General features: G+C 70.8%; 49 protein-coding genes (1 of these 49 only partly in view). 38 read left to right on the forward strand and 11 right to left on the reverse strand.

Going from position 1 to position 57375, the window contains the following annotated elements; translation table 11 throughout:
- From LPW41_RS06425 to LPW41_RS06445, 5 genes are all read left to right on the forward strand, one after another.
- Positions 1-113, forward strand: the 3' portion of a protein-coding gene (locus LPW41_RS06425; RefSeq protein WP_230704371.1) for a type II toxin-antitoxin system VapC family toxin. Its footprint begins 277 nt before the window's first position; 113 of the gene's 390 nt are visible here — the last part of the coding sequence; the start codon falls outside the window, past its left edge; it ends in the stop codon at positions 111-113.
- Between the two features lie 767 nt (positions 114-880).
- The gene (locus tag LPW41_RS06430) at positions 881-1408 is read left to right on the forward strand and encodes an RNA polymerase sigma factor (protein ID WP_186325382.1); all 528 of its coding nucleotides are present in this window, start codon (positions 881-883) and stop codon (positions 1406-1408) included.
- Positions 1405-2610 carry a hypothetical protein gene (locus LPW41_RS06435; RefSeq protein ID WP_186325381.1) on the forward strand — a complete coding sequence of 402 codons (1206 nt, stop codon included), beginning with the start codon at positions 1405-1407 and terminating at the stop codon, positions 2608-2610. Before LPW41_RS06430 ends, LPW41_RS06435 begins: the two co-directional genes overlap by 4 nt.
- Before the next feature lie 18 nt (positions 2611-2628).
- Positions 2629-4425: a proline--tRNA ligase gene (locus LPW41_RS06440; RefSeq protein WP_144828467.1), complete on the forward strand. Its 1797-nt coding sequence runs from the start codon at positions 2629-2631 to the stop codon at positions 4423-4425.
- Between the two features lie 166 nt (positions 4426-4591).
- Positions 4592-5413, forward strand: a complete 822-nt coding sequence (locus LPW41_RS06445) for an aldo/keto reductase (RefSeq protein WP_144828464.1) — start codon at positions 4592-4594, stop codon at positions 5411-5413.
- Between the two features lie 9 nt (positions 5414-5422).
- Here LPW41_RS06445 and LPW41_RS06450 read toward each other — a convergent pair whose 3' ends face one another.
- A complete protein-coding gene (locus LPW41_RS06450; protein ID WP_187358349.1) occupies positions 5423-6232 on the reverse strand; it encodes a DUF1206 domain-containing protein in 810 nt (269 codons plus the stop codon).
- A 102-nt stretch (positions 6233-6334) separates the two neighbouring features.
- Between LPW41_RS06450 and LPW41_RS06455 the strand changes: the two genes are divergently transcribed.
- The 8 genes from LPW41_RS06455 to rbfA all read left to right on the forward strand — a co-directional run bounded on the left by LPW41_RS06455 (position 6335) and on the right by rbfA (position 17581).
- Positions 6335-7138, forward strand: coding sequence for a MerR family transcriptional regulator (locus LPW41_RS06455; RefSeq protein WP_230704372.1), 804 nt, complete (start codon positions 6335-6337; stop codon positions 7136-7138).
- 111 nt (positions 7139-7249) lie between these two features.
- Positions 7250-9088 carry a lipase family protein gene (locus LPW41_RS06460; RefSeq protein WP_230704373.1) on the forward strand — a complete coding sequence of 613 codons (1839 nt, stop codon included), beginning with the start codon at positions 7250-7252 and terminating at the stop codon, positions 9086-9088.
- Positions 9089-9182: 94 nt separating this feature from the next.
- Entirely contained in the window at positions 9183-11678 is a 2496-nt protein-coding gene (locus LPW41_RS06465) for a glycogen/starch/alpha-glucan phosphorylase (protein ID WP_154095948.1), read from the forward strand.
- Positions 11679-11966: 288 nt separating this feature from the next.
- On the forward strand, positions 11967-12569 hold the full coding sequence (locus tag LPW41_RS06470) for an HD domain-containing protein (protein WP_230704374.1): 603 nt from the start codon (positions 11967-11969) through the stop codon (positions 12567-12569).
- 120 nt (positions 12570-12689) lie between these two features.
- Entirely contained in the window at positions 12690-13679 is a 990-nt protein-coding gene (gene nusA, locus LPW41_RS06475; RefSeq protein ID WP_144828446.1) for a transcription termination factor NusA, read from the forward strand.
- Positions 13680-13713: 34 nt separating this feature from the next.
- Complete coding sequence (locus LPW41_RS06480) at positions 13714-13965, forward strand: YlxR family protein (RefSeq protein WP_074694212.1); 252 nt, start codon at positions 13714-13716, stop codon at positions 13963-13965.
- Between the two features lie 93 nt (positions 13966-14058).
- Positions 14059-16863 carry a translation initiation factor IF-2 gene (gene infB, locus LPW41_RS06485; RefSeq protein WP_230704375.1) on the forward strand — a complete coding sequence of 935 codons (2805 nt, stop codon included), beginning with the start codon at positions 14059-14061 and terminating at the stop codon, positions 16861-16863.
- Between the two features lie 220 nt (positions 16864-17083).
- On the forward strand, positions 17084-17581 hold the full coding sequence (gene rbfA / locus LPW41_RS06490) for a 30S ribosome-binding factor RbfA (protein WP_230704376.1): 498 nt from the start codon (positions 17084-17086) through the stop codon (positions 17579-17581).
- 477 nt (positions 17582-18058) lie between these two features.
- Here the strand turns inward: rbfA and LPW41_RS06495 are convergent, their stop codons facing one another.
- Entirely contained in the window at positions 18059-18937 is an 879-nt protein-coding gene (locus tag LPW41_RS06495) for an A/G-specific adenine glycosylase (RefSeq protein WP_230704377.1), read from the reverse strand.
- Between the two features lie 153 nt (positions 18938-19090).
- On the opposite strand from LPW41_RS06495, the gene LPW41_RS06500 reads away from it, so the two are divergent.
- From LPW41_RS06500 to LPW41_RS06520, 5 genes are read left to right on the forward strand one after another with little or no spacing between them, the layout of a single operon-like run.
- The gene (locus tag LPW41_RS06500; RefSeq protein ID WP_154095945.1) at positions 19091-19594 is read left to right on the forward strand and encodes a hypothetical protein; all 504 of its coding nucleotides are present in this window, start codon (positions 19091-19093) and stop codon (positions 19592-19594) included.
- Positions 19594-20487, forward strand: a complete 894-nt coding sequence (gene truB / locus LPW41_RS06505) for a tRNA pseudouridine(55) synthase TruB (protein ID WP_230704378.1) — start codon at positions 19594-19596, stop codon at positions 20485-20487. Before LPW41_RS06500 ends, truB begins: the two co-directional genes overlap by 1 nt.
- Positions 20484-20852: a hypothetical protein gene (locus LPW41_RS06510; RefSeq protein ID WP_144828434.1), complete on the forward strand. Its 369-nt coding sequence runs from the start codon at positions 20484-20486 to the stop codon at positions 20850-20852. The genes truB and LPW41_RS06510 overlap by 4 nt, the downstream gene beginning before the upstream one ends.
- A gap of 47 nt (positions 20853-20899) precedes the next feature.
- A complete protein-coding gene (locus LPW41_RS06515) occupies positions 20900-21319 on the forward strand; it encodes a hypothetical protein (protein ID WP_144828431.1) in 420 nt (139 codons plus the stop codon).
- Positions 21316-22260, forward strand: coding sequence for a bifunctional riboflavin kinase/FAD synthetase (locus tag LPW41_RS06520; RefSeq protein ID WP_230704379.1), 945 nt, complete (start codon positions 21316-21318; stop codon positions 22258-22260). Before LPW41_RS06515 ends, LPW41_RS06520 begins: the two co-directional genes overlap by 4 nt.
- 262 nt (positions 22261-22522) lie before the next feature.
- Here the strand turns inward: LPW41_RS06520 and LPW41_RS06525 are convergent, their stop codons facing one another.
- On the reverse strand, positions 22523-23890 hold the full coding sequence (locus LPW41_RS06525) for an MFS transporter (RefSeq protein ID WP_230704380.1): 1368 nt from the start codon (positions 23888-23890) through the stop codon (positions 22523-22525).
- A 139-nt stretch (positions 23891-24029) separates the two neighbouring features.
- Here LPW41_RS06525 and LPW41_RS06530 point away from each other — a divergent pair, with 139 nt between their 5' ends.
- From LPW41_RS06530 to LPW41_RS06550, 5 genes are all read left to right on the forward strand, one after another.
- Positions 24030-26480, forward strand: coding sequence for a cation-translocating P-type ATPase (locus LPW41_RS06530; protein WP_230704381.1), 2451 nt, complete (start codon positions 24030-24032; stop codon positions 26478-26480).
- A 55-nt stretch (positions 26481-26535) separates the two neighbouring features.
- A complete protein-coding gene (locus tag LPW41_RS06535; RefSeq protein WP_230704382.1) occupies positions 26536-27180 on the forward strand; it encodes a hypothetical protein in 645 nt (214 codons plus the stop codon).
- 198 nt (positions 27181-27378) lie between these two features.
- Complete coding sequence (locus LPW41_RS06540) at positions 27379-29538, forward strand: DEAD/DEAH box helicase (protein ID WP_230704383.1); 2160 nt, start codon at positions 27379-27381, stop codon at positions 29536-29538.
- Positions 29539-29923: 385 nt separating this feature from the next.
- A complete protein-coding gene (locus tag LPW41_RS06545; protein WP_144828417.1) occupies positions 29924-30952 on the forward strand; it encodes a 6-phosphofructokinase in 1029 nt (342 codons plus the stop codon).
- 887 nt (positions 30953-31839) lie between these two features.
- Positions 31840-32289 (forward strand): hypothetical protein, encoded by a 450-nt coding sequence (locus tag LPW41_RS06550; protein WP_230704384.1) that lies wholly within the window; start codon positions 31840-31842, stop codon positions 32287-32289.
- Positions 32290-32484: 195 nt separating this feature from the next.
- On the opposite strand, the gene LPW41_RS06555 is transcribed toward LPW41_RS06550, so the two are convergent.
- On the reverse strand, positions 32485-34599 hold the full coding sequence (locus LPW41_RS06555) for a S9 family peptidase (protein ID WP_154095937.1): 2115 nt from the start codon (positions 34597-34599) through the stop codon (positions 32485-32487).
- Between the two features lie 271 nt (positions 34600-34870).
- Here LPW41_RS06555 and LPW41_RS06560 point away from each other — a divergent pair, with 271 nt between their 5' ends.
- The 4 genes from LPW41_RS06560 (at position 34871) to LPW41_RS06575 (ending at position 38960) form a co-directional block, all read left to right on the forward strand.
- Positions 34871-36088, forward strand: a complete 1218-nt coding sequence (locus LPW41_RS06560) for an inorganic phosphate transporter (RefSeq protein WP_144828408.1) — start codon at positions 34871-34873, stop codon at positions 36086-36088.
- Complete coding sequence (locus tag LPW41_RS06565; RefSeq protein WP_144828406.1) at positions 36088-36417, forward strand: peptidase; 330 nt, start codon at positions 36088-36090, stop codon at positions 36415-36417. Before LPW41_RS06560 ends, LPW41_RS06565 begins: the two co-directional genes overlap by 1 nt.
- A 51-nt stretch (positions 36418-36468) precedes the next feature.
- The gene (locus LPW41_RS06570; RefSeq protein WP_230704385.1) at positions 36469-37368 is read left to right on the forward strand and encodes a phosphodiesterase; all 900 of its coding nucleotides are present in this window, start codon (positions 36469-36471) and stop codon (positions 37366-37368) included.
- Positions 37369-37493: 125 nt separating this feature from the next.
- Complete coding sequence (locus LPW41_RS06575; RefSeq protein WP_144828400.1) at positions 37494-38960, forward strand: aspartate ammonia-lyase; 1467 nt, start codon at positions 37494-37496, stop codon at positions 38958-38960.
- Between the two features lie 112 nt (positions 38961-39072).
- Here LPW41_RS06575 and LPW41_RS06580 read toward each other — a convergent pair whose 3' ends face one another.
- Entirely contained in the window at positions 39073-39939 is an 867-nt protein-coding gene (locus tag LPW41_RS06580) for a fumarylacetoacetate hydrolase family protein (protein ID WP_144828397.1), read from the reverse strand.
- Positions 39940-40022: 83 nt separating this feature from the next.
- Here LPW41_RS06580 and LPW41_RS06585 point away from each other — a divergent pair, with 83 nt between their 5' ends.
- The 3 genes from LPW41_RS06585 (at position 40023) to LPW41_RS06595 (ending at position 42437) form a co-directional block, all read left to right on the forward strand.
- Positions 40023-41183, forward strand: a complete 1161-nt coding sequence (locus tag LPW41_RS06585; RefSeq protein WP_230704386.1) for a PrsW family intramembrane metalloprotease — start codon at positions 40023-40025, stop codon at positions 41181-41183.
- 177 nt (positions 41184-41360) lie between these two features.
- On the forward strand, positions 41361-41726 hold the full coding sequence (locus LPW41_RS06590; protein WP_013583439.1) for an FKBP-type peptidyl-prolyl cis-trans isomerase: 366 nt from the start codon (positions 41361-41363) through the stop codon (positions 41724-41726).
- A gap of 150 nt (positions 41727-41876) precedes the next feature.
- A complete protein-coding gene (locus LPW41_RS06595) occupies positions 41877-42437 on the forward strand; it encodes a YceI family protein (RefSeq protein ID WP_144828392.1) in 561 nt (186 codons plus the stop codon).
- Positions 42438-42539: 102 nt separating this feature from the next.
- Here LPW41_RS06595 and LPW41_RS06600 read toward each other — a convergent pair whose 3' ends face one another.
- From LPW41_RS06600 to LPW41_RS06610, 3 genes are all read right to left on the reverse strand, one after another.
- A complete protein-coding gene (locus LPW41_RS06600) occupies positions 42540-43457 on the reverse strand; it encodes a DMT family transporter (RefSeq protein WP_230704387.1) in 918 nt (305 codons plus the stop codon).
- A 98-nt stretch (positions 43458-43555) separates the two neighbouring features.
- Complete coding sequence (locus tag LPW41_RS06605; RefSeq protein ID WP_230704388.1) at positions 43556-44860, reverse strand: MFS transporter; 1305 nt, start codon at positions 44858-44860, stop codon at positions 43556-43558.
- The gene (locus LPW41_RS06610) at positions 44857-45078 is read right to left on the reverse strand and encodes a DUF167 domain-containing protein (protein WP_230704389.1); all 222 of its coding nucleotides are present in this window, start codon (positions 45076-45078) and stop codon (positions 44857-44859) included. Before LPW41_RS06610 ends, LPW41_RS06605 begins: the two co-directional genes overlap by 4 nt.
- A gap of 238 nt (positions 45079-45316) precedes the next feature.
- Between LPW41_RS06610 and rpsO the strand changes: the two genes are divergently transcribed.
- On the forward strand, positions 45317-45586 hold the full coding sequence (gene rpsO, locus LPW41_RS06615) for a 30S ribosomal protein S15 (RefSeq protein ID WP_013583433.1): 270 nt from the start codon (positions 45317-45319) through the stop codon (positions 45584-45586).
- 324 nt (positions 45587-45910) lie between these two features.
- On the opposite strand, the gene LPW41_RS06620 is transcribed toward rpsO, so the two are convergent.
- Positions 45911-46927: an isopenicillin N synthase family oxygenase gene (locus tag LPW41_RS06620; RefSeq protein WP_144828381.1), complete on the reverse strand. Its 1017-nt coding sequence runs from the start codon at positions 46925-46927 to the stop codon at positions 45911-45913.
- Between the two features lie 190 nt (positions 46928-47117).
- Between LPW41_RS06620 and efeU the strand changes: the two genes are divergently transcribed.
- From efeU to efeB, 3 genes are read left to right on the forward strand one after another with little or no spacing between them, the layout of a single operon-like run.
- Positions 47118-48134 carry an iron uptake transporter permease EfeU gene (gene efeU, locus LPW41_RS06625; protein ID WP_230704390.1) on the forward strand — a complete coding sequence of 339 codons (1017 nt, stop codon included), beginning with the start codon at positions 47118-47120 and terminating at the stop codon, positions 48132-48134.
- A 59-nt stretch (positions 48135-48193) separates the two neighbouring features.
- Complete coding sequence (gene efeO, locus LPW41_RS06630; RefSeq protein WP_230704391.1) at positions 48194-49423, forward strand: iron uptake system protein EfeO; 1230 nt, start codon at positions 48194-48196, stop codon at positions 49421-49423.
- Positions 49424-49425: 2 nt separating this feature from the next.
- Positions 49426-50721, forward strand: a complete 1296-nt coding sequence (efeB, locus tag LPW41_RS06635) for an iron uptake transporter deferrochelatase/peroxidase subunit (protein WP_230704532.1) — start codon at positions 49426-49428, stop codon at positions 50719-50721.
- Between the two features lie 508 nt (positions 50722-51229).
- Here efeB and LPW41_RS06640 read toward each other — a convergent pair.
- A complete protein-coding gene (locus tag LPW41_RS06640; RefSeq protein WP_308071698.1) occupies positions 51230-52423 on the reverse strand; it encodes an acyltransferase family protein in 1194 nt (397 codons plus the stop codon).
- A gap of 34 nt (positions 52424-52457) precedes the next feature.
- On the opposite strand from LPW41_RS06640, the gene LPW41_RS06645 reads away from it, so the two are divergent.
- From LPW41_RS06645 to LPW41_RS06655, 3 genes are all read left to right on the forward strand, one after another.
- Complete coding sequence (locus LPW41_RS06645; protein WP_144828370.1) at positions 52458-53690, forward strand: LLM class flavin-dependent oxidoreductase; 1233 nt, start codon at positions 52458-52460, stop codon at positions 53688-53690.
- Position 53691: 1 nt separating this feature from the next.
- The gene (locus tag LPW41_RS06650; RefSeq protein ID WP_230704392.1) at positions 53692-54336 is read left to right on the forward strand and encodes an FMN reductase; all 645 of its coding nucleotides are present in this window, start codon (positions 53692-53694) and stop codon (positions 54334-54336) included.
- A 395-nt stretch (positions 54337-54731) separates the two neighbouring features.
- Positions 54732-55334, forward strand: coding sequence for a bifunctional 2-polyprenyl-6-hydroxyphenol methylase/3-demethylubiquinol 3-O-methyltransferase UbiG (locus tag LPW41_RS06655; protein ID WP_186325374.1), 603 nt, complete (start codon positions 54732-54734; stop codon positions 55332-55334).
- A 433-nt stretch (positions 55335-55767) separates the two neighbouring features.
- Here LPW41_RS06655 and LPW41_RS06660 read toward each other — a convergent pair whose 3' ends face one another.
- Positions 55768-56550: a DNA/RNA non-specific endonuclease gene (locus LPW41_RS06660; protein ID WP_230704393.1), complete on the reverse strand. Its 783-nt coding sequence runs from the start codon at positions 56548-56550 to the stop codon at positions 55768-55770.
- Between the two features lie 46 nt (positions 56551-56596).
- Between LPW41_RS06660 and LPW41_RS06665 the strand changes: the two genes are divergently transcribed.
- Positions 56597-57358 carry a fructosamine kinase family protein gene (locus tag LPW41_RS06665; protein WP_230704394.1) on the forward strand — a complete coding sequence of 254 codons (762 nt, stop codon included), beginning with the start codon at positions 56597-56599 and terminating at the stop codon, positions 57356-57358.
- Positions 57359-57375 lie beyond the last annotated feature (17 nt).

Below are 57375 nucleotides of genomic sequence, written 5' to 3' on the forward strand. Positions count from 1 at the left end.
ATCGTGACCCGTTCGACCGGATGCTCGCCGCGCAGGCGATGGTGGAGTCCCTCACGCTTCTCAGCAGCGACGACGCGTTCTCTCGGCTGGCAGGCCTCGCCGTTCAGTGGTGAGACGTGAGCGGTCGGACTTTTTCCTGTGAGCCCGCGCGCAGGGAGGTGATTCTGCCGCGAGAGCTGGTGAATGCTCGACTACTTCTGTGCTTCGTCGGAGGGCGTGACTCTCTCCGAGTGGTTTCATGAGCCCGCGGCGATCCGGCGAACGCCCGGTGCACGCCGTCGCTCTCCTTCCGATCCCCCGCACCCGAGGTGGCTCCATGTCCCGCTCGACCTCCGGACGCCCGGCCCGCGCCCGAGCCGGTCTTCTCGTCGTCCTCGCCCTGACGCTGACGTCGACGGGGTCGCTGGTGCGCCGGCCGCGCGGAGGTGGCGCGCGCCGTGTTCACCGCTGAAGCCGCGCCGAGCCCGACGCCCACGCCGAGCCCGTCGTCGAGCACCGGTCCCGGTGCGGGTGCCGGCACGGGTGGGGCAGGGGCCACGCCGACCTCCGCCCCGGCCACGGGATCGCCGGCGGGTGCCCTCGCGGTCATGGGAACGGATGCCGCGCCAGCCGGACCGGTGACGGCTGCGTCGCTATTGCTGGGCGGCGGGGCGGCCCTGATGGCCGTTCGACGGGCGCGGACCGCACGACGGACCGCCTCGCGTCGATAGAGGAGCGACGGAGGGGGCCGAAGCGCGATGGCGAATCGGCCCCCTCCGTTCGTGATCGCACGGGACGTGCGAGCACGGCCGTCTCGAGAGCGACGGACCCGTCACCTTTTCGTTATCGAAACCGCCACGTCGGTCGTGAACCGATCGACGGATCGTGGACATTACAGAGTGTGGATGACGACGACGCCGGGCTGTGGACCCGGGTGCGCCAAGGCGACGAGCTCGCGCTCGCCGCTCTGTTCGATCGGTACGACGCGCGGCTGTTCCGGCACGCGTCGCGCCTGCTGACCCATCGGGAGGACGCCAAGGACGCCGTGACCGTGGCGTTCTTCGAGCTGTGGCGCAAACGCGCCTCGGTGCGTCTGGTCGACGGGTCGCCCCTGCCGTGGCTGCTGACGACGGTCGCCCACTGCGCGCGGAACCTCGAGCGCTCGAGCAGGAGGTACCGCGCCCTGCTCGATCGCGCACCGGTCGCGGCGACCGCGACGTCGGGACACGACGACAGCGGAGTGCTCTCGGCGCTCAAGCGGTTGCCCGAGCGCGAACAGGCGGTCGTGGTGCTGTCGGTGCTCGAGGGCTACCCCGAGCGCGAGATCGCTCAGGCACTCGGCATTCCGGCCGGAACGGTGAAGTCGCGGCTGTCCCGCGCGAAGGCGAAGTTGCGCGACGAGCTCGCGCTGGAAGGGGTCCGGGCATGATCGACCAGCTGACACCCGACGAGCGCGCCGCCCTGCGCGCCCGCATCGTGGGCGGAGCCCGCGACATCAAGCCCGCGGGTGCCCACCGCGGCGCCTGGATCGCCGGATCCGTCGCGGCCCTGCTCGTGGTCGCGCTCGCCGGGGGAGTGGCGGCCACGACGACGCTCAGCGCACCGCCGATCGCGAACACCCCGTCGCCCAGCCCCACGGCCACCGTGGCGCCGGTGCCGACCCCGACGGCCTCGCAGACTCCGACCCCGACGGCGCCGCCGGCGCGGATCGTGGCACAACCCGCGTCGCGCTTCTCGTTCGGCTGCGCCGACGTGGCTCCATTCGTCGCGTCGTTCTTCGGTGGGGAGGTGCCCGAGATCGCTTCCACGATTCCGCGTCTCACGGGGAACGCCTGGCTGCCCGGGCCGATGCAGTACTCCTTCGAGCAGGCGGGCGCGCTCTACTGCGAGTTCGGTGAGCTCAACGGGCGCTCGGCGGAGGTTTCGATCGTTCCCGACGCCGAGGGCGTCGTGGAGCATCATCGTGCCGTGCTCGGCGACACCTGTAGCGCCGAGTTCCCGTGCGAACTCATCGAGGGCGCCTTCCTCTCCGTCGTGGGAACCTCGGATGGCGAGGTCGGGCGAACGCCCGAGGACGACGCGCTGAGCGCGGTCGCGGCCTCGCAGATCGGCGATCTCATCCGCGCGTCTCCGCCATCCGCGTCGCGATGGGTCCCGCCGACCGGGTCGAGGGCGCTCCCGGGTGAGTGCGCGACGGTCCTTCCTCCGGAACGGTTGGGACCGATCGTCGGCATCCCCGGCCTCAAATCCGTCGAAGACGGGTGGGGAGGATGGAGCGTGCAGGCATGGATGCTCGACGGCTACTGGGACGCACCTCTCTGCCACTACTACCCCGCGAGTGCCACGAACGATCTCGACACGGAGTCGGTTCGCGTGACCTGGCTGCCGGGCGGCGAGTGGGCCTTCGACGCCGCGGTCACCGGCCAGCCGATTTCGGCGACCGGCGGGCGAACGACCGACGCCGCGCGACTCAGCGAGGGGCCGCTGGGCGGGGGCACCGTCTACTACGCGGACGTTCTCGTCGACGGGAACTGGGTGCGCGTCGCCCTGCCCTGGTCCATGACGGAGGGTGATCGTCCCGCGGCGGTGAAGAGCATCGCCGAGCTGGTCTTCGAGGGCGTCTACGGCTGAGGCCTAGACTCGTCTCTCGTGGTCACCCGTCTGTCGAACTACTTCCTCCGCACGCTCCGCGAAGATCCCTCGGATGCCGAGGTCACGAGCCACCGCCTGCTCGTGCGCGCCGGTTACATCCGTCGCAACGCCCCGGGCGTCTTCGCGTGGCTCCCTCTGGGTCTGAGGGTCAAGGCCAAGATCGAGGCCGTCGTCCGCGAGGAGATGGCGAACGCCGGAGCGTTCGAGGTGCACTTCCCGGCGCTGCTGCCCCGCGAGCCGTATGAGGTCACGGGACGCTGGGAGGAGTACGGCGACGCGCTGTTCCGCCTGCAGGACCGCAAGGGCGCCGACTACCTTCTCGCGCCCACGCACGAGGAGATGTTCACCCTGCTGGTGAAGGACCTGTACTCGTCGTACAAAGACCTGCCGCTGACGATCTATCAGATCCAGGACAAGTACCGCGACGAGGCGCGTCCCCGCGCCGGCCTCCTCCGCGGCCGCGAGTTCACGATGAAGGACGCGTACTCGTTCGACGCGACGGATGCCGGTCTCGACGCCTCGTACCAGGCTCAGCGCGACGCTTACGAGCGCATCTTCACCCGCCTGGGCCTCGAGTACGTGATCGTCGCCGCCGACGCCGGCGCGATGGGCGGATCGAAGTCGGAGGAGTTCCTGCACCCGACCCCGATCGGCGAAGACACCTTCGTGCGCTCGGCCGGCGGCTACGCGGCGAACGTCGAGGCCTTCACGACCGTCGTTCCCGAGTCGCTGCCCATCGAGGGGCAGCCCGAGGCCGTGGTCTTCGACTCGCCGAACACTCCGACGATCGCGACCCTCGTCGACCACGCGAACGCGCACCTCGAGGCCCCCGCGCCCGGCATCGCCGGTCCGGCCACCGCCGAGGCCACCCAGTGGACGGCCGCGCACACGCTCAAGAACGTCGTGCTCGCCCTCACACACCTCGACGGCACGCGCGAGCTCGTCGTCGTGGGCCTTCCCGGCGACCGCGACGTCGACGACAAGCGCGTCGAGGTCGCCTTCGCCCCCGCCGAGGTCGAGGCGGCCACCGAGGCCGACTTCGCGAAGAACCCGCTGCTGGTCAAGGGCTACATCGGCCCCTGGTCGCCGACCGGTCCCGTGCTGGGCGAGGAGTCGGCGACGAACATCCGCTACGTGCTCGACCCCCGCGTGGTCGACGGCACGGCGTGGATCACGGGCGCCAACATCGACCAGAAGCACGTGCACTCCCTCGTCGCAGGCCGCGACTTCGTCGGCGACGGCGTCGTCGAGGTCTCGACCGTGCGCGCGGGCGACCCCGCCCCCGACGGCTCCGGCCCGGTGGAATTGGCGCGCGGCATGGAGATCGGCCACGTCTTCCAGCTCGGCCGCAAGTACGCCGAGGCTCTGGGCCTGAAGGTGCTCGACGAGAACGGCAAGCTCGCCACCGTCACGATGGGCTCGTACGGCATCGGCGTCACCCGCATCCTCGCGATCATCGCCGAGCTCAACAACGACGCCAAGGGCCTGATCTGGCCGGAGTCCGTCGCGCCGTTCGACGTGCACGTGGTCGCGACCGGCCGCGACGCCGTGGCGTTCGAGCTCGCGGCATCCGTCTCCGACCAGCTCGAGGCAGCCGGTCTCGACGTGCTCTACGACGACCGCCCCAAGGTGTCGCCCGGCGTGAAGTTCGGCGACGCCGAGCTCGTCGGCATCCCGCGCATCCTCATCGTGGGTCGCGGCGCGGCCGAGGGTCAGGTCGAGCTCTGGGACCGCCGCACGGGCGAACGCGACACCGTGTCGGTCGACGACGCCGTGGCGGCGCTCACGCGCTGAGCCTTCGCCCCGCCTTTTCATCGCGAGACTGCATCTCGCTGACGACACGGCTGCAGGTTGCAACCGACATGTCAGCGAGATGCAGTTTCGCGGTCTTCGACGCAGCAAGTCGGGGCGGGTGGTCAAGCGACCCGGCACGCGCGGGCGACTCGGTAGCGTGGATGCCATGATCGCCGCACCCCGCCTGTCGCTGAGCGACGGCTCCACCATCCCGCAGCTCGGCGTCGGCACGTACAAGGTGCCCGCAGACGTCACCGCCGGTCTCGTCGAGGGCGCGCTCGCCGCCGGGTACCGCCACATCGACACGGCCGCGCTCTACGGCAACGAGGCCGAGGTCGGCGAAGGGCTGCGCGCCTCGGGCCTCGAGCGCGACGAGGTGTTCGTCACCACGAAGGTGTGGAACGACGACCAGGGGTTCGATGAAACGCTGCGGGCCTTCGACGCCAGCGCCGCGAAGCTCGGTCTCGACCGCGTCGACCTCTACCTCATCCACTGGCCGATCCCCAGTGCCGACCGCTACGTCGACACCTGGAGGGCGCTCCAGCGCCTGCAGCAGGAGGGACGAGCGGCCTCGATCGGCGTCAGCAACTTCTCGGTCGTGCACCTCGATCGCCTGCGCGACGAGACCGGACTGCTGCCGGCCGTGAACCAGGTCGAGCTGCACCCGCGCTTCCCGCAGAACGAGCTGGTCGACTGGCACGTCGCGAACGGCATCGTGACCGAGTCGTGGGCGCCGCTCGCGCGCGGCGGCCTGCTCGACGAGCCGGTGCTCGCCCGCATCGCCGAGAAATACGGCAAGACGCCGGCCCAGGTCGTCATCCGCTGGCACCTCGATCGCGACCTCGTGGTGTTCCCGAAGTCGGTGTCGCTCGACCGCATCCGCGAGAACGGCGACGTTTTCGACTTCACGCTCGACGAGGACGACCACACCGTCATCGCGACCCTCGACACGGGCGAGCGCACGGGCCGCAACCCCGACCTCGACTGAGGCCCGAGCTCAGGCGTCGAGCCGTGCGTACCGCGCGCGGAAGACCGTGAAGACGCCGTAGGCGAGGAATCCCACACCGACGAGACAGGCGAGCACGGGGCCGGCGGGCAGGGCCACGACGGCGGCGGTCGCTCCGTCGAGCCCGCCCGCGGTGTCGGGCTCGACGGTGACGGCGGCGACGACCACGAGCACCCCCACGATCAGCAGGGCCACGCCCTTCGTGACGAATCCGACGACGCCGAGCACCGTGAGGGCGAAGCCGCCGGGGCCTGCCGGCGTGCGCACCTTGGAGTGGAACGACCGGCGCAGGCCCATCCAGACGAAGCCGACGCCGACCGCGGCCACCGCGAGACCGACCACGCCGAGCACGAATCCGCCGATCGGCCAGGTGAGCACGCCCTGGCTGAGGTCTTCGGCCGCCTGCTCGGCGCGTGGACGGGCGCCCAGGGCGACGGACGCCGACACCAGCCCGATCGCGACGAAGACGAGGCCCTGCGGGGCCTCGGCGAAGATCCGGCCGATCCGGCGCCACACCGAGAGGTGACGCGGGGCGAACGCCTGCAGCAGGTGCCAGGCGCCGAGGGCCACGAGTCCGACGGCCAGGGCCCACAGAGCGGCGGCGCCGAGGGGCGCCGCGGCGACCGCGCGGAACGCTCCGGTCTGATCGCTGTCCTCCTTCGCGCCGAGGCCGACCGCGATCACGAGCCCGCCGATGAGCAGGTGCAGGATGCCGTTGGCCGCGTACCCCGCGCGCGCGGCGATGCGGAACGCGGGGTTGGCCTCCGCGTCTCGGGCGGCGGCGCGGGCGGGGGTGGACACCTCTGCACCGTACGCGGTTCCGTGCCCCACCCCGCGCCGGTTGCGCCGCGCGGCTCCTGGGATGCTTGACCCTGACACCGTGTGAGGGGGGATAACGGAATCATGTTGTCCATCGGAGCGTTCGCGCAGATCGGCCAGGTGACCCACCGGATGCTCCGGCACTGGGACACGGCGGGTCTGCTCGTGCCCGCGCACGTGGACGAGTTCAGCGGCTACCGCTCCTACGACCCGTCGCAGCTGGAGAGGCTGCACCGGATCGTGGCTCTGCGCCAGCTCGGTTTCGGCCTCGACGACGTCGCCCTCATCCTCGATCAGGGGGTGGATGCCGACCGCATCGCCGGTCTGCTGCACGCGCGTCGCGCAGAGGTCGAGCGAGAGCACCGGATCGCGGCCGCTCGACTCGTCGACGTGGAGCGGCGGCTCCATCTGATCGAGAGAGAGACGCGCATGCGCGAGATCGAGACCATCCAGAAGCCCCTCCCCGCCGTCCGCCTGGCGGCTCGGCGCACGATCGCCCCGTCGTCGGCGGCCATCGCCGACATCGTCGGTCCGGCCTTCGACGAGGTCGCCGCGGTGATCGGCGACGTCGGCGGTGCACTCGAGACCCCGATCGCGCAGTACACCGCGGTCGAGGACGGGCTCGAGATCGTGGCCGGGTACGTGTACAGCGGGGCGGCGCGGGAGGGGATAGACCTCGTCGATCTGGCCGCTGTCGATCAGGCTGTATGCGGCATCCACCTGGGCCCCATGGACGGCATCGCGGAGAGCTGGCAGTCGATCCACTCGCAGATCCTCGCGCGGGGGTTCGTTCCCGCGGGTCCGTGCCGCGAGCTGTACGTGCGGGCCGAGTCCGACGATCAGTCCGACTGGGTCACCGAGCTGCAGCAGCCGGTCGCGACCGCCTGACCGTGCCACTCTCCGACCGCCGGGGGAGCGGCCGACGGCACCCGCCAGCGAGCCGGTAGCGCACGCGGCGGCCCGCCCGGGTCGCCGCGCGACGGTGCTTATCATTGCCTGATGCCCGCGACCCGCCGACCGCACCTGCGCCGGTGGAACGCCCTCCCCGCGCTCGTGCGCAACGCGCCGCCGCGGGTGCTGCTGCTGGTCGGGGCGATCGTGGTGGCCCTGGGCGTGCTCATCGTGTCGCGTCCGCTCACCTCCCTCGTGCTGCTCGGCGTGTACGTCGGCGCGAGCGCCGTGGCCATGGGCGTCGTCGAGCTCGTGGGGCGGCCCGCGGGCTGGTGGCAGCGCGCGGTCTCGGCCGCGTGGATCGTCGCCGGTCTCGCCGTGCTCGTCTGGCTCGGCCGCAGCCTCGAGCTGCTTCCGCCCGTGCTCGCGGTGCTGCTGGTGATCGGTGGTCTCGCCTCGGTGGGGCGCGCGACCGGCGCGGGTCCCGCGAGCGCACGCATCCTCGCGCTCGCGTGGGGCGTCGCTCAGATCGCGTTCGGGCTGCTGTCGTTCACGTGGCCCGATGTCACGGTGCTGGTGCTGGCGGTCGTCTTCGGTGTGCGCACGGTCGTGTTCGGCCTGGGCGTGTTCTGGCGCGGGGTGGTCGGCATCCGGCGCCCGCGGCAGCGGAAGGAGCCCTTCGACGCGCAGCGCGCGGTGCGCCGACGGGTGATCCGCGCCCGCTGGGCAGCGGCCGGTCGCTACGCCCTGTCGCTCGTGCTCGTGGCGACGGCGGCGGGCGGATGGTGGCTCAACGACTGGCTCGACGACGGCGCCCCGGTGGTCGACGCGTTCTACGACCCGCCCGCGCAGGTGCCGAGCGGGCACGGTCGCCTCATCCGCTCCGACGCCTATCTCGGCCGACTCCCCGAGAACGGCGACGTCTCGCGCATCCTGTACACCACGCGCGACGCGCTCGATCGTCCGGCCGTCGCCAGCGCGCTCGTCATCGTGCCCAAAGACCCGCCCGCCGGCCCCCGCCCCGTCATCGTGTGGAACCACGGCACGACCGGGGTGGCCCAGGGCTGCGCGCCGAGCCTGCGCGACGCTTCGGCGACGAAGTGGTCGATCCCGGCCCTCGAACAGGCGCTCAAAGCGGGGTGGGTGGTCGTGGCATCCGACTTCTCCGGCCAGGGGGCACCGGGGGCCTACCCCTACCTGATCGGCGAGGGCGAGGCCCGCTCATCGCTCGACGCGGTGCTCGCGACCGCCGAACTGCGCACCGACCTGACGCTCTCGCCCGACACCGTCGTGTGGGGTCACTCCCAGGGCGGTCACGCGGCACTGTGGACCACCGCGATCGCGAAGGACTACGCGCCCGGCCTCGACGTGCTCGGCACCGCGGTGGTCGCCCCCGTCGCCGATCCGCCCGCGCTCGCCGAGGAGCTGCTGTCGGGGCCGCCCAACGCGATGCTGTCGGTGATCACCTCCTGGGTGCTGGTGCCCTACTCCGAGACGTACCCCGACGTGCGCCTCGACGACTACATCGCCGAGGGTTCGCGATCGATCGTGCTCGAGATGACGCAGCGCTGCCCGAGCGAGCCCGGCGTGGTCGTGTCGGTGCTCGCCGCCCTCGGGGTGTCGGAGGACAGGCCGCTCTACAGCGCCGACCTCACCGACGGGGCGCTCGGGGAGCGGCTGGCCGAGAACGCGATGACCGCCCCGTTGGGCACGCCCATGCTGGTGGCCTGGGGCGCCGACGACGAGGTGATCCCGCCGAAGCTGCAGCGCGACTACGTCGCGAAGCTCTGCACCGAGGGTCAGGACGTGCGCTGGGCGACCTACGCGGGCTACGACCACCTGCGCCCGATCCTGCCCAAGTCGCGTTTTTTGCCCGTGCTCTACGACTGGACGAAGAAGCTCATCGAACGCAAAGACCAGGTGATCGACGGCTGCGGCCTGCGCTGACACGCGCTCCGCGCAATACGGCGCCGGAGTGAAGATCGTGTGTCGTTCCCGTTCCGCGTTGGCGCAAGGGGGCCGTACTCATTACGGTCGGAGAATGCCCGAGAACACCGCTGAGCTGCGCCCCACTCACCCGCTCGCGATCGCGCCGGTCGTCGCCCCCGCGGCATCCGTCGACGGCTTCGCGAAGCAGTTCCTGCAGAACCTCAACTTCGACCAGGGCGTCACGCTGTCGAACTCCGACGTCAACGACCAGTACCTGGCCCTGGCGTACACGGTGCGCGATTACCTCATGGCGCGCTGGTTCGACGATCGCGCGCAGCAGAAGGCCCAGCAGAACAAGACCGTCTGCTACCTCTCGGCCGAGTACCTGCTGGGACGCCAGCTCGACAACAACCTCCTCGCCGCGCGACTGACCGACATCGCGACCGAGGCGCTCGCGCAGTGCGGCATCGACATCGACGACCTGCGCCAGGTCGAGATCGAGCCCGGACTCGGCAACGGCGGCCTCGGTCGCCTCGCGGCCTGCTTCATCGACTCGCTCGCGACGATGAGCATCCCCACCATCGGTTACGGCATCCGGTACGAGTACGGCATCTTCCGCCAGGCCTTCAACGAGGGGCAGCAGGTCGAGCAGCCCGACGCGTGGCTGCGCATGGGCTCGCCGTGGGACTTCGCCCACCCCGAGGCCGCGCAGACGATCTCGTTCGCCGGCACCACCGAGACCTACGACGACGAGGGCGTGGAGCGCACGCGCTGGGTACCCGAGTGGAACGTGCTCGCCGTGCCGTACAACATGATGGTCCCGGGCTACCACAACGGTCGCGTGAACACCCTCCGCCTGTGGCGTGCCGTGGCCACCAACGCCTTCGACCTGCACACCTTCAACTCCGGCGACTACGTCGAGTCGGTGCGCGCGCAGACCTTCGCCGAGAACATCTCGAAGGTGCTCTACCCCGAGGACTCCACGCCCCAGGGCAAGGAGCTGCGCCTGCAGCAGCAGTACTTCTTCGTCGCGGCATCCATCGCCGACTTCATCGAGAACGTGCTGCCCGACGACTTCGACATCGAGAAGCTCCCCGAGCGCGTGATCTTCCAGCTCAACGACACCCACCCGGTGATCGGGGTGCCCGAGCTGATGCGCGTGCTCGTCGACGAGAAGAAGCTCGAGTGGGATGCCGCGTGGGCGATCACGCAGAAGTGCTTCGCCTACACCTGCCACACGCTGCTGCCCGAGGCGCTCGAGGTCTGGTCGGTCGACCTGCTCGGTCACCTGCTGCCGCGTCACCTCGAGATCATCTACCGCATCAACGACGAGTTCCTGCTCGAGGTGCGCGAGCGCTTCGGCGACGACGAGATGCTCATCCGCAACATGTCGATCATCGGCGAGCACCCTTCGCGCTCGGTGCGCATGGCCTACCTCGCCACGGTCGCCGGGTCGAAGGTCAACGGCGTCGCGGAGCTGCACTCGCAGCTGCTGCGCGACAACGTGCTGAAGGACTTCGCCACCATGTGGCCCGACAAGTTCACCAACGTCACCAACGGCGTGACCCCGCGCCGCTTCCTGCGCCTGGCCAACCCCGACCTGTCGAGCCTCATCACCGAGGCCCTCGGTGCCGGATGGACCGTCGACCTCGAACGCCTGCGCGGCCTCGAGGCCCTGGCCGACGACGCCGACTTCCGCGAGCGCTTCGCCGCGGTGAAGGCCTCGAACAAGCGTCGCCTCAGCAGCGTGCTCGAGGCCCGCGGAGAAGCGCCTCTCGACGACGGTCACATGCTCGACGTCATGATCAAGCGCCTGCACGAGTACAAGCGCCAGACGCTCAAGGTGCTGCACATCGTCAGCACCTACGAGGGCATCGTCTCAGGCCGCCTCGACGTCGACGAGGTGCAGGCGCGCACGTTCCTCTTCGGTGCGAAGGCCGCGCCCGGCTACGGCATGGCCAAGCGCATCATCCACCTCATCAACGCCGTCGGCGAGGTGGTCAGCGCCGACGAGCGGGTCAAAGGCAAGCTCAAGGTCGTCTACCCGGCCAACTACAACGTGACCCTGGCCGAGCGCATCATCCCCGCGGCCGACCTGTCGGAGCAGATCTCGCTCGCCGGCAAAGAGGCCTCGGGCACGGGCAACATGAAGCTCGCCCTCAACGGCGCCCTCACCATCGGCACCGACGACGGCGCGAACGTCGAAATCCGCAAGCTCGTCGGCGACGACAACTTCTTCCTCTTCGGCATGAGCGAGCCCGAGGTCGAGGAACTGTGGGCCGAGGGCTACCGCCCCGCCGACTTCTACCAGAAGGACGAACGGCTGCGCAGCGCGATCGACCTCATCGCCTCGGGCGCCTTCTCGGGCGGCGACCGCACCGTGTTCGAGCCGCTCGTGTCGAACCTGCTGTACGAAGACCGCTTCATGGCGCTCGCCGACTTCTCGACGTACCTCGACGCCCAGGAGCGCGTCGACGCGGCCTACGCCGACCAGGACGGCTGGGTGCGCTCGGCCATCCTCAACGTCGCGCGCAGCGGCTACTTCTCGTCCGATCGGGCCATGCGCGACTACCTGGACCGCATCTGGCACGCCACCCCGGTGAGCTGACGCGGTTTCCGGATGCCGCGACCCGGGCGCTCGCCCGAGGTCGCGGCATCCGTCGTTCCGGCCCCTGAATCTGGGTCGGTGACGGGCGCGGTGCGTGCACAACTCCGGAGATTCGGATGCCGCGCCGACCGCGCACCCCGTCATCGCGCGTGCATCACCGCGCGCGGCGCCGTCATCTCCTGCGTTGTGCACGCGCGCTGGCGGAAAGGCTGCGAAGGCTGGCCGACCGGCGACGGCGTCGAGGGGCGACCTGCGCGAGAGTGGAAGCCTCTCGATCCCGGAGGCCCCGTGCGCATCAGCGACTTCCCCATTCCCGACACCCTCGCCGGCCGCGGGGCCCTCTCGCTCGCGCGGCAGTACCAGTCGCCCGCGATCACCGCGCACGCGCTGCGGTCGTGGTTGTGGGCCGAGGCGTTCGCCGTCATCGACGGCATCCGGGACATCGACCACGAGCTGCTGTACGTCGGCGCGGTGCTGCACGACATCGGCACCGTCGGCTCATTCGACAACCACACGCTGTCGTACGAACACGCGGGCGGGCACGTCGGCGTCGCGCTCACCGCGGGCGCGGGGTGGGAGCAGCCCCGCCGCGAGCGCGTGCTCGAGGTGATCGTGCGGCACAACTGGCCGCGCGTGGATCCGGCGATGGATGCCGAGGGGCACCTGCTCGAGATCGCGACGGGCCTCGACATCTCGGGCGCCCGCCCCGACGCGCTGCCCGAGGACTTCCGCCGCGAGGTGCTCGCCGCCCACCCGCGCGGAGCCCTCGCCGCGGAGTTCGGCGCGTGCGTGCTCGATCAGGCCGTCCGCAAGCCCGACACCGCCGCCCGACGACTCGTCGACGGGGGAGTGGTGGCCAAGCTCGCCGCGAATCCGCTCGAAACCCTCTGATCCCCGACGTCGCGGCATCCGGGATCGCCCGCCGAGATGCGAGCGGCCGGTTATCCCGGGTATCGTAGGAGGGTTGTCGGCGCCGGTCGTGCCGACGAAAGCTGAACAACGGAGGGCCTTGTGGACATCGATCTCGCACTACTCAAGACGATCGAACGCGAGAAGGAGATCCCCTTCGACGAACTCGCGCGCATCATCGAGCAGGCGATCCTGACGGCCTACGCCAAGCACATCTCGCCGACCGGTGAGATCCCCACGGGAGCGCGCGCCACTCTCGACCGCAAGACCGGTCACGTCGGCATCTTCACCCCCGTCACCGACGACGAGGGCGCGATCGTCGGCGAAGAGGAGCAGGCCCCCGACGACTTCGGTCGCATCGCCGCCTTCGCCGCCAAGCAGGTCATCAGCCAGCGTCTGCGCGACATCGCCGACGACGCCGTGCTGGGCGAGTTCCGCGGCAAAGAGGGCGACATCGTCGCCGGCGTCGTGCAGCAGGGTCCCAACCCGCGCATGGTGCACGTCGACCTCGGCACCGTCGAGGCCATCCTCCCGCCCGAGGAGCAGGTGCCCGGCGAGACCTACGCGCACGGCTCGCGTCTGCGCGTGTACGTGACCAGCGTCTCCAAGGGCAACAAGGGTCCGCAGATCACCGTCTCGCGCACCCACCCGGGTCTCGTGCGCAAGCTCTTCGCCCTCGAGGTGCCCGAGATCGCCGCAGGACTCGTCGAGATCGTCTCCCTCGCCCGCGAGGCCGGGCACCGCTCGAAGATCGCCGTCAAGGCGAACGACCCGACGGTGAACGCCAAGGGCGCCTGCATCGGAGAGCTCGGACGCCGCGTGCGCGCCGTCACCGAGGAGCTCGCCGGCGAGAAGATCGACATCATCGACTACGACGCCGAGCTGCCGCGCTTCGTCGCCAACGCCCTGTCGCCCGCGAAGGTGACCTCGTCGTTCGTGCTCGACGCCTCGACCAAGGCCGTGCGCGCCCTCGTTCCCGACTACCAGCTGTCGCTCGCGATCGGCAAGGAGGGCCAGAACGCCCGCCTGGCCGCCAAGCTCACCGGTGCGAAGATCGACATCCAGCCCGACAGCATCCTCGAAGACAACTGAGCGACCGATCGTCCCCACGATCGCGAGGTGTAGGATGGAACCCGTACGAACGTGCGTCGGATGCCGCGCACGTGCCCCCCGATCCTCGCTTCTGCGTGTGGTCGCGGACGGATCCGTCCTCGTCGCAGACGAGCGGGCGGTTCTTCCCGGTCGGGGCGCGTGGGTGCACGAGACGGACGCGTGTGTGAGCAAAGCGCTCGCACGTCGCGCCTTCGTACGAGCATTGCGTGTGTCAGGCCCGCTTGACACGCAGACCTTCGAATCACACCACCAGCGAAAAGGCTGAACGGCTATGGACACGAAGTGAACGGCTCGAAATGAGACCCGTCCGCAACTAACGGTCTGCCCTGTCCGGGGTAGGCCCTCAGACAGGAGAATTGTGGCAAAACCACGCGTGCACGAGATCGCTTCCGAGCTCGGCGTCGACAGCAAGGTCGCGCTTGCGAAGCTGAAGGAGCTCGGCGAATTCGTCAAGAGCCCCTCATCCACCATCGAACCCCCGGTCGCCCGTAAGCTCCGCGCTGCGCTGGCCTCCGAAGGCTCGTCTTCCTCTTCGGATGCCAAGCCCGCCGCTTCCGCGGCGCGCCCCGGTGCCCGTCCCGGCCCGGCTCGTCCGGCCGCGACCCCCGGCAACCGCCCGTCGGGTCCCACGCCCGGACCCGCGAAGCCTGCGGCTCCGGCCGCTCCCGAAGCGGCTCCGGTCGAGGCCGCCCCCGCGGCATCCGCCCCCGCGGCCCCGTCGGCGGCCAAGCCCTCGACTCCGTCGTCGCCGCCGAGCCCCGGTTCGACCCCTCCGACCCCCGGTGCCGCAGCTCCCGGCGCCGGTGCCCCCAAGCCCGGCCCGAGCTCGCCCCCGCGTCCGGGTGGAGCCCGTCCCGGCAACAACCCCTTCGCCTCGGCGCAGGGCATGGGCCAGCGTCCCTCCGGCCCCCGTCCGGGTAACAACCCCTTCGCCTCGGCGCAGGGCATGGGCCAGCGCCCGACCCCCGGCAACATCCCGCGTCCGCAGGCTCCGCGCCCCGGCGCCCCGCGTCCCGGTGCTCCGCGCCCCGGTGGTGCCGGTCGTCCCGGTGGTGGCGGTCGTCCCGGCGCTCCGTTCCAGCAGCGTCCCGGCGGTCCCGGTCGTCCCGGCGGTGCCGGTGGCGGCTTCCAGCGCCCCGGTGGCGGTCCTCCGGCCGGCGGTTTCGCCGGTCGTCCCGGCGGTGGTGGCGGCCGTGGCCGTGGCCCCGGCGGTGGTACCGCAGGTGCCTTCGGTAAGGGTGGCGGCAAGTCCAAGCAGCGTAAGTCGCGTCGGGCGAAGCGGCAGGAATTCGAGATGCGGTCGGCGCCGGTCGTCGGCGGCGTCAACGTCTCGAAGGGCAACGGCGAGATCATCCGCCTGCGTCGCGGTGCCTCCATCGCCGACTTCGCTGACAAGCTCGAGGCCCTGCGCGGCTACACCGTGCAGCCCGGCACGCTCGTGACCATCCTGTTCAACCTGGGCGAGATGGCCACCGCGACCGAGTCGCTCGACGAGGCCACCTTCGAGGTGCTCGGAGCCGAGCTCGGCTACAAGATCCAGATGGTCTCGCCCGAGGACGAAGACAAGGAGCTCCTCGAGGGCTTCGGTCTCGACCTCGACGCCGAGCTCGAGGCCGAGAGCGAGGACGATCTCGAGATCCGTCCTCCCGTGGTCACCGTCATGGGCCACGTCGACCACGGTAAGACGCGACTGCTCGACGCCATCCGCCAGACCAACGTGGTCGCGGGCGAGGCCGGCGGCATCACGCAGCACATCGGTGCGTACCAGATCTGGACCGAGCACGAGGGCATCGAGCGCGCGATCACCTTCATCGACACCCCGGGTCACGAGGCGTTCACCGCCATGCGTGCCCGTGGTGCGCAGGTGACCGACATCGCGATCCTCGTGGTCGCGGCCGACGATGGCATCATGCCCCAGACGGTCGAGGCGCTGAACCACGCCCAGGCGGCCAATGTGCCGATCGTGGTCGCGGTCAACAAGGTCGACAAGCCCGACGCCAACCCGGCCAAGGTGCGCCAGCAGCTCACCGAGTACGGTCTGGTCGCCGAGGAGTACGGCGGAGACGTCATGTTCGTCGACGTCTCGGCCCGAGAGAACCTCAACATCCAGGCCCTCCTGGATGCGGTCCTGCTCACCGCCGACGCCGGTCTCGACCTCACGGCCAACCCGAACAAGGCGGCCCGCGGTGTCGCGATCGAAGCGAAGCTCGACAAGGGTCGCGGTTCGGTCGCCACGGTGCTCATCCAGTCCGGAACCCTCCGCGTCGGCGACGCGATCGTCGCAGGAACGGCTTACGGCCGCGTCCGCGCGATGATGGACGAGAACGGCGAAGCGGTCGACGAGGCCTACCCGTCGCGTCCCGTCTCGGTTCAGGGCCTCAACTCCGTGCCCCGCGCCGGCGACGTCTTCATCGTCACCGAAGAAGACCGCACCGCCCGTCAGATCGCCGAGAAGCGTGAAGCGGCCGAGCGCAACGCCCAGCTGGCCAAGGCCCGCAAGCGCATCTCGCTCGAGGACTTCACCCGCGCTCTCGAAGAGGGCAAGGTCGAGTCGCTCAACCTCATCATCAAGGGTGACGTGTCGGGTGCCGTCGAGGCGCTCGAGGAGTCGCTGCTCAAGATCGAGGTCGACGACAGCGTCCAGCTGCGCATCATCCACCGCGGTGTGGGTGCGATCACCGAGTCGGACATCAACCTGGCCACGATCGACAACGCGATCGTGATCGGCTTCAACGTCCGTCCCGACACGAAGGCCCGTGAGCGTGCCGCCCGCGAGGGTGTCGACGTGCGGTTCTACTCGGTCATCTACAACGCGATCGACGACGTCGAGCAGTCGCTCAAGGGCCTGCTCAAGCCGGAGTTCGAAGAGGTGCAGTCGGGTGTCGCCGAGATCCGCGAGGTGTTCCGCTCCTCGAAGTTCGGCAACATCGCCGGTGTCATCGTGCGATCGGGAACGATCACGCGAAACGCCAAGGCTCGCGTCATCCGCGACGGTGTCGTGCTGGCCGATGGCCTGGCCATCGAGTCGCTGCGCCGCTTCAAGGACGACGTCACCGAGGTTCGTACGGACTTCGAGGCCGGTATCGGTCTCGGCAAGTTCAACGACATCCAGATCGGTGACGAGATCGAGACCACCGAAATGGTCGAGAAGCCGCGAGGCTGATCACACCTGGCGGGAGTCGCGTCTGCGGACGCGGCTCCCGCTTCGGCCTGCGGGGTGTGCATTCCCGAGAGCAGAGCGGGGCCCCTACCCCGATGCTCTCGGGAATGCACACCCCTCCGGCCTACGCTGGTGCGGCTGCCCGTGACGGGCCTCCCGCCCGGCAATGAGCCACGGGGGGACTCGACTCGCGGCGGTATGAAAGAACGAGAAGGAGAAGGCAGTGGCAGGGGAACGACAGGCCCGAGTGGCGGACCGGATTCGCGTGGTGCTCGCCGAGCGCCTCGAGAAAGGGCTGCGCGACCCGCGGCTCGGATTCGTCACCATCACCGACGTGCGGGTCACGGGTGACCTCCAGCACGCATCGGTGTTCTACACCGTCATGGGCGACGAAGCGCACCGCGCCGACACCGCCGCCGCGCTGAAGTCGGCGACGGGCATGCTGCGCAGCGAGGTCGGCAAGAACCTCAACACGCGCCTGACCCCGTCGTTGGAGTTCATCCTCGACGGCATCCCCGAGAACGCCGACCACATCTCGGCCCTCCTGCGCGAAGCGCGCGAGCGCGACCAGTCGGTCGCCGGTCTCGCCGCCACGGCCGCGTACGCCGGCGACGCCGACCCGTACGTCAAGCCGCGCGACGAAGACGAGAGCGCCGACGAAGACGACAGCGCCGACGAAGACAACGACGACCTTGACGAGGACGACGCCCCGCGCGCCTGACCTCGGTACGACACGGCCGGACCCCGCCTCATCGGCGGAGTCCGGCCGTTCGTCGTCTCGGCGGCATCCGGACTTCCGTCCTGCGGATGCCAGGAGTGACACGCCGGTTCGGGGCGCGGGCGGGGCGGTGTGTCGGAGGTCGGGTCCGCAGGACGGCGGGTGGGGTGCGGGGCGGGACCGTCGTGCGGATCGGGGGTGTGACACGCCGGTCCGGGCGGGGGCTGGGGCGGTGTGTCGGAGGTCGGGTCCGCAGGACGGCGGTGGGGTGCGGGGCGGGACCGTCGTGCGGACCGGGGGAGTGACACGCCGGTTCGGGGCGCGGGCGGTGTGTCGGAGGTCGGGTCCGCAGGACGGCGGGTGGGGTGCGGGGCGGGACCGTCGTGCGGACCGGGGGTGTGACACGCCGGTCTGGGCGGGGGCTGAGGCGGTGTGTCGGAGGTCGGGTCCGCAGGACGGCGGCGCCGGACGGGGGCCGGGTCAGGATGACGGGTGGCCGGGCAGGCGCAGGTGGGCGTCGACGGCTTCGACGAGGCCGTCGGCGATGAGCGAGTCGATCGCGCGGTCGCGCTGCGCGGCATCCGGCCACTCGGGGATCACCGCGAACACCGGAACCGCCGCGGGCGCCGCCTCGCGCAGGGTCTTGAGCACCGCCCCGCGGGTCTGGCGATCGCTTCCCTCATACGTGGCCTGCTTGCGTCGTCGGTCTTCGGATGCCGGGTACCCGGCCACCCGCCACGCGCACTGCGCCGCGAGGGGGCACGCCTCGCACTTCGGCGCGCGGGCGGTGCAGACGATCGCGCCGAGTTCCATCGCGGCGGCGTTGACGATCGCGGCCTCGGCTATGTCGGCGGGGAGTTCGGCCTCCATCGCCTCGAGGTCGCGGCGGTGGGGCGGACCCGGCTGCGCGCGGCCGCCGATCGCGCGAGCGAGCACACGTCGGGTGTTCGTGTCGACGACCGGATGCCGATCGCCGTAGGCGAAGACCGCGACGGCCCGCGCGGTGTAGTCGCCGATGCCGGTCAGGGCCAGCAGGGCGTCGACGTCGCGGGGGACCACGCCGTCATGGCGGTCGCGGATCTCGACGGCGGCGCGGTGCAGCCACAGCGCGCGGCGCGGATAGCCGAGGTTCGCCCACTGGGTCACGGCGTCGCCCGGGGGAGAGGCAGCGAGGTCGGCGGGCGTCGGCCAGCGCGTCAGCCACGCCTCGAGGTGCGGAACGACGCGGTTCACCGGCGTCTGCTGAAGCATGAACTCGCTGACGAGCGTGCCCCACGCGCCGAACCCCTCGCGACGCCAGGGGAGGTCGCGGGCCGCGTCGCGATACCACGCGATGAGCGGGGCGGCGAGTCCTGGCATCCGTCCAGCCTACGGTCGCCGGAGGGGGCCGGACTTCGCGCATGAACGCTGTCCGCGCCGATCCCGTTCCTGCGCGACGGGGAGCACTGCGCCCTGGCCGTCGCGGGGCGGCTGGAGGGGTCGAGTGTCGGTGGTCGACCGTAGGCTGGAGGCATGTCGAGTGAGAACCCCGTCGAGACCCTGCAGCGGAACCTGCGCGACCTGATGCGGCAGAACGCCCGCGCGGGCCGCGTCGTCGTGGCGGTCGACGCGCTCGATGCCGACGCCGCCTCGACCTTCGCCGATGCGTTCGCCGCCGCCATCGAGGTCGAGGGCACCGCGGTGTTCCGTGAGAGCCTTGCCGACCACGCCGACGACGTGCGCGACCGCCTCGTCGCGCCGTTCCGGTCGGGCGAGCCGTTCAGTGGGGCGTCGGCCGCGCCGGCCGACGCCGTGCTCGTCGTGTCGGGCCGCTTCCTCCACACCGTCGAGCTGCGCAAGCTCTGGAACTTCTCCGTCTGGCTCGAGAGCAACCCGCCCGTCGGCGCTGCGCGCCCCGAGCTTCCGGATGCCGAGAGGCACTACCTCAGCGAGTCGCGGCCGCGCGTCGCGGCATCCGTCATCGTCGAGAACTCCGACCCCGCGCACCCGGTGCAGGTGTTCGGAGACTTCTGCTGATGGTGCGTCCCGGAATCCTCCTGGTCGACAAGCCCGGAGGGATCACGAGCCATGACGTCGTGTCGCGCGCGCGGCGCGCGCTCGGCACCCGCAAGATCGGGCACGCCGGCACGCTCGACCCGATGGCGACGGGCCTCCTCGTGCTCGGCGTCGAGGGGGCGACGCGCCTTCTGACCTACATCGTCGGCGCCGACAAGACCTACGAGGCGACCATCCTGCTCGGAGTCGCCACCGACAGTGACGACGCCGACGGCGTCGAAACGGCGCGGGCGGATGCCGCTGACGTCGTCGCCGTGACCGATGAGGCCATCGCCGCCGGCATCGCCGCCCTCACCGGTGCGATCGAACAGGTGCCCAGCACCGTCTCGGCCATCAAGGTCGCCGGTCGCCGCGCCTACGACCTCGCTCGCGCCGGCGAAGAGGTCGAGCTGAAGGCGCGGAGCGTCACGGTGTCGCTGTTCGAGGTGCGCGAGATGCGCCGCGGTGAGGGCACGATCGAGCTCGACGTGGTCGTCGACTGCACGAGCGGCACGTACATCCGCGCCCTGGCTCGCGACCTCGGGCGCGCGGTGGGGATCGGGGGACACCTGACGGCGCTGCGCCGCACGCGCATCGGGGCGTTCGACGTCTCCGCCGCCGCCTCCGTCGACGACATCGCCGAAGACGCCCTCGTCGAGCCGGCGACCGCCGCGGCCGTCGTCATGGGCGTCCTCGCGGTGGGCGCCGACGACGCACGCGACCTGCGGCACGGCAAGCGCATCGACGGCGGCGGTCGCCTGACCGGAGCCGTCGCCGCCGCGATCGACCCCGACGGGCTCCTGATCGGCGTCGTCGAGAAACGCGGTACGCAGGTGAAGAGCGTCATGAACATGCCCGTGGAGGCCGCCCGATGATCCTGTGGTTCACCCTCGTGCAGGTGGGCATCGCCGTGCTCGCGGGAGTCGTCGCGATGGTCGCCGGACTCCTCGGCCGGCGCCCCGGCGACGTCACCGTGGGCTCGCTCGCGCTCATCGAACTGCTGCTCATCGTGCAGATCGTCGTGGCGATCATCTCGCCGTTCGCGGGCAACCCGCCCTCGGGCAGCCTGCTGGAGTTCTGGACCTACCTGGTGTCGGCCGCGCTCGTGCCCGTCGCGGGAGCCGCGTGGGCGCTCATCGAGCGCAGTCGGTGGAGCACGGTGATCATGGGCGTGGCGGCGCTGGCCGTCGCGGTGATGGTGTGGCGCATGCACGTCATCTGGACGGTGCAGCTCGCCTGAGCGCGGGCGGATCGGTGCGGGCCCGAGCGAACTAGAATCGACAGGTCATGGCATCCACAGCTCCCACCCGTTCCCGGGGGATGACCGGCATCGGCCGTGTCCTCGTCGTCGTCTACGGCATCATGGCCCTCGCCGCCACCGGTCGCTCGTTCGTGCAGATCGTCCGCGAGTTCGACGACGCCCCCGTCGCGTACACGCTGTCGGCCCTCGCCGCGGTCGTGTACATCTTGGCCACCCTCGCGCTGATCTTCTCGGCGCGCCCCGCCTGGTACCGCGTCGCGTGGATCGCGATCTGCTTCGAGCTCGTCGGCGTCCTCGTCGTGGGCACCCTGAGCCTCGTCGATCCGGCGCTGTTCCAGCACCCCACGGTGTGGTCGGTCTACGGGTACGGCTACCTCTTCATCCCGCTCGTTCTGCCGTTCCTCGGTCTGTGGTGGCTGATCCGGCACCGACGGACCGCGTCGTGATCGTCTTCCGCGACCCCGCCGAGGTCCCCGCCGGTTTCGGACCCTCGGTGGTGGCGATCGGCAAGTTCGACGGAGTGCACACCGGCCACCGCGCGGTCATCGACCGGGCTCGTGTCGACGCGGCCGGGGGAGCGAAGGTCGTCGCCGTCACCTTCGACCGCAATCCGCTCAGCGTGCTGCGTCCGGAGAAGTGCCCGCCCGATGTGATCGGACCGCACCAGAAGCTCGATCTTCTCGAGCGCGCCGGGGTCGACGCCACGCTGCTGCTCACGTTCGATGAAGAGCTGGCATCCATCCCCGCCGAGGAGTTCGTCACGCGCGTGCTCGTCGACGCGCTCGAGGCTCGCACGGTGCTCGTGGGACGCGACTTCCGCTTCGGCGCGGGAGGGATGGGCGACCCCGACCTGCTCGTGCGCATGGGAGAGGAGCACGGGTTCCGTGTCGACGTCGTCGACGACGTCCGCGCGGTGCACGCCGACCGTCGCGTGTCGTCGACCTGGATCCGCGAAGCCCTGTCGGCGGGCGATGTCACCACCGCCGCCCGCCTGCTCGGACGCGCCCCCTCGGTCTGGGGCGAGGTCGTGCACGGGCTCAAACGAGGCCGCGAACTCGGCTACCCCACGGCCAATCTGTCGCCCAATCTCGAGGGCTTCGTGCCGGCTGACGGCGTCTACGCCGGGTGGCTGGTGGATGTCGACGGCGGCCGCCGCACGAGCTATCCCGCCGCGATCAGCGTCGGCACCAACCCGACCTTCGACGACGTGCACTCCCGCCAGGTCGAGGCCTACGTCATCGACGAGACCGGGCTCGACCTGTACGGCCACCACGTCGAGGTGCGCTTCGTCGAACGGGTGCGCGGCATGACCGCGTTCGACGGCATCGACGCGCTGCTCGTGCAGATGGCCGACGACGTCGAGCGCTCGCGCACGATCCTCGCCTGAAGGGCGGAGCGGGCTGGGGCGCGGGCCGGGCTGGGCCAGCGGGCCGGGCTGGGCGCCGGGCCGGGCTGGGGCGCCGGTCGGGCTGGAACGGCTTCGGGGCGCGCAACGTGGCCCCGGGGCGTTGGCCGTGGCCCCGGGGCCATCTGCAACCGACGGTTGCGGCGTGCTCCCGGCACCGCGCGCGAGCCGAGCCGCCCCGAGACCACCGCGCCCGACCGGCCGCGGAACACCCGGCGCCCCGGGTCAGTCCCCGCGCCCCGCGTCAGTCCTGGCGCGACAGATGATTCCGGATGCCGAAGAACGCCGCCGCGCCGCCGAGCACCATCAGCGCGGCGGTGAACACCGCGGCCCGGTGGAAGCCGTCGAGGTCGAGCGATCCGCCCACCACGGCCGAGACCGCGGCGATGGCCAGCAGGCCCGCCACGCGGGAGACGGCGTTGTTGACCGCCGAGGCGATGCCCGACCGTTCGGTCTCGATGGCGCCGAGCACGGCGGCGGTGAGCGGCGAGACGGTGGCCGTCAGGCCGAGGCCGAACACCACGATGCCCGGCAGCACCTGCGTCCAGTAGTCGAAGTCGGCGCGCACGTTCAGCAGGAGCACGGCGCCCACGGCCATCACGAGCGGGCCGAGTGTCATGAACAGGCGCGGGCCGAACCGACCGGCGAGCGCGCCCATGCGGGAGCTGAGCCCGATCATCAACAGAGTGCTGGGCAGCGAGGCGAGCCCCGCGAGGGTGGCCGACAGCCCGGCCCCCTGCTGCAGGTACACGCCGACGACGAAGCCGTTCAGCGACAGTGCGGCGTAGACGAAGACGGTGACGAGGTTGCCCGCCCAGAAGTTGCGCGAGCGGAAGAGGTCGAGGGGCATCATCGGGTCGGGCGTGACGCGCTGGCGCCAGAGGAATCCGGCGAAGGCGAGGGCGCCGATGATCCCCGGAGCCCAGATCACGGGGGAGCCCCAGCCGAGGTTCGGCTGCTCGATGAGGGCGAACACGATACCGCCGAGGCCCACCGCGCACAGGATCGCGCCGATGACGTCGACGCGGGCACCGGGGCGGCGGTGGTCGCGATGGCCGAGCCGGGCGAGCAGCCACATCGTCACCCCGATCGGCAGCACGTTGACGAGGAAGACGAGGCGCCACGAGAGGGTGTCGACGAAGATCCCGCCGATGAGGGGACCGGCGATCATCGCGACGGTGGTCGCGCCGGTCCAGATGCCGATCGCGCGAGCCTGCGCGGGTCCGCGGAAGGTCGAGGTGATCAGCGCGAGCGAGCTGGGGACGAGCAGCGCCCCCGCGACCCCTTGCAGGGCGCGCGCGACGATGAGGAACTCCGCGGTGGGCGCGGCGGCGATCGCGACCGAGGTCACGGCGAATCCGATGAGACCGATGCGCAGCACCACGACGCGGCCCAACACGTCGCTCAGCGAACCCGCGACGAGGATGAACGCGCCCAGCGTCACGAGGTACGCGTCGACGACCCACTGCTGGGTGGTGAGTCCGCCGCCGAGGTCGCGCGCGATCGCGGGAAGGGCCACGTTGACGACGGTGCCGTCGAGAAACGACACGAAAGACGCCAGTACGGCGATGGCGAGCACGACGCGCTGCTCTCGCGTCATCGTCTCGGCCATGGCCTCAGCGTACGGCCGCCGTCGCCCCCGCGCGCGGGGTGGACAGGCACGGGGGTGGAGGACGCGGCATCCGGATCCCCGAGATGGAAATACCCCTAGGGGGTATGCTGTTGTGAAGGGCATGACCGGAGGAGCAGCCATGGGCGAGAACACCGATGCCGCGGCGAACGACACCGCCGAGGCCGTGCTCGACATCGAGGGCATGACCTGTGCGAGCTGCGTCGCCCGCGTCGAGAAGCGACTGGGCCGCGTCGAGGGCGTCGAGGCGGCCGTGAACCTCGCGACCGAGACCGCGCGCGTGCGCTACCCCGCGTCGCTCGACACCTCGAGACTCGTCGACGCGGTGCGCTCCGCCGGGTACGACGCCACCGTCCGGACGCGGAACGCCCCGCGAGCGGTGACGGCGGCTGCGTCGGCATCCGTGATCCCGGATGCCGCTGACCCGGTGCTCGCACCCGTTCCGGCCCCCGGCGGCCCGATCGACGCCGTCACCGGCCGGGCCCTGGCGCCCGACGCCGAACCGCACCCGGCGCCGGATGCCGCGGTCCCGGCGCACGGTGACGCCCACGACGACGCCCACGACGACACCACCGACCACTCTGGTGGGCACGTGCACGACACCGCCGACGCGCCCGGCTCCACGCCGCTGCGCGTGCGGCTGTGGGTCTCGCTCGCCCTCGCCGTGCCCGTCGTCGCGCTCGGCATGGTGCCCGCATGGCAATTCCCGGGCTGGCAGTGGGTCTCGCTCGTGCTCGCGACGCCGATCGTGCTGTGGGGCGGGTGGCCGTTCCACCGCGCGACCCTGCGCAACGCCCGCCACGGCGCGGCCACCATGGACACGCTGATCACCCTGGGCACCTTCGCGGCCTACCTCTGGAGCGTGTGGGCCCTCGTGTTCGGCACCGCCGGGGTCATCGGCATCCGCCACGAGGTCATGCTCTTCGGTCCGGTGCACGACGCGACCTCGGTGATCTACTTCGAGGTCGCGGCCGCGGTGACGGTGTTCCTGCTGCTCGGCCGCGTCATCGAGCAGCGCTCGACCCGCCGGGCCGGGGCCGCCCTGCGCTCGCTGCTCGACCTCGGCGCCCGCGAGGCCGAGCTGGCGGACGGTCGGCGCATCGACGTCGACGCGCTCGCCGTGGGCGATGTGTTCGTCGTACGGCCGGGGGCCACGATCGCCACCGACGGCGAAGTGCTCGAGGGGCGCGCCGCGGTCGACGAGAGCATGCTGACGGGCGAGTCGCTGCCCGTCGACGCGGGGCCCGGCTCGAGCGTCACCGGCGGCACGATCGCCTCGGGCGGCCGTCTCGTCGTGCGCGCGACCGGCGTGGGGGAGCAGACCCGCCTCGCCCGCATCGCGCGCCTGGTCGAAGACGCCCAGCTCGGCAAGAGCCGCGTGCAGCGCCTCGCCGACCGCATCTCGGGGGTGTTCGTGCCCGTCGTGATCGTTCTCGCGGTGCTGACCCTCGTCGCGTGGCTGGTCGCAGGCCAACCCGTCGCTGCGGGGTTCACCGCGGCCGTCGCGGTGCTCATCATCGCCTGCCCCTGCGCGCTCGGTCTCGCCACCCCGATCGCGATCCTCGTCGGTACCGGTCGGGGGGCGCAGCTGGGCATCCTCGTCACGGGACCGGCGGCACTCGAGTCGGCCGAACGCATCGACACGATCGTGCTCGACAAGACCGGCACTCTCACGTCGGGGCGCATGAGCGTGGCATCCGTCACCGTCGTCGAGGGGCAGGATGCCGCCGCCGCCCTGCAGCGCGTCGCCGCCCTCGAGCGCGGGTCGGAGCACCCCGTCGCCCACGCGATCGTCGAGGCCGCGGGTGACGGCGAGGTCGCCACCGGCCTTCAGGCCCTGCCCGGCCGCGGGATCACCGGGCTGGTCGACGGCGTGCGCGTCTTCGCCGGGCGGCCGTCGCTCGCCGCCGACCTGGGCGCCGCGCTCCCCTCTGAGCTGGCGGACGCCGTGGCCGCGGGGGAGGAGCGTGGCACCGTGATCGTCGCCGGCTGGGCCGACGCCGACGGCACCGCGACCGCCCGCGCGGTGATCGAGGTCGCCGACACCGTGCGGCCCGAGAGTCGTGCGGCGGTCGACAGCTTGCGCGCGCTCGGACTCGAACCGGTGCTGCTCACCGGCGACAACCCCCGCATCGCCCGCGTGGTCGCCGACGAGCTCGGCATCTCGCGCGTGCGCGCCGGCGTGCTGCCCGAGGGAAAGGTCGACGAGATCGCGGCCCTGCGCGCAGAGGGGCGAACCGTGGCCATGGTCGGCGACGGGGTCAACGACGCCGCCGCCCTGGCATCCGCCGATCTGGGGATCGCCATGGGCGGGGGGACGGATGCCGCGCTGCACGCCAGCGATCTCGCCCTCATGCGCGATGATCCGCGCGGCATCGTCACCGCCGTGTCGCTGAGTCGCCGGACGATGCGGATCATCCGCGGCAACCTGTTCTGGGCCTTCGCCTACAACGTCGCGGCCCTGCCGCTGGCGGCGCTCGGACTGCTGAACCCCATGCTCGCGGGGGCGGCGATGGCGTTCTCGAGCGTGTTCGTCGTGCTCAACAGCCTGCGCCTGCGACGCGCGGCGTGAGAGCGGGGCGCCGTCGCGGGCGCGGGTTAGGGTCGAGGCGATCCCTGGAGGTTGCATGTCCCCCCTCGCCCGCGTCGGAGCCCTCGGCGCCGCAGCAGCCGTCGTCGCCCTCGCCCTGACCGCGTGCGTGCCCGAGGCCGAGACCGGCACCGCGAGCACGTCGACCCCGAGCGCGGATGCCACGACCCCGGCCCCCGTCGCCTCGTCGACCCCCACGCCCACGCCTACGCCCTCCGCGACGTCGACGACGGCCCTTCCCGCCTCGTGCGACGAGATCTACTCGCCCGCGATGCGCTCCACGCTCGAGGCCCAGGTGCCGCCGCTGAACGACCCCGGCATCACCCTGCTGTCGACGGATCAGGCGCCGCTGCTCGAACTCCTCGCCGCGGTGCCGACCCTGCGCTGCACGTGGGGCGCCCCGGGCGACACCGGAATGGCGACCAACGTCTCGGTCATCGACGCCGCGCAGGCGGCGACCGTGACCGGTGCCCTCACCGACGCGGGCTTCGGGTGCGAGAGCTCCGGCGACGCCACGATCTGCCGCATCGACCAGCGCGGGGTCTCGCTCGACGACAAGCCCTACGAGCGCGGTGAGACGCAGGCCGTGTCGCCGTCGACGGGCCTGTGGATCAGCACTTCGTGGATCAACGTCAACCCCGACGGGTACACCGAAGACATTCTCGCCACGCTGACTCGCTGATCGGCTCGCCGAGCGGGTAGAATGGTCGCGACCCCGTCATCGTGTCCGTGTGAGCCGCTTCCGGCTGAAACCCGCGGTCGGGTCGCAGACCCGCCCCTTTTCGTGTGCGTCGTCCGCGACGATCTGCGGGGTCACTGATCCACCGGCCTCGCGCCGGAACGTTCCGGACCCGGTTCCGGACGAACGCTCAGGAGGAGCATGCCGACCACGGCAACCGCCGCCCGTAGCTCGAGCCAGCGGCGCAGGAAGACCACGTCATCCCGACGAGACGACGAAGCCCCCGTCATCCCGATCCTCGCCCGCAAGGTGCGCGAGGTCGAGGCGAAGGCTCAGCGCGGCAAGCTCGGGCCGACCAACCGCGTCAAGTTCCAGGTGATCGCCTTCCTCGTGCGCGAAGAGCGCGCACGCGTCAAGGCCGACACCGAGATCACCGACGCCGCCCGCGCCGAGCTGCTGAAGCGCCTCGACGGGGTCGCGACGATCCTCGCCAAGACCGCCGCGCGCGACACCTCGCTGATCCAGCTGCTCGAGGTCGACGCGGCCACCTCGCCGGTCGCTCGTCGCATGCGCCGCGACTGGCTGCTGGAATCCGGCGCCGAACTGCCGCCGGACGAGCTGATCATCACCGACAACGCGCCCAAGATCACCCCCGTGGTGCCGGCGGCGCTGGCCGAGAAGCAGGTCATCCCCGCGTCGATCGAGGCGCGTCAGATGGCCAACCCCTTCCTCGCCCCCGACCTCACCCCGCGCACGAGCGGTGACGCGCCGCGCCGCCGCCTCGACGGCTGGGAGCTCATGGGCCCGCTGTACAAGGCGTTCGAGACCGGCGCCGGCGGGTCGGCCGCGAGCATGGAGCTGCCTCCCGTCCCCGAGTTCGACCGGCTCTCGCCGCGCGGGCTCGAGGTCATGCCGCACCAGTCGCGCTTCCTCGAGGCCGTGCGCCTCGGGCACCGCTCGTTCCTGCTCGCCGACGAGCCGGGCCTGGGCAAGACCGCGGAGTCGGTGCTCGCGGCATCCGTCGCCGATGCCTACCCGCTGCTGGTCGTCGTCCCCAACGTGGTCAAGATGAACTGGGCCCGCGAGGTGCAGCGGTGGACGCCGCAGCGCCGGGCGACCGTCATCTCGGGCGGCGGCGCCGACATCGACGCCTTCGCCGACGTCTTCATCGTCAACTACGAGATCCTCGACCGGCACCTGTCGTGGCTGTCGTCGATCGGCCTCAAGGGCGTCGTGGTCGACGAGGCGCACTTCATCAAGAACCTCACCTCGCAGCGCTCGCAGAACGTGCTGGCTCTGGCATCCCGCGTCCGTCAGCAGACCCGCGACCCGCTCATGCTGGCGCTCACGGGCACCCCGCTGATCAACGACGTCGAGGACTTCGACGCGATCTGGCGCTTCCTCGGCTGGACCAACGGCGAGAAGCCCGGTCCCGAGCTCATGGAGAAGCTGGATGCCACGGGCCTGACCCCCGCCGACAAGTCGTTCTACCCCGAGGCGCGTGAGGCCGTCATCTCGATGGGCATCGTGCGGCGCAAGAAGAAGGACGTCGCCGCCGACCTGCCCGACAAGCTGGTCGCCGACCTGCCCGTCGAGCTCGACGACGAATACGGCCGCTCCATCCGCCAGGCCGAGCGCGAGCTCGGTGCCCGCCTCGCAGCGAAGTACCGTCGCATCATCGAGGCGCGCGGAGACCGCGGTCTCGCCCGCGGCGAGATCGACGAGGACATCGTGCGTCTCGTCGCCCACGGCGAGCTCGAGGAGTCCAAGGCCGCCAGCTCCGGCAGCGAGAACGTGTTCACGATGGTGCGCCGCATCGGCCAGGCCAAGGCGCACCTCGCGGCCGACTACGCCGTGCAGCTGCAGCGCTCGGTGGGCAAGGTCGTGTTCTTCGCCAAGCACATCGACGTCATGGACGCCGCCGAGGCGCACTTCAAGGCCTCGGGCCTGAAGGCCGTCTCGGTGCGCGGAGAGCAGACCTCGACCGCGCGCCAGGCCGCGATCGACGCGTTCAACAGCGACCCCGACGTGGGCATCGCCGTCTGTTCGCTCACCGCCGCCGGCGTCGGCCTCAACATGCAGGCCGCGTCGAACGTCGTGCTCGCCGAGCTGTCGTGGACGGCCGCCGAGCAGACGCAGGCGATCGACCGCGTGCACCGCATCGGCCAGGACGAGCCCGTGACCGCGTGGCGCATCATCGCCGCGCACACGATCGACACCAAGATCGCCGAGCTCATCGACTCCAAGGAGGGCCTCGCCCAGCGCGCCCTCGACGGGCTGGCGGTCGAGCCCGGGTCCAGCGACTCGGTGCAGCTGTCGGCGCTCATGCACCTGCTGCGTCAGGCGCTCGGCAAGGCCTGATCCCGTTCGTCACGAACGCCCCGGTCGCTTCGGCGCCGGGGCGTTCGTGCGTTCCGGCCGGGGTGCCGTCGTGCCTCGCGGCCTCGTGGCTCGCGCCGTCGTTGGCTCGGGCCGTCGTGCCTCGGGCCGTCGTGCCTCGGGCCGTCGTGCCTGGTGCCGTCGTGCGGACGTCGGGGACGACCCGCCGGGGCCGGACGCCCGAGGAACGGCGTGTCGCGGGTGGCGTCCGCACGACGGCGGTGGTGCGGCGTGCGCGGGGCGCCGGGGCCACGGCATCCGCCCGCTCTTCTTCGCCGTGTGGCAGCCGTCCCGCCCGCGGCGATAAGGTCGAAGACGGCAACGGCGCCGACCTCCACCCGAACCACAGCACTTGAGGACTCTGCCCATGAAGATCGGCATCCTGACCAGCGGCGGCGACTGCCCCGGGCTCAACGCGGTGATCCGTGGCGTCGTGCTCAAGGGCACGACCAACTACGACATCGAGTTCGTCGGCATCCGCGACGGCTGGCGCGGCGTGGTCGACGGCGACTTCTTCCCCCTCACCCGCCACGAGGTGAAGGGTCTGTCCAAGGTCGGCGGCACCATCCTCGGCACGAGCCGCACCAACCCCTACGAGGGAGCGCGCGGCGGGGCCGAGAACATCTCGAAGACCCTGTACGGTCACCGGATCGACGGCATCCTCGCCATCGGTGGCGAAGGAACCCTGGCCGCGGCCGATCGCCTGTCGAAGGACGGCATCAACGTGCTCGGCGTGCCGAAGACGATCGACAACGACCTGCGGGCGACCGACTACTCGTTCGGGTTCGACACCGCCGTGAACATCGCGACGGATGCCATGGACCGCCTGCGCACCACCGGTGACTCCCACCAGCGCTGCATGGTGGCCGAGGTCATGGGTCGCCACGTCGGCTGGATCGCCCTGCACGCCGGTATCGCCGCGGGTGCGCACGTCATCTGCATCCCCGAGGTGCCGATGTCGATCGAGGAGATCACCGAGCAGGTCACGCGCGCGCACGACCGCGGTCGCGCGCCCCTGGTCGTCGTGTCGGAGGGCTTCAAGCTCAAGGGCATGGACGAGGCGTTCAGCGACAAGGGCCTCGACGCCTTCAACCGCCCGCGCCTGGGCGGTATCGGCGAGCAGCTCGCCCCCGAGATCGAGCGTCTCACCGGCATCGAGACCCGCTCGACCGTGCTCGGTCACATCCAGCGCGGCGGTTCGCCCTCGGGCTTCGACCGCGTGCTCGCGACGCGCCTGGGCCTGCACGCCGCCGACGCGCTGCACGAGGGCGCGTGGGGCCAGATGGTCGCCATGCGCGGCACCGACATCGTGCGCGTGCCCTTCGCCGACGCCCTCGGCGAGCTCAACAGCGTGCCCCTGTACCGCTACGAAGAGGCCGCCGCGCTGTTCGGCTGAGCCTGCTGCGTCGACGCCCCGTCCTGCTGTGTGTGGGGCGGGGGCGTCGCGCTGTGTGCGGGGCGGGGCGTCGTGCTGTGCGGGGGTGCTGTGCGGTGTGGGCGTTCTGCGGGGCGGGGCAGGCGTTGCGCGCGCCGGGGCGTCCTGCCATGCAGGCGGGGCGTTCTGCTGGGTGAATCCCGGCCTTGCGCGCGCCGGGGCGACCCGCCATGCGGGCGCGGCCTTCTGTGGGGCGGGCAAGGTACCTTGTCCCACTTTGTGTCGATCCATGTCCCACTTTTGGCTGCCCAGGCGCCCTCCAGGCAGCCAAAATCGGGACATGGTGGCGACCTCGGCGCGACTTGTCGTGGCGGGCGCCCTGTGGATAACTGGGGACGGGGTCGGCGGAGGCGAGAAGCTGAGGGATGCCGCGTCCTCGACCTCTTCCCGGGCAGCTTCCCGAGCATTTCTCCGTCGGCGCCGCCGCTGAGCTGGGAGTGACGCGTGCTCGGCTGCGAGCCGCAGATTTGGAGTCGCCATTCCATGGCATCCGGTCGTCGACGACCGCTCTGCCTTCGTCTTTGATCGAGCAGTGCCTCACATACGCGCCGCGCCTGATGCCCTGGCAGTTCTTCAGTCACGAGACGGCGCTTGCTCTGCGGGGAGTATGCACTCCGGAGTGGCCGTACGTGCCGCGGATCCATGTTTCCGCACACCGGCCGGCGAGGGAGCCGCGGACGAAAGGAGTCATCGGCCACCGTCTGCAAGCGCGCGCACCAGCGTTCTCTGCGGGCCCACTCGACCTGCCGGTCGAGGACCCCGTGCGGGCATGGAGACAATGCGGGCGGCTCTGGCCCCTTGATGATCTGGTCGCTGCGGCCGACGCGCTCCTGAGCGGGCGGCCGCCGATGGCCGACGCAGAGCAGCTGAGGTCTGAGGTCACTGAGATGGGCGACGTTCGGGGCGGTGTTCTCCGTACGGCGGTCGACCTCGCCCGACCCGGCGTCCGGTCGCCGAGAGAGACACGTCTGCGCCTCCTGCTGGCCCGGAACGGGCTCCCGACGCCCGAGGTCAACGCCGACATCTTCGACTCGAGAGGCGTGTTCGTCGCGGAGATCGACCTCGCCTTTCCCCGATGGATGGTCGCCGTTGAATACGACGGACGCGTCCACGCCGAGGACGAGCGACAGTTCGCGCGGGATGCCGATCGGTGGGCCGCCATCCGGGCGGCGGGATGGGATCACGTGCGCGTGCTGAAACATCACCTTCGAGATGGAGGCGCTCCGGCCGTCGCTCTCGCTCGCGATGCGCTCGTCAGAGCCGGTTGGAGGCCGGGGCTCTCAGCCCATGTGTGTTGATCCATGTCCCGAAAAAGGTTGTCTGAGCCGTGCGCAGACAGCCAAAAGTGGGACACGGTCTGCACAAATCGGGACATGGGTTGTCAACGCAAGGCTGATCGCGGCCTGCGTCACTGCGGGGGCGGCACCGAAAGCCCCGCACGCCGAACGCCCCGCCGCGCGAGGCGACGGGGCGTTCGGCGCGGAGGGCGCGGGTCAGTCGGTGAGGCCCAGCACGTCGAGCAGCCATGCCAGCTCGAAGGCGCGCTCGCGCCAGGCGTTGTAGCGACCGCTCACGCCGCCGTGGCCGGCGACCATCTCGCACTTGAGCATCGCGTCGGCGCCGACCTCGCGCAGGCGCGCCACCCACTTGGCGGGCTCGACGTACAGCACGCGGGTGTCGTTGAGCGAGGTGACCGCGAGGATGCGGGGGTACTCGACGCCCTCGCGCACGTTCTCGTACGGCGAGTACGACTTCATGTAGGCGTACACGTCGGCGTCGTGCAGGGGGTCGCCCCACTCGTCCCACTCGATCACCGTGAGCGGGAGCGAGGGGTCGAGGATGGTCGTGAGGGCGTCGACGAACGGCACGTCGGCCAGGATGCCGGCGAACAGCTCGGGCGCGAGGTTGGCGACGGCGCCCATCAGCAGGCCGCCCGCGCTGCCGCCCTCGGCGACGATGCGGTCGGGCGTCGTGTAGCCGGCGTCGACCAGGTGACGCCCCGCGGCGACGAAGTCGGTGAAGGTGTTGCGCTTCGCACGCAGCTTGCCGTCTTCGTACCATTGCCGGCCCATCTCGCCGCCACCGCGCACGTGCGCGACGGCGAAGACGACACCGCGGTCGAGCAGCGACAGGCGGGGGACCGAGAACCCGGGCTCGATCGAGTGCTCGTACGAGCCGTAGCCGTACAGGTGCACGGGCCGGGGGGTGTCGCCCGGCTCGCCGAACGAGCGCTTCCACACCAGCGACACCGGAACCTGCGTGCCGTCGTCGGCGGGCGCCCACACGCGCGCCTGTCCGTAGTCGGCGGGGTCGAAGCCCCCGAGCACGGGCTGGCGCTTGCGCAGCAGCAGCTCGCCGGTCTCGATGACGTAGTCGTACACGGTGCCCGGGGTGACGAACGAACCATAGCCCAGACGCAGGACCGGGGGAGCGTACTCGGGGTTGCCGCCCGTGCCCACGCTGTACAGCGGCTCGTCGAAGGCGATCTCGGTCACGGCGCCGTCGGCGTACGACAGCATGCCCAGGCGGGCGAGGCCGTCGCGGCGGTAGCCGACCACGCCCCAGTCGCGGAAGGTGTCGACGCCCAGCAGCCGGTGGCCGGGGTGGTGCGCGATCACGGTCTCGCGGGCACCCTGGGGGTCGGATGCCGAGACCTTGACGAGCTCGAAGTCGAGCGCCCCGTCGTTGTGCAGGACGTAGAGCACGTCTTCGCCGTCGACCACGGCGTGCGAGGAGGAGTATTCGACGCCCTCGCGCCGCGGCCACACCACGCGGGGCTCGCCCCGGAGGTCGTCGGCGTCGAGGATCCACTCCTCGCTCGTGATCGACGAGCCCATCTCGATCATCAGGTAGCGGTCGCTGCGCGTGAAGTCGGCGCCGACCCAGTACCGGTCGTCGGGTTCGTGGAAGAGCTTCACGTCGGCATCCGTCGCCGTGCCGATCTCGTGCAGCCACACGGTGTCGGGGCGCCAGGCGTCGTCGACGGTGGTGTAGACGATGAAGCGGCCGTCTGGCGAGAAGGTCGCGCCCGAGAACGTACCGGGGATCTCGTCGGGCAGGGTCTCGCCCGTCACCAGGTCGCGCACGCGCACGGTGTAGCGCTCGTCGCCGGCGACGTCGATGCCGTACAGCATGCGCGTGCCGTCGTTCGAGATCTCGAAGCTGCCGAGCGAGAAGAACTCGGTGCCCTCAGCCTCGACGTTGCCGTCGAACAGCACCTGCTCGCCCGGGACGGGCCGGTCGGGCGACAGGGTCGGCGGCGTCCAGTCGTCGGGGGAGTCGAGCGGGGCGCGGCACTGGATGCCGTACTGCGCGCCCGCGACGGTGCGGCCGTAGTACCACCAGTCGCCGCGACGAGCGGGGACAGAGAGGTCGGTCTCGAGCGTGCGGCCCTTGATCTCGCCGAAGATGGCGTCGCGCAGCGGCCCCAGGTGCGCGGTGCGCGCGGAGGTGTAGGCGTTCTCGGCCTCGAGGTGCGAGATGACCTCGGCGTCGTCTTTGGCGCGCAACCACTCGTAGGGGTCGTCGAACGTGTCGCCGTGGTGCGTGCGCGGCGCGGGGCGGCGGGCGGCGACGGGAGGCGTGGGCTGCGAGGCGTGATCGGTCACCGTTCCACGGTAGTGCGCCCCTCCGACATCGGTCTCCGACGGCACCGGATGCCGCCGTGTCGGGCGTTTCCGTCGTGGGCCGTCCGCGCGCCGCGGGGGCCGACGCCCCGGGCGGGTGCCCGCCCCCGCCCGCGCGCGTTTGACCGCCGCCCCCACCGATGAAATGATGTCGAGGCGACACCGATGAACAGGTGTCGAACTCCAGGTGAACTCTTCGTTCGTCGCGCCGATCCCGTCGGCATCCCTTCTTCCTTCTCACGGAAAGCGAACGGTGGAGAGCGCAGCCCTCATCATCGTGCTGGTCATCGCGCTGGCACTGTTCTTCGATTTCACCAACGGATTCCACGACACCGCGAACGCGATGGCCACGCCCATCGCCACCGGTGCGCTGAAGCCGAAGGTCGCGGTCCTGCTGGCGGCCAGCCTGAACCTGGTCGGGGCGTTCCTGTCGACCGAGGTGGCCAAGACCATCTCGGGCGGCATGATCCGCGAGGACCAGCTCAGTCCCGACATCTTCCCGCCGATCATCTTCGCGGGCCTCATCGGCGCGATCACGTGGAACATGCTCACGTGGCTGCTCGGCCTGCCGTCGAGCTCGTCGCACGCCCTCTTCGGCGGCCTGATCGGTGCGACCCTCGTGGGCGTCGGCGCCTCGGCGATCGACACCGGCGTGGTGCTGAGCAAGGTCATCCTCCCGGCGCTCATCGCGCCGCTCACGGCCGGGATCATCGCGTTCGTCGTCACCAAGATCGCGTACGGCATCACCCGGCGGTACGACATGAAGGCGGACGGTCGGGACGGCTTCCGCTGGGGGCAGATCTTCACCTCGTCGCTGGTCGCCCTGGCGCACGGCACGAACGACGCGCAGAAGACCATGGGCGTCATCACCCTCGCGCTCATCACAGTCGGCTGGCAGTCGTCGGCGAACCCCGACCCGCAGATCTGGGTCGTCTTCGCGTGCGCGATCACCATCGCGCTCGGCACCTACATGGGCGGCTGGCGCATCATCCGCACGCTCGGCAAGGGCCTGACCGACGTCAAGCCGGCGCAGGGCTTCTCGGCCGAGACCTCGACCGCGGCGACGATCCTCGCCTCCAGTGCCCTCGGCTTCGCGCTGTCGACCACGCAGGTGGCATCCGGATCCGTCATCGGATCGGGCCTGGGCCGCCGCGGATCGACCGTGCGGTGGAACACCGTCGGCCGCATCATGATCGGCTGGGTGCTCACGCTCCCCGCCGCCGGTGCCGTCGGTGCCGCCGCTGCGCTGATCGTCGTCTGGCTGGGTGGATGGGGCGTCGCGGTCGACGCGGTGATCGCGGTCGTCATCGTGCTCGGCTTGTTCCTGCGCTCGCGTCGCGACTCGGTCACCTCGGCCAACGCGATGAGCGAGGTCGCCGACTCGGGCGCCGCCGTCAAGGTGCCCCGCAAGCCCGGCCCGACGCGCCGCCAGCGTCGTCTCGAGCGCGACAAGGCCGGAAAGGACGCCTGATGCTGATCAACTGGGAAGCCTTCCTCCAGGTCTTCGTCGCGGCCATCGTGGGCGCCTCGATCGTCGTGACCTTCTACGCGCTGGGTCTGCGTCTGCTCGTGACCGGCGGGCGCCCGCCCCTGGTCTCTCCGGCGGAGTTCACGGATGCCATCACCGTGATCTCCGACAAGCAGAAGCGCCGCGCCGAGAAGGCGGTGGCCAAGGCCGCCAAGAAGAACCCGCTCAGCGACGGCCAGAAGCGGCTGGCGCTCGTGGCCGCCTACGCGTGCTTCGCGGTGTGCGCCGCGGCGGTGCTGGGCGCGCTGCTGCTCATCCTCTTCAACCACTGAGCCGTCGACGCCGCTGCATCGGATGTCGCAGGCCCCTCCTAGGCTGAGCTCATGGCATCCGTGCAGTTCGGTCAGCACGCGCCCGCGGCGCGCGTGATCCTCCATCTCAGCGATACGCATCTGCTCGCCGGCGACCGGCTGCTCGGCGATCGCTACGACACCGCGCGGCACCTGCGGCGCACGCTCGAGGCCGCCGAGGCGACGGGGGTGAGACCGGATGCCGTGGTGTTCACCGGCGATCTGACGGACCTCGGCGAGCCCGAGGCCTATCGGGCGCTGCGCGTGGAGGTCGAGCCGTGGGCGGAACGCCTCGGGGCTCCCGTGGTGTGGGTCGCGGGGAACCACGACGAGCGTCCGGCGCTGCGCGAGGGACTCCTCGACGGGGAGCCGACGCAGGAGCCGGTGACCGGCGTGTGGGACCTCGGGGGGCTCCGCCTCGTCGCGCTCGACTCCACCGTGCCCGGGTGGCACCACGGCGACCTCGACGCCGCCCAGCTGGAGTGGCTGCGCGCCGAGCTGTCGACCCCGGCGCCGCTCGGCACGATCCTGGCGCTGCACCATCCGCCGCTGCCGACGCACATCCCGTTCTTCGACATCCTCGAGCTGCGCGACCAGCCGGGTCTCGCGGCGGCCATCGCGGGCAGCGACGTGCGCGCGATCCTCGCCGGTCACCTCCACTACTCGACGTCGGGCACCTTCGCCGGCGTCCCCGTGAGCGTGGCGGCGGCCTCCTGCTACACGATGGACCTGGCCCGACCGGGCGACGCGGTGAACGGCATGGACGGTGGCAGGTCGTTCCACCTGGTGCACGTGTGGGACGACACCGTCACCCACGCCGTCGTGCCCGTGGTCGACGACGAGGCCTCCGGTTTCTTCACCCCGGAATGGACGCAGCGCATGGCCGCCCTCAGCCCGCAGGAGCGGCTCGAGGCGTTCTCGCGAAAGAGGTGAGCGTGCAATAGACGCAACGGACGGTGACGATATCGTCACATGCCGCCGTGTCCAGCGAGCCCATCGCACGGGGTCGTTAGGCTCGGACCATCCCTGCTCGCCGTGACACCCACGAGGATTCCCACATGGCTTTGGACGCAATGACGCGCACCCGCACCGAGACCGATTCGCTCGGCTCGCTCGACATCCCCTCCGAGGCGTACTGGGGCATCCACACCGCCCGTGCGCAGGAGAACTTCCCGATCGCGAAGCGACCGATCTCGGTCTACCCCGACCTCGTGCGGGCCCTCGCGATGGTGAAGCAGGCGTCGGCTCGCGCCAACCGCGAGATCGGCGTGCTCGACGAGGCGAAGGCCGACCTCATCGACCGCGCTGCGCAGCGCGTGATCGACGGGGAGTTCCACGACGAGTTCACGGTGGGCGTCATCCAGGGCGGCGCCGGCACGTCGACGAACATGAACGCCAACGAGGTCATCACCAACATCGCCCTCGAGATGGCAGGTCGTGAGAAGGGCGATTACGCCTTCCTGTCGCCCATCGACGACACCAACCGCAGCCAGTCGACCAACGACGTGTACCCGACGGCGATCAAGATCGGCCTCGCGCTGACGCTGCGCAGCCTTCTCGAAGAGCTCGCGCTGCTGCGGCAGGCGTTCCTGAGCAAGTCGGAGGAGTTCCACGACGTGCTCAAGGTCGGGCGCACGCAGTTGCAGGATGCCGTGCCGATGACCCTCGGCCAGGAGTTCCACGGCTTCGCGACCACCCTCGGCGAGGACTACAACCGCCTCACCGAGAATGCGTACCTGCTCTACGAGATCAACATGGGCGCGACCGCCATCGGCACCGGCATCACCGCGCACGCCGGCTACGCCAGTGCCGTGCTGCGCCACCTGCGCGCGATCACCGGCCTCGACCTCGAGACGGCGACCGACCTCGTCGAGTCCACGAGCGACACCGGCGCCTTCATGTCGTTCTCGGCCTCGCTCAAGCGCAACGCCATCAAGCTGTCGAAGATCTGCAACGACCTGCGTCTGCTGTCGTCGGGCCCCCAGGCCGGTCTCGGCGAGATCAACCTGCCCCCGCGTCAGGCCGGGTCGAGCATCATGCCCGGCAAGGTCAACCCGGTGATCCCCGAGGTCGTCAACCAGGTCGCGTTCTCGGTCGTCGGCGCCGACATGACCGTCACGATGGCGGTCGAGGGCGGCCAGCTCCAGCTCAACGCCTTCGAGCCGGTCATCGCGCACTCGATCTTCCAGTCGATCACCTGGATGCGCCAGGCCATGTGGACCCTGCGCGTCAACTGCGTCGACGGCATCACCGCCAACCGCGAGCGCCTGGGCGCGATGGTCGGTTCGTCGGTCGGCGTCGTGACGGCGCTGACGCCGTTCATCGGCTACGCGGCCGCGGCGGCCCTCGCCAAGACCGCGCTGCTGACGCACCGCAACGTCGCCGACCTGGTCGTCGAGGCCGGGCTGATGACCCGCGACGAGGTCATGAAGCAGATCTCGCCCGCGCGCCTGTCGGGCCTGCAGGCCGTGACGGCGGCGATCCCGATCGTCCGTGCGGCCGACAGCGTCGTCGAAGAGGACTGAGCCCGCTCATCGCGAAGGGCCGGGGCGTGATCGTCCCGGCCCTTCGTCGTGCGGCGTCGCCGTCTGCGCGGCGCCGGGGCTCCGGCATCCGGAACAGACCCCGGATGCCGCGTCAGTCGAGGATGCGGCAGTGCGTGGTCAGCTCGCCGATGCCGTCGATCCCGACGGTCACGGTGGAGCGGTCGCGCAGGAAGATCTGCGGATCGCGCGAGTAGCCGGCGCCGCCCGGGCTGCCGGTGGAGATGAGGGTGCCGGGGAGCAGCGTCACCGACTCCGACAGCTTGTTGATGAGCGTGGCGACCGAGCGCACCATCTGGCCGGTGCTGGCGTCCTGCACGGTGTGGCCGTCGACGACGGTCCAGATGTGCAGGTCCTGCGGGTCGGGGATCTCGTCGGCGGTCACGACGAACGGTCCGGTCGGGGTGAAGCCGTCGAACGACTTGCAGCGCGACCACTGCGCCTCGGAGAACTGGATGTTGCGCGCGGTCACGTCGTTGACCACGGTGTAGCCCCAGACGTGGTCGAGCGCCTCGGCCTCGGGGATGTCGCGTCCCGGCCGGCCGATGATGACGCCCAGCTCGGCCTCGTAGTCGACGGCCTCGCTGAGCGAGCGGGGCCACGAGGTGGTCTCGCCGTGCGCGGTCAGGGAGTTCGGCCACAGCACGAAGACGGTGGGACCGGCGTCGGTCTTGAGCCCCAGCTCGCCGGAGTGCGCGGCGTAGTTGAGCCCCACGGCGAGGATCGAGGGCGGAGCGAGGACGGCGGAGGCGTACCGGATCCCCTGCAGCGGATGCCGCGGAGCCGACGCTGCGGCGTCCTTCACCCGCGCGAGCAAGTCGTCGCCTCCCGCGATGAGCTGCTCGAGAGTGCTCGGGGCGCCCGCGAAGAAGTCGTCGACGAACGAGAACTCCTCGCCGTGGACGCTGACGAGACGGGGGGCTTCCGCCCCTTCCTGTGAACGGACGTGGGCGAAGCGCATGCCTCCACGCTACCGGGCCTTGCGCGGTGGCGAGGGCCGCAAGCCCCGGATGCCCTGTCGGAGGCCGCCTCTAGGCTGTGCGCATGAGCACCCCCTCGCCGCTGTCGCGTCCCGGGTCGGCGGAGGCTTCGCGCATCTCGACCGCGCCGCAGCCCGCCGTGTCCGCCGCCCCGCCCCGCACGCGACGCGGGGGAGTGGCGCTGTGGATCGTCGCGGTGCTCCTCGTGCCCCTGCTGGCGCTCCTGGTGCGGTACTTCACCGGCTTCCTCGGCACCGCCGCGACCTTCATCGGGTTGATCCTGGCAGCGATCCCGTTCGTGATCGTGTGGTTCGCCGTGCGCTACATCGACCGGTGGGAGCCCGAACCGCGGCGCCTGCTCGTCTTCGCGGTGGCCTGGGGGGCGATCGCCGCCGTCACCATCGCCCTCGGCGTCGACCTCGTGATCACGCTCCTGGTGGGCCGGCTGCCCGAGGCGTTCAGCGCCGTCGTGCAGGCTCCGATCGTCGAGGAGGTCGCGAAGGGCCTGGGTGTGCTGCTCATCTTCGCGTTCGCGCGCCGCGCGTTCGACGGACCCGTCGACGGCATCGTCTACGGCGCGTTGATCGGCGCCGGCTTCGCGCTCACCGAGAACGTGCAGTACTTCGCCATCAGCTACCTCGAGGGCGGGCCCGGGCAGGTCGCCACGACGTTCTTCCTGCGCGCGGTGCTCTCGCCGTTCGCGCACGTCATGTTCACCAGCCTGACCGGATTCGCGTTCGGACTCGCCGCGCGCCGCGGGCTGCGCACCGGCGCGGCGCTGGGCTATGGCTTCCCGGGTCTGATCGGGGCGATCGTGCTGCACGCCCTGTGGAACGGCTCGGCCACCTTCTTCGACTTCTTCGAGATCTACGCCGCCCTGCAGGTGCCGCTGTTCGTGCTGTTCATCCTGGGCGTCCTGGCGCTGCGCCGGGAGGAGTCGCGACTCACCCGCGCCCGCCTCGGCGAATACGCAGCCGCTGGGTGGTTCACCCCCCAAGAGGTCGACATGCTCGCGACCGGTCCGGGGCGCAGGTCGGCGCTCGCGTGGGCGCGCACGCTGCCGGGCGACCGGTCGCCGGTGATGAAGTCGTTCATCGCGGATGCCACGGCGCTCGCCGCCGCTCGCCAACGGGCGATCTCGGGTCGAGACCCGCACGCGACCGCGGCTGAACGCTATCTGCTCGAGCGCACCACGGCGGCGCGCGCGACCCTGCTCTCGCGCTGACGCCGCCCGACGTGGCCGATGTCACCCGCCGGGGGTCTTGACACCGTCCGAGGTCGGGAGCACCATCGTGTCAGGCCAACTCAGCGCCCGGGAGACACGCAGGCATCGCCGCGGCACCGGGCGCTGAGTCTTTGTCCAGGGGCTTCGCCGATCGGTTCGGCGTGCTTGGATGGATGCATGACTGATCGCACCAAGCCGGAGTTCGACGCTCCCAGCGGCCCCGCCCCCTCCGACCTCGTCATCCGCGACATCATCGTCGGCGACGGCGACGAGGCCAAGCCCGGTGACACCGTCACCGTGCACTACGCCGGTGTCGAGTACGAGTCGGGCGAAGAGTTCGACTCGTCGTGGGGCCGTGGCGAGAGCATTCAGTTCCCCCTGCGCGGACTGATCCAGGGCTGGCAGGACGGCATCCCGGGCATGAAGGTCGGCGGACGCCGTGAGCTGGTCATCCCGCCGCACCTCGCCTACGGCCCCGCCGGAGGACACTTCCTCGGCGGCAAGACCCTCATCTTCATCATCGACCTGCTCAAGGTCGGCTGACCTTCCGTTCGTCACCGGACGTTCACGAACCCGAGGGGGCTGCGGCCTTCTCGGGTTCGTCATTTTCCACGATCGTGGAATACATTCGTGTGAATGGGAGTTGGCCCTCGTCAGGACGCCGAAACGGCTCCCCAGATCTCAAGGAGTGACATGACCGACACCACCGCCCTCGACATCCCCGGCTACAAGACCGGCACCTGGGTCCTCGACCCGAGCCACAGCGAGGTCACCTTCTCGGTGCGCCACATGATGATCTCGAAGGTGCGCGGCACCTTCGGCGTCAAGAGCGCTACCATCGTCGCCCCCGAGAACCCCCTCGAGGCCACCGTCGAGGCGTCGGTCGACGTCACCTCGGTCGACACCAAGGACGAGGGTCGCGACCAGCACCTCCGTTCGGCCGAGTTCTTCGACATCGAGACCTACCCGACGATGGACTTCCGCTCCACCGGCGTTCGCCTCGAAGACGGCGACTTCCTCGTCGACGGCGACCTGACCATCCGCGGCGTCACCAAGCCCGCCACCTTCTCGCTCGACTTCGGTGGCTTCGGCACCGACCCGTGGGGCAACTACAAGGCCGGCGCGACCGCCAAGACGGTCATCAACCGCGAGGACTTCGGCCTCACCTGGAACGCGGCCCTCGAGAAGGGCGGCGTTCTCGTCGGCAAGGACGTCACCATCGAGCTCGACCTGCAGCTCTCGCTCCAGGCGTGATCTTCACGAGGGTCCGGATGCCGCGGCATCCGGGCCCTCGTCGTTTCCGTGCGGTCCCGGATGCCATGGCATCCGGGACTGTCGTGTTTTCGGGGCGGTGCGTCAGGCGTGCGCTCGGCGGGGGAGTCGGATCCGCTGCTGCACCAACAGGATGCCGAGGAAGACGACGGCGGCGCCGACCGGTTCGTTCCAACTGATGGTCTCGCCCAGCACGACGATGCCCAGGGCGACGCCGACGACGGGCGTGATGTAGGTGACGGTCGACGCACGCGTGGGACCCCAGGCGCGCAGCGTGTTCTGGTTCCAGACGTAGGCGACGCCGGTGCCGAGCACGCCGAGGGCGACGATGCTCGCCACGACGGGCAGGTCGAGGCGAGGCGGCTCGGCCAGGATGAACGGCGACAGCAGCACCATGAGGGCGGCGGCGGGGCCGATGTAGCCGAAGGCGAAGGCCACGCCCGAGAGGCCGCTGTCGCCGAGGAAGCGCCGCATGTAGGCGAGGCTGAAGCCGTAGCAGGCGGTCGCGCCGAGCAGCGCGAGCTGGGCGATGGTGCTGTCGCCGACCTCGCCGACGGCCCCGGGGGCGATGATGATCGCCACGCCCGCGATGCCGACGCCGATGCCGACGAGCTGACCGGCGCGGAGCTTCTCGACGCGGAACACCGCCCAGGCCATCACCGCCGTCATGATCGGCGTGGTGGCGTTGAAGATGCTCGCCAGGCCCGACGACACGTGCTGCTCGGCCCACGCGAACAGCAGGAACGGTACGACGCAGAACGACACCGACAAGACACACAGGTGCGCCCAGACGCGCAGGGTGCGGGGGAGTCGCTCGCGTCGGATCGCCACGATCGCCGCGAGGGCGAGGGCTCCGAACAGCAGTCGGCCGCCCGCGACCTGCGCCGGGGTCATGCCGGTGAGCGCGACGGCGATGAAGAGGAAGCTCGACCCCCACACGATGCCCGTGAGCACGAACTGCACGGTGATCGAGACGGGGGAGGAAGCGGGGGTGGATGCCACGGAGCCGACACTACGGCCGACCACCGACATCGTGCGGGCCGGTCGGCTGCGACGGCCAAAATCCGCCGACGATCGGCAGGCGCGTGTCGGGCGGCGGGTCAGGGCTGCGGGTCGAGCGCGTCGTACGCGCGGAACCGCGGCGTGAACCGCACCAGCGTGCCGACGAGCCCGAGGATGACGACCCCGCCGAACAAGGGCGGAACCCACAGTGCCGTCAGCGTCGCCAGCGTGCCGGCGTAGAGGGCTCCGATGCGGGGGCCGCCCGCCACCACGACGACGAAGATGCCCTGCAGGCGCCCCCGCATGGCATCCGGGACTGCCGCCTGCATCATGGTCGATCGATAGATCGCGCTGACGTTGTCGGCCGCTCCCGAGACCGCGAGCACGAGCGCCGCGAGCACGATCAGCAGCACCGCCCCGTTCTCTTCGCCGGTGTCGGCGGGGCGCGCCCAGCCCAGGGTCGCGGCCAGGAGCACGACGCCGAACGCGGCGATCGACAGCCCGTACACCTGGATCGCGCGTTCGATGCCGAGCCCCTGGCGACGCACGCGACCGATCGGGCCCGAGAACAGGCTCGAGAAGAACGCCCCCGCCGCGACCGCCGCGGTGAGGACACCCGTGGTGATCGCCCCACCGCCGAGGAGGACCGCGCCGATCGCCGGGAACAGCGCCACGGGCTGGCCGAAGGTCATCGCGATGATGTCGAGCACGTACTGCAGGCGGATGTTCGGCGCGCGGCGCAGGAAGCGCATGCCGTCGCGGAGCGACTCGAGACCGGGCCGCACGATCTCGCCCTCGGGGCGGAGCTTGGGAAGCGACCACAGCCCGAGGAACAGCGAGGTCATGAGCAGCACGTCGAGGGAGTAGGTCCACGCGTACCCCGCGAACGCGACCAGGACGCCGGCGAGGGCCGGGCCCGCCATGACCATGATCCCCACCGTCACGCCCTGCAGCGCCGCGGCCGCGGGCAGCAGGTCGCGCGAGATCAGGCGCGGGGTGATCGCCGACTTGGTCGCCATGACGATCGAGTTCGCCGCGGAGTTCACCACGCTCAGCACGAACAGCCACGCCACGGTCTCGAGGCCGGTCCACGCGAGCACCGCCAGCAACGCCGTAGAGACGAAGGTCACCACGGCCGCGAGCAGCGCCACGGTGCGTCGATCGAACGCGTCGGCGAGCATTCCGCCGTACAGGCCCGCGACGATCATGGGCAGCAGCCCCGCCACGGCGATCATCGACACGGCGAGGGTGCTCTGGGTGAGCTCGAACACGTGCAGCATGACGGCGACGACCGTGAGCTGACCGCCGAGGCCGGCGAGCGTCGACCCGACCCACAGGCGCGCGAACGCGGGAGAGGTGGTCAGCGGACGGATGTCGATGAAGGCGCTCTGGCGCACGCTCATGCGTCGACCTCGATCCGCTTGGTGCGCGCGGAGTGGCCGCGCAGGATCTCGACGTCGCGCGGGGCCACCGCGAAGTGGGCGGCCAGGGCCCTCACGACGCCGTCGTTGGCCGCACCGTCGACGGCGCGCTCGCGGACGTGGACCACGAGCCCGTCGGCGGTGTCTTCCACGAGGGGGCCGCGCCGGCTTCCGGGTTTGACGCGGACGGTGAGCTGCACGGATCGAGGTTACGCCAGGCCTCCGACACCGTCGGTCGCGTGCGGCGTCGGATTCGCGGCATCCGGATCCCCTCGAAGAGCACGCTGCGGGGCCGGGCTCGAGCGTCGCCGACCGGTGCGGTCTCGGCATCCGGATGCTGGTAGACTCATGCGGTTGCCGTTCGATCGGCCGCGGATAAAGAGAGCTCGCACATCGTGTGACGGGCGCCGCGCAATGAGAAGGAAGGGGATCCCATCTATGGCACTCGAAGCAGACGTCAAGAAGGCGATCATCGAAGAGTACGCGACGCACCCCGGTGACACCGGATCCCCCGAGGTGCAGGTCGCGATGATGACGCAGCGCATCAAGGACCTCACCGAGCACCTCAAGATCCACAAGCACGACCACCACTCGCGCCGTGGACTCTTCCTGCTCGTCGGTCAGCGCCGTCGCCTGCTGGGTTACCTGCAGGATGTCGACATCAACCGTTACCGCTCGCTCATCGAGCGTCTCGGTCTGCGTCGCTAATCGCACCAGCGTTCTATCGCGCAAAACATTCTTGGAAGGCCGCCCCACGGTGTGGGGCGGCCTTCGTCATTCCCGGATGCGGGGAGAGAGGTCGCTGAGCCTGTTGAAGGGGCCGGCGGCTTCGACAGGCTCAGCCACCTGGGTCGCGCAGGGGCCGGTGGCTTCGACAGGCTCAGCCACCTCGGTCGCGAAAGGACCGGTGACTTCGACAGGCTCAGCCACCTCCGTCGCGAAGGGGTGGGTGGCGTCGACAGGCTCAGCCACCTTGGTCGCGAAAGGACCGGGGGCTTCGACAGGCTCAGCCACCTGGATTGCAAACAGGGTTCAGGATGCCGCGCGGGCGGCGACCAGGTCGGGGTGCCAGCGCTCGGCCACGTCGGGGTGGGCGCGCAGCCGTGACTTGAGCGCGTTCTCGCCGTAGGTCGCGTGGATGGGGTTCGACGGGTCCTGCGAGACGCCGCGGGCATCGGCGGCGAGCTCGGCGGGAAGCTCGATGATCGGCAGGCGCGCGTCGAGGGCCGGGTTGAAGAAGAACGGCACCGAGATGCGCTCGTCGGGGAAGCGCGGCGAGATCACCCGGTGGTTGGTCGCCGTGAGGTAGCCCTGCGTGGCGTACTCGAGCAGTTCGCCGATGTTGACGACGAAGGCCCCTGAGACCGGGGGAGCGTCGACCCACTCGCCGTCGCGCTCGACCTGCAGGCCGCCCTTTCCGGGCTCGACCCACAGCAGGGTGAGCACGCCCGAGTCCTTGTGGGCGCCGACCCCTTGCTGGGGAGTCGGGTCGTCCTTGCCGGGGTAGCGGACGATCTTGATGAGGGTCTGCGGGTCGCCGAAGTGGCGGTCGAAGTACTGCTCCTCGGCGCCGAGCGCGAGGGCCCAGGCGCGCAGGAGCTTACGGGCGATGCCGGTGAGGTGATCGTGCCACTCGGCCACGACCTCCTGCAGCTCGGGCTGAGCGGCGGGCCAGAGGTTGGGTCCGACGAGACGGTTGTAGCCGGGGCCGTCGGGGTCGGTCACGGGCTCGCGCTCGGGGCCGATGTCGATCTGCTCGCGCCAGTCGACGCGGCCTTGCGTCAGCTCGCCGCCGACGCGGGTGTAGCCGCGGAAGTGCGGGCTCGTGACGTTCTCGATCGACAGTTTCTCGGCCTCGGGCAGGGCGAAGAAGTCCTTCGCGGCCTGCAGCAGGCGCTCCTCAAGGGCGGGGCTCACGCCCGTGCCGGTGAGGTAGAAGAATCCGACGTCGTGCGTCGCGGCGCGCAGCTCGTCGCGGAACCGGGCGGCGGCATCCGGCCCCTGATCGAGGAGCGAGAGGTCGAGGACGGGGAGATTGAGCTCGGACATGGGTCGAGGCTAGATCGGCGCGAGATGGCGCGCGCGAATGTTGCCGCGGGTTACTTCCGAGGTTCTGAAGGCGACTTCAAGGTGCGCGAATCGACGAATGTGCGTAATCTGTCACAGTCAGGTGAGGCTGTCCTTACCTGATCCGCACCGTCGCGGCCCCGTCCTCTCACGAAAGTCGGAACACCCGCCCGTGCTTGCCAGCTTCTTCGCCACCTTCCTCATCGGCCTCCGCGAAGGCCTCGAGGCCGCGCTCGTCGTCGGCATCCTCGTGGCCTACCTCACGCGCGTCGGCCGGCGCGACGCGCTGCCGAAGCTGTGGACCGGAGTGGGCCTGGCGATCGCGCTCGCGCTCGCCATCGGCGCCGCGTTCACCTTCAGCGCCTACATGCTCACCTTCGAGGCGCAGGAGCTGCTCGGCGGCGGACTGTCGCTGGTCGCGGTGGCGATGGTCACCTGGATGATCTTCTGGATGCAGAAGGCCGGCCGCACGATGAAGTCGGGCCTCGAAGGCGGCGTCGACAAGGCGCTGCGCGGGGGCGTCTGGGCGCTCGTCGCGATCGGGTTCGTCTCGGTCGCCCGGGAAGGCGTCGAGACGACGCTGTTCCTGTGGGCCATGGTGCAGTCGTTCCAGGACCAGGCGATCGCGTTGATCGGCGCCGTCATCGGCCTCGGCGTCGCCGCGGTGCTCGGATGGTTCATCGCGCGCGGCATGCTGCGCCTCAACCTCGGCCGCTTCTTCACCTGGAGTGGGGGCTTCCTCGTCGTCGTGGCCGCGGGCGTGTTGGCCTACGCCTTCCACGACCTGCAGGAGGCCGGTGCCCTGCCCGGTCCGTTCGGGGCCGGCGCTCCCGTCGATCCCGCGACCGGACTCGTCGCGATCGGCTGGGCGGGTCTTCCCTTCGGCTGGGCCTTCGACGTCTCCGCCGTGATCGCGCCCGACAGCGCGCTCGCCGCGCTGCTGCAGGCCACCGTCGGCTTCATGCCGAAGATGACGTGGCTGCAGGTGATCGCGTGGGTGGTCTACATCGCCGTGGTCGTGCCGTTGTTCATCCGCGGCGTCCGCGGCAACCGCCGACCGCGCGCCGCGCAGGCCGCTGCAGCCGCGTCGGTCCCGGCCGCCCCCGCGGCCGCACCCTCGCCCGCCCCGGCCTCGCCGACCACCCCTGTCGCGCGGACCACCTCGACCGCGACCCCCGCCACGTCCTGACCCTTCTTCCGCGTGCGCTGGGCGCCGCGGCATCCGCCCCACATTCGAACGGAGCACCCATGAATTCGACACGCCTCCTCGCGGCCACGGCCGTGGCCGGCGCGGCCGTCCTCGCCCTCTCGGGCTGCGTCGCCAAGGCCGACGCGGCCGCCGGGGGAGCGCTCGCCGTCACCTCGACCGCGGACGACTGCGCGGTGTCGGCGAGCACGGCGCCCAGTGGCACCGTCGCGTTCGACATCGCGAACAAGAGCGACCAGGTGACCGAGTTCTACCTGCTGGCTTCCGACGGCCTGCGCATCGTCGGCGAGGTCGAGAACGTCGCCCCGGGTGCCTCGCGCACCCTCACGGTCGTCGCCCAGCCCGGCGACTACTTCACCCTCTGCAAGCCCGGCATGGTCGGCGACGGCGTCGGCAAGAAGAGCTTCACGGTCACGGGTGACGCGGTCGCGGTCGAGGGTCCGGATGCCGAGCAGAAGAAGCAGGCCGTCGACCTCTACGCCGCGTTCGTGAAGGACCAGACGGGCCAGCTCCTCCCCGCCGTGCAGAGCTTCACCGCCGCCTACGAGTCGGGCGACGACGCCACCGCCCGCGAGCAGTTCCCGCGCGTGCGGGCGTTCTACGAGCGCATCGAGCCGATCGCGGAGGCGCTGGGCGACCTCGACCCGCGCATCGACTACCGCGAGGTCGACGCGGTCGCCGAGGGCCTGGAGTGGACCGGGTTCCACCGCATCGAAAAGGACCTGTGGGTCCCCGCGCAGGATGCGCTCAACGCCGACGGCGAGACGCCCGCGTGGAAGGACTGGGCGCCCTCGACGCCCGCCGAGCGCGCGACCTACGGCGACAAGCTGATCGCCGACACGCAGGAGCTGTACGACTACGTGCACTCCGACACCTTCACGCAGACCCTCGAGGACCAGGGCGTGGCGGGCATCTCGAACGGCGCGATCGCGCTGCTCGACGAGGTCGCGACCGGCAAGATCAGCGGTGAAGAGGACTGGTGGTCGGGAACCGACCTCAACGACTTCGCCGCGAACGTCGAGGGCTCGAAGATGGCCTTCTCGCTCGTGCGCGACTTCGCCGAGTCGAAGGGCGACAAGGGTGCCGAGCTCGTCACCCGCATCGACGCCGGGTACGCCGACCTCGAGGCGGCACTGGCGACCTACGGCTCGCTCGACGCCGGCTTCGTTCCCTACAGCCAGGTCACCGAGGCCGACAAGCGCCAGCTCACCGACCTCATCAACGCCCTCGCCGAGCCGCTGTCGCAGCTGACGGTCACGATCCTGGAGTGAGCATGAGCGACGCCGAGAACGCTGCCGACGAGAAGACTTCGGATGCCGGTGGCCTGTCCCGCCGCGGACTGATGGGGCTGGCGCTGGGCGCCGGCGCCACGGGACTCGTCGTGGGCGCGGGCGGCGGCCTCGTCGGCGGGCAGGCGTTCGCGCGCGAGCAGCAGAAGGCGGTGATGGATGCCGCGGCGCCGGCCAGCGGCATCCATCAGCCCGGGATCACGACGGAGGTGCAGGAGCACCTGCACTTCGCGTCGTACGACATGATGGCGCGCACCACCCGCGACGACCTGGCCGAGCTGCTGTCGGACTGGACGTACGCAGCCACCCGCATGATGCAGGGGCTTGAGGTGAGCGCGAGCGGCGCCGTCAACGGCTCGCCCGAAGCCCCGCCCGACGACACCGGCGAGGCGCTCGGCCTGCCCGCCAGCAACCTCACGATCACCTTCGGCTTCGGTCCCTCGCTGTTCGACCAGCGCTTCGGTCTCGAGGCGCAGAAGCCCGCGGGGCTCGAGAGGCTCCCGGCCTTCCTCGGCGACGACCTCGACCCGCTCCGCTCCGACGGCGACCTGTGCATCCAGGCGTGCGCCGACGACCCCCAGGTCGCCGTGCACGCGATCCGCAACCTCAGTCGCATCGCCTTCGGGCGGGCGACCATCCGGTGGTCGCAGCTCGGATTCGGCCGCACGTCGAAGACCACGGCCGACCAGTCCACGCCGCGCAACCTGTTCGGCTACAAGGACGGAACGGCCAACATCCTCGCCGACGACACGGGCGCTCTCGACGAGAACGTGTGGGTGTCGGCGTCCGAGGGTCCGGCGTGGCTCGCGGGCGGGTCGTATCTCGTCGCGCGCCGCATCGCGATGCTCATCGAGACGTGGGACCGCACGCGCCTCGCCGAGCAGGATCGCGTCGTCGGGCGCGACAAGGCGAACGGCGCCCCGCTCTCGGGCGGCGACGAGTTCGCCGCGCCCGACTTCTCGGCCGTGGGGGCGACGGGCAAGCCCGCGATCGACGCGCGCAGTCACGTGCGGCTCGCGCATCCCGACATGAACGGCGGCATCCGCATCCTCCGCCGCGGATACAACTTCGTCGACGGCACGACCGATCTCGGACGCCTCAACGCGGGGCTGTTCTTCCTGTCGTTCCAGAAGAGCCCCGACCGCTTCATCACCCTGCAGAAGGCCCTGGCGACGGATGCCATGGGCGAATACCTGCGCCACGTGGGCTCGGGACTGTGGGCCGTGCCGCCCGCCGCCCCGGCCGGCACCTCGATCGGCGCGGGCCTGCTCGGGGCGTAGGGTTCCGGTCGGCTGGTGGCTGAGCGTGTCGAAGCCACCGGGCGCGCGCGGGTTCCGGTCGGCAGGTGGCTGAGCTTGTCGAAGCCACCGGGCGTCTGCGTGTTCCGGTCCCTTCGACAGGCTCAGGGACCTCGATACGAAGTCACCGGGCGTCTGCGGGTTCCGGTCGGCAGGTGGCTGAGCTTGTCGAAGCCACCGGGCGCGCGCGGGTTTCGGTCCCTTCGACAGGCTCAGGGACCTCGCTACGAAGTCACCGGGCGTTTGCGGGTTCCGGTCGATAGGTGGCTGAGCTTGTCGAAGTCACCGGGCGTCTGCGGGTTCCGGTCCCTTCGACAGGCTCAGGGACCTCGCTACGAAGTCACCGGGCGTTTGCGGGTTCCGGTCGGCAGGTGGCTGAGCTTGTCGAAGTCACCGGGCGCGCGCGGGGTTCCGGTCCCTTCGACGGGCTCAGGGACCTCGCTGGGTAGGTGGCTGAGCTTGTCGAAGCCACCGGGTCCCTTCGACAGGCTCAGGGACCTCGCCGGGCAGCTGCGGGCTCGCGGCCTGCGCCGAGCGCGCGATCGCGGAAGAGCCACGGCATCCGGGGCTCGACGAGCGGGCGGAAGACGCGCCGCACCGGGCGGCTCGACAGCGCCACGGCGATGGCGACGCTCGCGACGACGACGACCGGGATCCACACCCACATCGGCTCGAGCCCGCGCAGCACCCCCGACTGGCGGAACGGGTAGAGCACGAACGTGTGCAGCAGGTAGACGTACATCGTGGAGCGGCCGAGGTGCGTCCACCGGGTCTCGTGGCGCGGGATCAGCACGAGGAACGCCGCCATCAGCACGAGCGCGAGCGCGATGATCGCCAGGCGCACGGCGCCCGCCCACCACTGCGGGGCGTCGAGATCGACGTAGGCGTCGACGAAGAAGAACCACGTCCCCAAGCGCAGGTCCTGCCACGTGTCGACGAACACGAAGGCGAGCACGCCGGCCCCCGCGAGGATGCCCGCGGCGGTGACCCGCATCCATACCGGGCGGCTGGCGAGCAGGCCGAGGCGCGCGACGACGTCGTGCTCGCGCAGCCACCACCCGAGGGTGAAGAACGGCAGCAGGCCGAGGAAGCGCGAGACCGAGAAGGTCGAGTCGATGCTCGGCAGGTATCCCGCCGCGATCGAGATCGCCAGTGCCCAGACGACGGGCGCGCGCAGTAGGGCCAGATACGGCAGGGCGACGCGGAACAGCGCGAGAGCGAGCAGGAACCACAGGGTCCACGACGGCTGGGCAGGGTCGAGGTTCGTGCGGCCGGTGACGGCGAACTGCACGATCGTCCAGAGGGTCTCGAAGATCACGTACGGCGCGATGAGGTCGGTGAATACGCGCGCGATCCGCCGCCGCGTGGGCTCGGCCGCCGACGAGAAGTAGCCCGAGACGAGGGCGAACAGCGGCATGTGGAACGCGTAGACGAGCAGGTACAGTGCCTCCGCGGCATCCGAGTCGGAGGTCAGACGCTGGATCGCGTGTCCGAGCACGACGAGCACGATCGCGGCGAAGCGGGCGTTGTCCCAGAAGGGCACGCGCGAGGTCGCGGGGGTGGGGGTCGCGGCATCCGTCATCTCGGGCGACGCTAGTCGCGAGGCGGCGACGGGTCGACGGGGGCGGTTTCCGGATGCCGATGAGGTAAGCGGAATAAAGCTGGGCGTGGTGCGTTCCACCATGTATATTCAGATGCATACAAACGGAGGTCGCATCATGAACGAGACGAACACCTGGCCCGGAATGCAGTTCGGTGTCATGACGGTGAGCGACATCACCCAGGACCCGACCACCGGCACGACGCCGAGCGAAGCCCAGCGCATCAAGGACACGCTCACGATCGCCAAGCACACCGAAGAGGTCGGCCTCGACGTCTTCGCCCTCGGCGAGCACCACAACCCGCCGTTCTGGTCGTCGTCGCCCACGACGACGCTCGCGTACATCGCGGCCCAGACCGAGCGCCTCATCCTCACGACCTCCACGACGCTCATCACCACGAACGACCCGGTGAAGATCGCCGAAGACTTCGCGATGCTGCAGCACGTCTCGAACGGTCGCGCCGACCTCATGCTCGGCCGCGGCAACACCGGTCCGGTCTACCCCTGGTTCGGCAAGGACATCCGTCAGGGTCTGCCGCTGACCATCGAGAACTACGACCTGCTGCACAAGCTGTGGCGTGAAGACGTCGTCGACTGGGAGGGCAAGTTCCGCACCCCGCTGCAGGGCTTCACCTCGACCCCGCGTCCCCTCGACGGGGTGCCCCCGTTCGTCTGGCACGGCTCGATCCGCACGCCCGAGATCGCCGAGCAGGCCGCCTACTACGGCAACGGCTTCTTCGCGAACAACATCTTCTGGCCCAAGGAGCACTACCAGCGCCTCATCACGCTGTACCGCGAGCGCTTCGCGCACTACGGCCACGGCACGCCGCAGCAGGCGATCGTCGGCCTCGGTGGACAGGTGTTCATGCGCGCCAACTCCCAGGACGCCGTGCGCGAGTTCCGCCCGTACTTCGACAACGCGCCCGTCTACGGCCACGGCCCGAGCCTCGAGGACTTCAGCGAGATGACCCCGCTGACCGTCGGCTCGCCGCAGCAGATCATCGACCGCTACGCCGCGATGCGCGAGACGTTCGGCGACTACCAGCGCCAGCTCTTCCTCATCGACCACGCCGGTCTTCCCACCAAGACCGTGCTCGAGCAGCTCGACATCCTGGGCGGCGAGGTCGTGCCGGTGCTGCGCAAGGAGCTGCAGAAGAACCGCCCGGCCGAGGTGCCCGACGCTCCCACGCACGCCAACCAGATCGAGAAGATCTACGCCGGCGCGGCTCCGCGTCAGGCGGTTCCCGGTGCGAACCGCGGCGACAACATGGTGTCGGGCAGCCCCTACCAGGATGCCGCGCCCCGCTCGGGCAGCGCGTTCGGTGCGGCCGCGTCGAAGGTCGGTGCCTGAGATGGCGGCCCGTCGCATCGCGGTCATCACCGCCGGACTCTCGACTCCCTCGTCGACTCGCATGCTCGGCGACCGGCTCAGCCACGCCGTGCTCGCGGAACTGCGCGAGCGCGGGATCGATGCCACCGCCGACGTCTTCGAGCTGCGCGACTACGCCCACGAACTGACCGACAACCTGCTCACCGGCTTCGCCCCGCCCGCCCTCGAGCAGATGATCAACACGGTCGTCTCGGCCGACGGGATCATCGCGGTGACGCCGATCTTCTCGACCAGCTACTCGGGTCTGTTCAAGTCGTTCATCGATGTGCTCGACCCGCAGGCGCTCACCGGAACCCCCGTGCTCATCGGAGCGAACGCCGGCACCGCCCGGCACTCGCTCGCGATCGACTACGCGATCCGTCCGCTGTTCACCTACCTGCACGCCAACCCCGTGCCGACCGGTGTGTTCGCCGCCTCGAGCGACTGGGGTGCCAACGCCGACGAGGTCGCCCCGCTCGGATCCCGCGTCGACCGCGGCGCCCGTGAGCTCGCGGATGCCATCGCCGCCCGCGAACCCGTGCGCGACGCCGACCCGTTCGACCCCTCGTCGTACCTCGGCGAAGGCCGCTCGTTCGGCCACCTGCTGGGTGGTCTGTCGGGGGAGTGACCCTGTGACGGAGCCCCGTCGCCCGTTCGTTCGGGTGGCGGGGCTTCGTGCTGTGCGCGCGGCGGCGCAGAGTGAGCGATTCGCGCAGGTTCAGTTGTCATCGGGGGTTTCGGGCTGAGGATGTGCGGATCGCTGAGGGTGCGCGGATCGCGGTGTGCGGGCGTGACGGCGCAGGGTGAGCGATTCGCGCAACTTCAGTCGTCATCGGGGGTTTCGTGCTGAGGATGTGCGGATCGCTGAGGGTGCGCGGATCGCGCTCCGTTGGAGGCGGTCGGTGCAGCGGATGCGGAGCGGTGAGGCGACGGCATCCGTTCTGCCGCCTCGGTTCGACGGCGACGCGGGCCCCGGGGCGCTCGCACGCGGATCTAGGGTGGGAGCGAGCCGGAGGAGACCGAATGGATGCCACGCAGTGGGACGAGCGCTACCGCGCTTCCGCCGGGGGAGTGTGGGCGACCCAGCCTCCCGCCGTCGTCCGTGAGATCGCCGGCGCGCTCGCACCGGGTTCCGCGATCGACGTGGCAACCGGCGACGGACGCACCGCCCTCTGGCTGGCGCAGCGCGGCTGGACGACGACGGGCATCGACTTCTCGAGTGCGGGTCTCGCGCTCGCCGCTGCCCGCCCGGGCGGCGACGCGGTCTCGTGGGTGCGTGCCGATGTGCACGAGTTCGAGCCCGCGGCATCCGTCGATCTGGTGGTGTCGTGCTACCTGCATCTGCGCGACAACGCCGCGGCCATTGCGCGGATCGCGGAGTGGGTCGCCGTCGGCGGGACGCTCGTGGTGATCGGCCACGACGTCGACAACATCGCCGCGGGCGGACACGGACCCTCCGACCCAGCGATCCTCTACACGCCCAAGCTGTTGAGCGGCGCGCTCGACGACCGCTTCCGCATCGAGCGCTGCGAGCAGGTGACGCGAGGGACCGCCGATTCCGAGCTGCGCGACGGGCACGCGCACCCCGCGATCGACACGGTGCTGCACGCGGTGCGGGTGCGCTGAGAAGCGGCGGCCGGCGCTGCCGACCCGCCGGTGACCGGGGGCTTCGACAGGCTCCGCCACCTGGGGTGCGACGGGGCGGTCGATCCGCGCGTGACCGGGGGCTTCGACGGGCTCAGCCACCTGGGGTGCGACGGGGCGGTCGGTCCGCGCGTGACCGGGCGCTTCGACGGGCTCAGCCACCTGGGGTGCGACGGGGCGGTCGGTCCGCGCGTGACCGGGGGGCTTTGACGGGCTCAGTCACCTGGGGTGCGACGGGGCGGTCGGTCCGCGCGTGACCGGGGGCTTCGACGGGCTCAGCCACCTGGGGTGCGACGGGTCGGTCGATCCGCGCGTGACCGGGGGGCTTCGACGGGCTCAGTCACCTGGGTTGCGACGGGGCGGTCGGTCCGCGCGTGACCGGGGGCTTCGACGGGCTCAGTCACCTGCGCGCACCTCACAGCACGATGTCGTCGGCGCTCCGCAGCTCGCGTGCGGCGACCGGGCGCAGCCCGCGACGCACGAAGGTGTCGGCGTCGACGAGCGGGCCGACGTCGACGCCCGCTTCGGCCGCGATGTCGGCGATCGGCACCTGGAAGGTGCGGAACGCGCCGAGGGGCGGCACGACGAGGCCCTGCCGGGTGTCGACCAGCTCGCTCTGATCGAGCACAAACCCGGCCGCCGCGAGCGTGTCGCCCTGACGCCACGCGGCGATCTTCCAGAACCGCAGCGGTACCCGGATGCCGCGGTAGGGCGGGTCGTCGTCGGCGAGCACCGGCGCGGTGAACACGGCGATGCGCTGGTCGATCGCCTCGGCGTAGGCCAGCACGTGGTCTTCGAGTCCGAGCCAGAGCTCTTTCGACTGGTTGAAGCCGGCGGCCTGCGGAGCGGCGTTCGTGTAGAAGAACGTCGCCTCGGTGGCCTCGCGCGCCTCATTGGTGGCGCCCCAACCCGGATCACGGCGGCGCACGAGATGCCCGCGGTCGAGGTCGTTGCGGCTGTAGACCTCGGGCCCGGCCTGCGCCTCGGCGGGAGCACGCGAGTCGAGACGCCACTCACCCGTGCGCGGCAGATCGAGCAGGCTCGCTCCGTCGATCACCACGGCGGTGACCGCCGCGAAACGCCGCTGCTTATCGAGCAGCACGCTGAAGCGCGGGTAGTCGAGCCGCGTGGTGGGCTGCGCGGGAGAGGGGAGGGGCAGGGGGATGCCGAGGAAGTCCGGGTCGTAACCGTCGCTCATGCCTCCATCGTGCCGGTGACCTCCGACATCGCGACAGACTGGATGAATGGAACAGCACGTGAAGACTCGCCGCGACGCCCCCGCGGGGTTCTTCGCCGCCGAGGCCGCCGGGCTCCGCTGGCTCGCCGAGGCGGCTGGCGCGCGCATCGCCGAGGTGCTCGAGGTCGCCGACCAGCGGATCGTGCTGGAGCGCATCGCCGAGACGCGTCCCTCCGCCGAGGCCGCCGACGCGTTCGGTGCCGCCCTCGCCGCGACGCACGATGCCGGGGCCGAGGCGTTCGGCTCGCCCCCGCCCGGGTGGACGGGCGACATCTTCATCGGCAGCCGCTTGCAACCGGCGCGACCGAAGCCGTCGTGGGGCGTCTTCTACGCGGCGCAGCGCGTCGAGCCGTTCGTGCCGATCGCGGTCGCGGCCGGCAACCTGTCGGCATCCGGAGCCGAGGTCGTCGGGCGCGCGTGCGCGTTGATCGCGGCGGGAGCCTTCGACGACGACGAACCGCCCGCGCGCCTGCACGGGGATCTGTGGGCGGGCAACGTGCTGTGGGGCCACGAGGGGGTCGTGCTGATCGATCCCGCGGCCCACGGCGGTCACCGCGAGACCGATCTTGCGATGCTCGCGCTGTTCGGCTGCCCGTTCCTCGAGCGGATCCTCGATGCCTACGATCGCGCGCACCCGTTGCGCGACGGCTGGAGCGAGCGCGTGCCGGTGCATCAGCTGCATCCGCTCGCCGTGCACGCCGCCGGCCACGGGCCGTCGTACGGGCGCGCTCTCGTCGACGCCGCGGAGCAGACCCTCGCCCTGGGCTGAGGCGCCGAGCGCCGGCA

The sequence above is a fragment of the Microbacterium sp. JC 701 genome (assembly GCF_021026215.1).
Lineage (GTDB): Bacteria > Actinomycetota > Actinomycetes > Actinomycetales > Microbacteriaceae > Microbacterium > Microbacterium algihabitans.

What these genes read in the sequence shown, in the direction of transcription:
- LPW41_RS06435 (WP_186325381.1), top strand. Translation starts at nt 1,405, where the DNA reads ATGATCGACCAGCTGACACCCGACGAGCGCGCCGCCCTGCGCGCCCGC.
- LPW41_RS06445 (WP_144828464.1), top strand. Translation starts at nt 4,592, where the DNA reads ATGATCGCCGCACCCCGCCTGTCGCTGAGCGACGGCTCCACCATCCCG.
- LPW41_RS06455 (WP_230704372.1), top strand. Translation starts at nt 6,335, where the DNA reads ATGTTGTCCATCGGAGCGTTCGCGCAGATCGGCCAGGTGACCCACCGG.
- LPW41_RS06460 (WP_230704373.1), top strand. Translation starts at nt 7,250, where the DNA reads ATGCCCGCGACCCGCCGACCGCACCTGCGCCGGTGGAACGCCCTCCCC.
- LPW41_RS06465 (WP_154095948.1), top strand. Translation starts at nt 9,183, where the DNA reads ATGCCCGAGAACACCGCTGAGCTGCGCCCCACTCACCCGCTCGCGATC.
- LPW41_RS06480 (WP_074694212.1), top strand. Translation starts at nt 13,714, where the DNA reads ATGGAACCCGTACGAACGTGCGTCGGATGCCGCGCACGTGCCCCCCGA.
- LPW41_RS06495 (WP_230704377.1), bottom strand. Translation starts at nt 18,937, where the DNA reads ATGCCAGGACTCGCCGCCCCGCTCATCGCGTGGTATCGCGACGCGGCC.
- LPW41_RS06500 (WP_154095945.1), top strand. Translation starts at nt 19,091, where the DNA reads ATGTCGAGTGAGAACCCCGTCGAGACCCTGCAGCGGAACCTGCGCGAC.
- truB (WP_230704378.1), top strand. Translation starts at nt 19,594, where the DNA reads ATGGTGCGTCCCGGAATCCTCCTGGTCGACAAGCCCGGAGGGATCACG.
- LPW41_RS06510 (WP_144828434.1), top strand. Translation starts at nt 20,484, where the DNA reads ATGATCCTGTGGTTCACCCTCGTGCAGGTGGGCATCGCCGTGCTCGCG.
- LPW41_RS06515 (WP_144828431.1), top strand. Translation starts at nt 20,900, where the DNA reads ATGGCATCCACAGCTCCCACCCGTTCCCGGGGGATGACCGGCATCGGC.
- LPW41_RS06525 (WP_230704380.1), bottom strand. Translation starts at nt 23,890, where the DNA reads ATGGCCGAGACGATGACGCGAGAGCAGCGCGTCGTGCTCGCCATCGCC.
- LPW41_RS06530 (WP_230704381.1), top strand. Translation starts at nt 24,030, where the DNA reads ATGGGCGAGAACACCGATGCCGCGGCGAACGACACCGCCGAGGCCGTG.
- LPW41_RS06535 (WP_230704382.1), top strand. Translation starts at nt 26,536, where the DNA reads ATGTCCCCCCTCGCCCGCGTCGGAGCCCTCGGCGCCGCAGCAGCCGTC.
- LPW41_RS06540 (WP_230704383.1), top strand. Translation starts at nt 27,379, where the DNA reads ATGCCGACCACGGCAACCGCCGCCCGTAGCTCGAGCCAGCGGCGCAGG.
- LPW41_RS06545 (WP_144828417.1), top strand. Translation starts at nt 29,924, where the DNA reads ATGAAGATCGGCATCCTGACCAGCGGCGGCGACTGCCCCGGGCTCAAC.
- LPW41_RS06550 (WP_230704384.1), top strand. Translation starts at nt 31,840, where the DNA reads ATGGCCGACGCAGAGCAGCTGAGGTCTGAGGTCACTGAGATGGGCGAC.
- LPW41_RS06565 (WP_144828406.1), top strand. Translation starts at nt 36,088, where the DNA reads ATGCTGATCAACTGGGAAGCCTTCCTCCAGGTCTTCGTCGCGGCCATC.
- LPW41_RS06570 (WP_230704385.1), top strand. Translation starts at nt 36,469, where the DNA reads ATGGCATCCGTGCAGTTCGGTCAGCACGCGCCCGCGGCGCGCGTGATC.
- LPW41_RS06575 (WP_144828400.1), top strand. Translation starts at nt 37,494, where the DNA reads ATGGCTTTGGACGCAATGACGCGCACCCGCACCGAGACCGATTCGCTC.
- LPW41_RS06580 (WP_144828397.1), bottom strand. Translation starts at nt 39,939, where the DNA reads ATGCGCTTCGCCCACGTCCGTTCACAGGAAGGGGCGGAAGCCCCCCGT.
- LPW41_RS06585 (WP_230704386.1), top strand. Translation starts at nt 40,023, where the DNA reads ATGAGCACCCCCTCGCCGCTGTCGCGTCCCGGGTCGGCGGAGGCTTCG.
- LPW41_RS06590 (WP_013583439.1), top strand. Translation starts at nt 41,361, where the DNA reads ATGACTGATCGCACCAAGCCGGAGTTCGACGCTCCCAGCGGCCCCGCC.
- LPW41_RS06595 (WP_144828392.1), top strand. Translation starts at nt 41,877, where the DNA reads ATGACCGACACCACCGCCCTCGACATCCCCGGCTACAAGACCGGCACC.
- LPW41_RS06605 (WP_230704388.1), bottom strand. Translation starts at nt 44,860, where the DNA reads ATGAGCGTGCGCCAGAGCGCCTTCATCGACATCCGTCCGCTGACCACC.
- rpsO (WP_013583433.1), top strand. Translation starts at nt 45,317, where the DNA reads ATGGCACTCGAAGCAGACGTCAAGAAGGCGATCATCGAAGAGTACGCG.
- LPW41_RS06620 (WP_144828381.1), bottom strand. Translation starts at nt 46,927, where the DNA reads ATGTCCGAGCTCAATCTCCCCGTCCTCGACCTCTCGCTCCTCGATCAG.
- efeO (WP_230704391.1), top strand. Translation starts at nt 48,194, where the DNA reads ATGAATTCGACACGCCTCCTCGCGGCCACGGCCGTGGCCGGCGCGGCC.
- efeB (WP_230704532.1), top strand. Translation starts at nt 49,426, where the DNA reads ATGAGCGACGCCGAGAACGCTGCCGACGAGAAGACTTCGGATGCCGGT.
- LPW41_RS06640 (WP_308071698.1), bottom strand. Translation starts at nt 52,423, where the DNA reads ATGGTGGAACGCACCACGCCCAGCTTTATTCCGCTTACCTCATCGGCA.
- LPW41_RS06645 (WP_144828370.1), top strand. Translation starts at nt 52,458, where the DNA reads ATGAACGAGACGAACACCTGGCCCGGAATGCAGTTCGGTGTCATGACG.
- LPW41_RS06650 (WP_230704392.1), top strand. Translation starts at nt 53,692, where the DNA reads ATGGCGGCCCGTCGCATCGCGGTCATCACCGCCGGACTCTCGACTCCC.
- LPW41_RS06655 (WP_186325374.1), top strand. Translation starts at nt 54,732, where the DNA reads ATGGATGCCACGCAGTGGGACGAGCGCTACCGCGCTTCCGCCGGGGGA.
- LPW41_RS06660 (WP_230704393.1), bottom strand. Translation starts at nt 56,550, where the DNA reads ATGAGCGACGGTTACGACCCGGACTTCCTCGGCATCCCCCTGCCCCTC.
- LPW41_RS06665 (WP_230704394.1), top strand. Translation starts at nt 56,597, where the DNA reads ATGGAACAGCACGTGAAGACTCGCCGCGACGCCCCCGCGGGGTTCTTC.